Below are 57,671 nucleotides of genomic sequence, written 5' to 3' on the forward strand. Positions count from 1 at the left end.
GCAGGTGGGGTAAAGGTGGCGAAGTCAGCGCAGGAAGCTGCTGATTATGCTAATCAAATTCTTGGTACACGTTTAGTGACCTATCAAACTGATGCCAATGGACAGCCTGTAAATAGTATTTTGGTGTGTGAGGATGTTTATCCCGTAGAGCGTGAGCTTTATTTGGGTGCAGTGGTTGATCGCTCAAGTCGCCGTGTGACATTCATGGCATCCACTGAAGGTGGAGTTGAAATTGAAAAAGTTGCAGAAGAAACGCCAGAAAAAATTATTAAAGTAGAAGTCGATCCTCTGGTGGGATTAATGCCGTTTCAAGCACGTGAAGTGGCCTTTGCCTTGCATTTAAAAGATGCGCAAATTAATCAATTTGTGACTATTATGACGGCTGCTTATCAAGCCTTTATTGAAAATGATTTTGCTTTGTTTGAAATTAATCCACTTTCAGTACGTGAAAATGGAGAAATTTTATGTGTCGATGCCAAAATTGGTATTGATTCCAATGCGCTGTATCGTTTACCTAACATCGCTGCATTACGTGATAAATCTCAAGAAAACGAACGTGAATTAAAAGCGTCAGAATTTGATTTAAACTATGTTGCTCTAGAAGGCAACATTGGCTGTATGGTCAACGGTGCAGGCCTTGCCATGGCCACCATGGATATTATTAAACTGTATGGTGGTCAGCCAGCCAACTTCCTCGATGTGGGCGGCGGCGCGACCAAAGAGCGGGTGATTGAAGCATTTAAAATTATTTTAGCGGATAGCTCTGTGCAAGGTGTATTGATTAATATTTTCGGTGGAATTGTACGCTGTGACATGATTGCCGAAGCCATTATTGCCGCGGTTCAAGAAGTGAATGTTACTGTGCCTGTCGTGGTTCGTTTAGAAGGCAATAATGCGGAATTAGGCGCAAAATTACTGGATGAATCAGGTCTAAAATTAATTTCTGCTCAAGGCCTTGCTGATGCCGCAGAAAAAATTGTTGCTGCAGTGAAAGGGTGAGGGAGTATCAATCATGAGCGTATTAGTTAATAAAAACACCAAAGTATTGGTACAAGGCTTCACCGGTAAAAATGGTACTTTTCACTCAGAACAAGCCATTGCTTATGGCACAAAAGTAGTCGGTGGTGTAACACCGGGTAAAGGTGGGCAAAGTCATTTAAACCTTCCAGTATTTAACACCATGCAAGAGGCTGTCAGAGAGACTGCTGCCGATGCCACTGTGATTTATGTGCCGGCACCGTTTGTATTGGATTCAATTGTTGAAGCTGTAGACTCTGGCATTGCGCTGATTGTGGTCATCACCGAAGGTGTACCAACCTTGGATATGCTTAAAGCCAAGCGTTATCTTGAAACTTGCGGTCAAGGTACACGTCTGATTGGTCCCAACTGTCCGGGGATTATCACACCAGGTGAATGTAAGATTGGGATTATGCCGGGTCATATTCATCAACCGGGTAAAATTGGTATTATCTCGCGTTCAGGTACACTTACTTATGAAGCAGTGGCACAAACCACTAAATTAGGCTTGGGGCAGTCCACCTGTATTGGAATTGGCGGTGATCCAATTCCGGGCATGAATCAGATTGACTGCTTAAAATTATTCCAAGAAGATCCGCAAACTGAAGCGATCATTATGATTGGTGAAATTGGCGGTACGGCAGAAGAAGAAGCAGCAGAGTATATCCAAGCCCATGTAACCAAACCAGTGGTGGGATATATTGCGGGCGTCACTGCACCCAAAGGTAAGCGTATGGGGCATGCCGGTGCAATTATTTCAGGCGGTAAAGGTACGGCGGAAGAAAAATTTGCCGCTTTTGAAAAAGCGGGTATGACTTATACCCGTAGCCCAGCAGAACTGGGATCGACCATGTTGCAGTTATTAAAAGATCAAGGTTTAATGTAATAATCATCTAAATACGATCGAAAAATTTGCACTCTATAGACTTAAATTTTAAGTTTTATGAGTGCATTTTTATGCTTGAAATTTAGCGATGATGCATTAATTCATTCTAGTAAAAGAGAAATAGGTTCTCTGAATTTAAAATAAACAACTTAAAATGACTATGCATAAAATTTAATTTTGATGATTTTTCGCGCTGTGCAAAGATTATTTTTACGTGATGTACTACTTGTTGATTGAAATAGAACAAGCTCAACAGCACATTTGAGGTAATTTACTCAAAGTGATAATCTATATTCAAGTTTCTGATAAGGAGTTGTTTATTGGATAGACTTATTTGATTGAAAATGTAATATTAAGCTAGCTAAATTGATCAAAATATAGGCTATGATTGTATTTCGAGTTATGTATTTAAATAAAGTGATTAATATCACATTTAAAAATAAAAATATGAAATAAATGACAATATTTAACGAATTATGTTCATTTGTAGTACATTTTTGATTACAATAGCACCATTGATAATAACGAATGCAGAATATTTTAATTATGAAATTAAATTTTAATAAACTTACGTTGTCATGTGGAACACTACTATTTTCAACCTTATTACATGCAGAATTGATATTTCCAGACACCGATTCGATTGATCAACAGCGTGAAAAAACGGTTATTTTAATCAAACAAGGGCAAGTCGATGTCGGTTTAGAAAAACTTAGACAGCTTTTAAGCTTGCAACCGAATCATCAAAAACTGATTGCCGACTTTGTGGTTTTGTCATATGCCGCACATGCGTTTACTGAATCCGATATTTCCTACTTAAGCAACATTCAGCCCACTCAATTTCCTCAATACGGTAAAGTGAGTGTGGTAAAAGCACTGCGCGACTTAAAACAATTTGCCTTGGCTGAGCAGTATGCCAAGCAATTTTACGCCATCGACCGTGATCCGAATTGGCAAGTCTTGATTGGGGTATTACAAGCAGAATCTGGTCAAAAAATCGTGGCTAAGAAAACCTTAGCTACGCTGAATCCTGAACAAATTGACGCAGATTATTTGGCGCAATTGTCATATGCCTATCGCATATTAGATATGCCCATTGAAGCCTTAACCACCGCAGAGTTGGCTGTTCAAAAAAGAGCTGATCTGAGCACGCAAGAACAGTATGTGCTGGCCTTAATGGTGAATGCAGAGCATGACAAGGCTGAACGCTATATTGAAAGCAAAGGCTTGAATAATCAGCTTAAATATTTAGTTCAAATTAATCAATTCTCGATTCGTATTCAAAACGCTATTCAGTATTATCGAATATCGACCTACAGAGACCCCTACAATTCACCCTATTTAAAATTAGATCAAGTGCTTACGGATATGGCCGCATTTGAAGCCGAATTGCCGCAGGATGCGAAGATTCGTCGTCAGTTCTATTATGAATATATGTATGCCTTGAATGCTCGAAATCGCTCTGATCAGGTGTTGGCGCAGATTCCCAAAATAGGACTGCGTATTGCTGAGATGCCGGCATATGTGCGACACGCGATTGGCGATGCTTATCTTAAAACTCAGCAGCCTCAATTGGCTGAAGTGCAATACCTCAGTCTGTTAAGTGAAAAAAATTACGCAGACTTTAAAGTTTATTCAAGCCTGTATTACGCATTAATCGAACAAGAAAAATTTAATCAAGCCAATCAACTTATTCTGGCGATGGATAAATTACTGCCGACTTTTCGCTATAGCAGTGCAAAAGGTGTCGATCGGGCCACTCACGATGATCGCAGTGAATATTTAAGTCTAGTGGGATTGAACTATGCTTATCGCAATGAGCATGCCAAAGCCGAAAAATATTTTCAAGATTTGGTCGCTAAGGCTCCGAATAATGTCGGTTATCAGAATAATTTGGCCTTAATTCAGCGCTGGCGTGAAAAACCACAACGTTCAGAGTGGACACTGGCGCAGTGGAATGGAATTGAACCGGTTGATCAAGCCACCAGTTTGAATCATTTGTTGAATATGCAAGCCATGACCAATATTGCTGAATGGCGCAAAATGAATGATTTGTTGCAACCTATTATGGCGGACGATACTGGCATGATTAAAAGCCGTAAAGAGCTAGCCGATCGTAATCACGCATCTATTCAGCATCAGAGTACTTTTTCTAGAAGTAAATCAGATAACACTGATTTGCTGAATCTTTTAAAAGGCAGTCGAGAGCAGGAAAATACGACGCGAATCAACAGTCCATGGTTTGATGATAATTTTCGTGCCTATGCCGAGCATCACAATCGCTCAGCACGATATCAAGAGGGCAATATTGATGATCAGCGCATTGGCCTAGGACTAGAATGGCAAGCCAATCGTCAGGCTGCCAGCATCGCTGTGGCACAAAGTACGGATGGCGATCGTTTTGGTGTGCAATTAAATTGGTCGCAATGGCTCAATGATCATTGGCAATATGTATTGGGTTTCACCAGTCAGGCCGATATTCCTTTACAGGCCTTGGCACAAGGCTATGAAGGTAAAGCCTATGCGGCTGGGCTCAATTGGCAAGCCAACGAATCGACCAAAGCCGGTGCAGCTTATCAGTTGACCGATATTGATGATGGCAATAAACGTAAAGAATATTCAGCTTACTTCCAGCAACGCATTTATCAGTCACCGCATCATATTACCAGTGCCAGTTTAACGGGTTATTACGGTCAAAATGATGATGTGCCGGTAAGTTATTTTAATCCAGAAAAAAGTCACAGTGTGGAGCTGACTTTAGAGCACGATTGGATGACATGGCGCAATTATGAGCGACATTTTAATCAGCATTTTGCCGCAACCATTGGTAGTTTTGGTCAAGAGGGATATTCCTCAAAACCTGTTTATAACGTGTTGTACCAACATGAGTGGCAACTTTCTCGGACTTGGAACTTAAATTATGGTCTAGGTTGGGGCACTCATCCGTATGACGGTGAAGATGAAAAGAGAACATATGCAATGGTTGGTTTTGAGGGGCGTTTCTAATGAAATTATTATTAAAAAATCTATTAGCCGTATGTGTGACCAGCACCATGTTGCTGCCGATGAGCAGTTATGCAGGCAATACCAGTAAATTTGCAATCGAAAATCAAGAATATCAATTTGTGACTTTAACTTTTCACGATGTCAGAGATGATGTGGCTGCGGTAGGCGACCGCGATATGTATGCCATTAGTACCAAAAATCTAGCACAGTATTTTGCTTGGCTTAAACAAGAAGGTTGGAATCCGATTCGTTTGGAAGATGTGTGGCAGGCACGTGTAGCTAAAAAGCCTTTGCCGCCTAAAGCGGTATTGTTAACCTTTGATGATGGTGCGCTGAGCAGTTATAACCGTGTTTTCCCTTTACTCAAACAATATGGTTATCCAGCAGTTTTTGCCATTCCAACCAGTTGGATTAATGGCAACACCAAAGATCCATACGAAGCTTATGGCGTGGGTAATATTATGACTTGGGATCAGATGCGTGAAATGCAAAAATCAGGTTTAGCTGAGTTTGCCTCACACTCGGATAATATGCATCATGGTATTTTAGCCAATCCACAAAAAAATATGCAACCTGCGGCCATCACCCGTGAATATTTGCCACAAACACAAAATTATGAAAGCGAGCAAGCTTATCGACACCGTGTGGTAGATGACTTAAAAAAATCTAAAGAAGTATTAAAGCAAGAGTTGGGAATTGACACGCAAACCGTCTTTTGGCCGTATGGTGCAGTGACTAAAGAAAGTGAACTGTTGGCCAATAGAGCAGGTTTGCCGATGTCCTTTAGTTTAGGCAGCGTGTCGACCTTGGCTGATTCCGTCAAAACTTATCAACGTGCTTTGATTATGTCGAATCCGACACCAGAAATGATTCATGAGGAAATGCTGGATTTTCTGACCTATGCGCGTGCGCCTTATAAACAAGCCAAGCGTTATGTTGCTTATGATTTATCTGAAATGGTGAGTCCAGACAACCCCAGCTTCGATGTAAAGTTAGGACAATTGCTGAATCAAGTGAATGCATTAAAAACCAATGTCATGCTGTTGAAAGTGGTGGGTGATGAAAATCACGATGGTAAAATTGATGTGGCATATTTCCCGAATCAGCAATTGCCAATGCGTCAAGACCTATTAAATCGTACAGTTTGGCAAGCGCGCACGCGTATTAGTAATCGTGTTTATGCAGAACTACCGTTAAGTTTAGAAACCAAACAGCATATCGATTTGGCAAAGCTTACCGCTGATTTGGTGAAAAATAATAGCTCGATTGAAGGTTTAATGCTAGAAACTGGCGATGAGCTTTCCTGTGCGATTGAAAATCGACAATGGGATGCCAATTGTACTGCAAAAATTGCACAGGTTTTAGACGTTAAAGAGCGCACCAAGGCACAGGCCAAGTATTACTCCAATATCAGTAATAACTATCAAACTGCACTGAAGATGAGTGTTAACAATAAACGTCTAGAGGGTTTAAAACCGCTGCTTGAACAAAGTTTAAAATATGCTGATTTTCTCTATCTTGAGCTTGATCCAATTGAAAACCCAAGCACATTTAAGGCATTGAAAAAGCAAGTAGCACAACTTAACGATCAGCAGCAACAACATTTAATAGTCAGTTTTACCATTAAACCCAATGCTTCAGCAAAGCAGTGGAAGCAGTATCAACGTGATTATGAGATTTTAAAGAGTCTGTCTATTCAGAAAATTGGTATTGCAGACTATCAATTAGATATGGGTAAAAATATTCAAGAGCATCTTTATGCGCAATTGAGTGCCAATGATAGTCCTTTGAGTTATCGCAATCCCTATGAAACCAATGTTATGAAGGGGATTAGATAATGGATAAGTTTAATTTATTGAGCTTCAGTGATTTTTATTTTGGTTTCGCTTTTTTCTATCCTTTATTTATGGCTTGGATTTGGATTGCAGGCGGACTATGGTTCTACTTAAAACATGAACGTAAGCAAAGTGTACTTCCCAAGCCGAGCGAGCATGGCTGCAGTATTATTATTCCCTGTTTTAATGAGGAAGCACAGGTTCGCGAAACCATTAAATTCGCCATGCAAACGCAGTATCCAGATTTTGAAGTGATTGCGGTGAATGATGGTAGTCAGGATCGAACTGCTGAAATTTTAGATCAGCTGATGTTGGAATATCCAAAATTGCGTGTGGTTCATTTGGCTGAAAACCAAGGTAAAGCCTATGCACTACGTGCTGGAGCCATGGTCAGTCAACATGAATATCTGGTGTGTATTGATGGTGATGCTTTATTACATCCGCATGCGGTATTGTGGATGATGCATCATCTCACCAGTTATCCACGTGTCGGTGCAGTGACCGGTAATCCACGTATTATTAACCGCTCTAGTATTTTGGGTAAAATTCAGGTTGGGGAGTTCTCCTCAATTATTGGCTTAATTAAGCGCGCACAGCGTACTTATGGGCGTATTTTTACCGTATCAGGGGTGATTGCAGGGTTTCGTAAAACCGCATTAGATCGCATTGGCTATTGGCGTGATGACATGATCACTGAAGATATTGATGTGTCGTGGCGTCTACAATTTGACCATTGGGATTTGCAGTATGTGCCACGCGCACTGTGTTATATCTATATGCCAGAAACCCTAAACGGCCTGTGGAAACAACGTCTACGCTGGGCACAAGGTGGAATTGAAGTATTATTCGCTTATTTGCCGCGTTTGTTTAATCTAAAGTTACGCCGTATGTGGCCCATTGTTATCGAGTCAATCGTTAGTGTGGTATGGGCTTACGTGATGTTTGGGATTATTGCTTTATATTTCTATGGGCTGTTTTTCTCTTTGCCGGGCGAGTGGGCAATTCAATCGCTGTTCCCGCAGTGGTACGGCATTATCTTGGGTATGACCTGTCTCATGCAGTTCTTTGTGAGTCTGTTTATTGATAAACCGTATGATAAAGATCGCCTGTTTAGGAACTACTTTTGGGTGATTTGGTATCCATTGTTCTTCTGGATTTTAACCATGTTGACCACCATTGTGGCCTTACCGAAAACAATTTTTAAAACGCAAAAACGGGCACGTTGGATCAGTCCAGACCGTGGGTTTAGAGGAGAGTTAGAAAATGACTAATATGAATTCATCGGTTATTATTGAAGACGAATCTAAACTGGAACTGCCAGAGTATATCGATCGTCCTGAATACGTGCGTAATAAAAGCGTCGGTTATAGTTTACAAATAGCCGGTTGGTTTTTGTTTATGTGGTTATTTATGCCACTGCTTACCATCTTTTTTTGGTTATTTGAAGGTAAAACCATTTATCAGCAAATGATTGTGCAAGCAGAGCCGACCAGTCCTTTAAGTTTGGTACATCTTGCCACAATGATTTTGATCTTTATTGTGGTGTTACTGCTTTGGGCCACTTATAACTGGGTACGTTTCGCCGGCAAGGAGCGCCGTAGCGCTCCTGTGTCGGTGAATGAAGAACAATTGGCAATTAGCTTTAAGGTTAATCCTGTGGATATTTTAAATATGCAACAGGCCAAAAATTTAACCTTATATTATGATGAAGATGGGCGACTGGAGTTTTTTGAAACTAATCAAAGTTTGAAAAAACGACTTTAATTTTGCTGGCGTCAGGATGTTGGCTGACAAAATCGTCAGGATAGTAACCAATATGTTTGACCCCGTGTTTTTCTAACCACTGCATTGTGTCAATTAACTCTTGAGTGGGAATTTTTTGATTATTATGCCAATTGACTGCTTGTAGCTCGAAAATTGTACGATCCAAATTTGGGTCGTATTTTTTTGTTCGCTCAATTAAGTCTAAATAGAATTGCTGATGATTGGTGGCTTCTTCCATATAAGGCATCGCCATGATGGCATTGTAGTCATAATATTGGTAAGTACTGGGCATGGACTGACTAAACCAATTTTCGCTTTGCGGGTTAAGCACAACCGGTGCATACATATTACGTGCTGTTAAGAGCTGGGGATTTTGTTGTTTTAAAATTTTGGTAATGCCTGCGGCAAATTGGTCCAGATATGCAGTTTTAAATTGCGCGAATTCTAATTGTTGTGGATGATTGGGTTGATTTAAAAGCTGCTTGGCATTAAAGCCCAACGTTTGATACATTTTTTGCGCAGCAGGTGAGGCATCCTCATAATCGCTTAGGGTAATATCATCATGATACAAAATGCCATCTACTGCATTATTTTTAAGAAAATCTGAAAAAATATCTGCCACATAGCTTAGATTTTTCGGATCAAATGGCGATACTCGAATATAGCCAGATTTCCCACCTTGCATATGCGACACATAAGACAGATTATAGTTTTTGGGAAATTCCCATGCCATTAAAGGCAGCCATGCATAGACTTGTTGAACTTTGGTTTTGCTGCGAATTTGGTTGAGCAATATTGGAAAAAGATCATCTCTTAACGGAATATGGCGGTTTTTAAAATACACTTGATCCGCTGAACCATTGGCATCAGGATCGGCAAAAGCTTGTAAGAAAATAGTGTTTGGTTGAATGATGTTGATACGCTTTAACAGTTCATTAATATTGTTTTGTTGCTGCTGCTTATCTTTATCATAAATATAATCGATATCAATGTGCATGATGCGCATTTGATTAATTTTATGTACGGCTGTTTTTGAAGTGAAAGGATTGGGGTTTTTATTTTGCTCGACCACTGCATCAATCGGATGATTTTTAATTTCGACCAAACCTGCTGAACAGGCCGATAACGGTAGAGACGCTAAACTTAAATATAGGCTGGAGCATAAAATATTTTTATAAAAAGGCTTTAGATTAATCATGTTGAGTCGTACTCTTTTTTAGTGATAGAAAAAAGGATGGTTTATAAAAGGCTTAAAAATGGACTACAAAATCAGGACTTAATTGCTTAAATAGTTCGGCATAAAAATTCACCATCTGTGTAAAAGACATTAAGCTCTTTATTTTTTATTTCTGCTTATTTTAAATACAGCGGTAAATGATGACGTCTATTTATACGTTCTCATCCATGCGGCTGTATGGTTGCAGCGTATTATAAAACAAATAGACAGATTGTTTGTAAAGTGTGATTTAGTTTTTATATTTAGCATGCTGCTGAAAAATTCTATCTTTATTGTGATTTTTATGCGGCTGGTCAATGATCTACTTTTCTGTATATAGCGCGCTGCTGTGCCTAAATCAATGGATTAGATGAGTGTGAGCAGGCTAAAACGAAAAATGCAGCCCAAAGGCTGCATTTTTTAACATCCAAACAGATTAATGGGCCGCTTTAACCTGAGGCTTTAAGCTTTGCGTAAGACCATTAATATCGCCGCCTTGTATACCCAATTCATTCATCAAGCTATCAATCAGCGGTGCTTGGGTGCGATAACGCAGGGCACTATTCACCACTTGATCCGATAATGCCGTTTGTGCATGTGGTGAGGTTTCATCAGCATGTGCGGTACTGCTGCCCATACCGCCTAAGCCATTGACTTGTAAAATTTTAATTCCTTCAATATTTTCCATCGGTTTTACGCTTTCACGGATAATCTCTGGGAGATATTTTAATAAGGCCAAGCGAATTTGCATTTCGACCTGTTCAGATGACAAGATATTATTGGCTTCATTGACCGCGCGTGTACCTTCTGCATCAACTTGATATTGTTTTTGCATCGCTTCAGCCAACAAAATTTTCGCATCTGCTTGACCTTTGGCTTTTAAGCGTTCTTTTTCTGCATCCGCTTCAGCGCCAATCCGTACCGCTTCGGCATCATCAATTGCTGCTTTTTTCCCTGCTTCGGCAGCAACGGTAATGGCAATGGCATCTTTTTCGGCAGCTTGTTTGGCTGCAACCAATTCAACCGCTTTTTGACGTTCTGCACGTTGTGTTTCACGTACGGTAATAACTTCTTCTTCTGCTTTTACCGCTTCAGCACGCGCACGATCGGCCAATGCTTTCGCTTCAGATTCTTCACGAGATTTTTCTGCAACGGCAATGGCACGGATTTGTTCAGCCAATTCAATGGTTTTTTTCTGTTCTACTTGTGCTTGTTGAATAATTTGTGATTTTTGAATATTTTGATTTTCAACATCGCGCGCTGCGGTAATGCTTTTTAAATCCACTTCACGTTCAGCAGCAATACGGGCTTCTTCGGCTTCACGCTTTTTCGCTGCTTCTTGGATGGCAATTTCCGCCATTTGTTCAGCTTTACGAATTGAAATTTCACGCTCTTGCTGCATTTTTGCATATTCTTCTTCACGCAAAATTTGTAAACGAGCTTGTTCTGCTTCTAGGTTTTTGGTTCGAATGGCCAGATCAGTATCTTGTTCAATATGATTGCGCTTACGGCGACGATCTTCAATAGTTTCGGTGAGCTTGGTTAAACCTTCGGCATCAAAGACATTTTGCGGATTAAAATATTTAAAGCCAGTTTGATCTAAGCCGGTTAGAGAAACTGTTTCTAGTTCTAAGCCATTTTTAAATAAATCTTCGGAGACCACTTGCTGAACTTTTTGTACAAAGTCGACGCGTTTTTCATGCAGTTCTTCCATCGCCATTTCAGCCGCGACGGCACGTAGAGAGTCGACAAATTTGCCTTCAACTAGATTTTTGAGCTCATTCGGTGACATGGTTTTTTGGCCCAAGGTTTGCGCCGCTGTCGCAATCGATTCAGCCGTAGGTTTCACGCGAACATAAAACTCTGCCATGACATCAACACGCATCCGATCGCGGGTGATGAGTGCTTGATCATCTGCGCGGCGTACTTCTAAACGTAGGGTATTCATATTTACTGGAATGGTTTCATGCAAAATAGGCAGCACAATAGCACCACCGCCTAGAATCACTTTTTCCCCACCAAAACCGGTTCGCACAAAAGAAATTTCTTTACTCGAGCGGCGATACAGCTTAGCAATTAGCATACCGATAATGACAAACGCGGCAAAAATGACACCCGCGATAATTAAGATATTGTATAAATTTGACGTTAACATTGTTGTCTCAATGGTTTTATTAAAAGTAAAAAATTAAAGGGTGATGGCTTGAAAACCAATTTTGGTTCTTTGGGTTAAAATGACCGATTGACCTTGTTGAAAAATTTCATCTTGTTCTGGCTCAACCATGACATAGTGCATTTGTCCAAACTGATCCTTTACTTTGGCTTGGGCAGGAGAATTGATTTTGGCTTGACCTAAAATGATTAGCGCTGTGCGGCCAATCAATTCTTCACTATAAATAGCGGTGCTTTCATCTTGGGGCAGAATTTTAGCCAAAAGCATACTGCTATAACGCACCAAAGGCATGCTCAGAAATAAACAGGCGGGCGCAATAATCCAAGCGCTAAAAAATTGTGCGCTAAAAGAATAGAAAATATTTTGAAGAATAAAACCGCTTAAACCATAAATGGTTAAGAAAATAATCAACCAAACAAACAGTGGAATACGGCCAAGATACAACCAATCCAAAACCTGACCAAAAATACTAGATGCAGTATCTAAATTGAACGCTGTATTTGACCCAGCGCTAAAATCATCGGGTAAAAGTTGTTCTAAAAAGCCTTGTGAGCCGCCACCCAACAACAGTAAAACCAGCTCTAAAATGCCGAATAACAACATCAAGCAAATTGAAATGCTAAAAATGAGGTTGGATGGATGAGCAATGAGTTCCCACATTAATTTTTCTCTATATTTGTTTGAGTTGCTATGTAAGCGTTATTAATTCTTATTTACAAAATAAATTCGAGTCAAGATAGCATCCAAGCGGGGAGATGTCTAAATAAAAACGCAATTTGTCGTGTAAATCACCGCTGAATTACCTATGCAGTGTAGGGTTTTTAATCCAAAATATACAGTACGCTTCATCTGCTTAAAAAATCTCGCACAAAAATCTCTATATAGGATTATCAAATAGATGCAAATTCACAGTAAGCCTTGTGGCCGTACTGAGGTGTTTTCAATCTTATCATTTAAATATTGTTCTCAAGCGTTGCATAGCTGTTTGTCGGCTTATTCTTGATCTTAGTGACATCCTAAAATGAGCTATAACAGAGTACGAATTTTGAGTCAGTGGACGCGTTGATGGAGGTTTTTATCTGTTAATTTTGTATGTAGAGATAAGTCAAATTTTTATAAAAACTACTTATTTTAAACACAGTCTGAGCATCAATTGAGCTTTATCATCGGATCGTTTTTATATGATAATTTTGCATATTAATATCATAAAACAAGCAATAGTTGCGCTAACTAAATCTTTATAATGAATAAATATTTTTTTAATAAAGTGTAATCAATACACGTTGATCTGAGTTGGTGTTGTCGATGTCCATAAATGAGGAAAGACTTACTCATCTTAAACAGCTTGAAGCTGAGAGTATTCACATTATCCGTGAAGTGGCTGCCGAATTTGAAAATCCGGTCATGTTGTATTCTATTGGTAAGGATTCAGCAGTCATGCTGCATCTGGCGATGAAAGCATTTTATCCAGCCAAACTTCCCTTTCCATTATTGCATGTCGATACTGGTTGGAAGTTTAAAGAGATGATTACCTTTCGTGACAACATGGCAAAAACCCATGGTTTCGATTTGATTGTGCATCAAAATAAAGAAGGCAAAGACGCTGGAATCAACCCATTTGATCATGGTAGTTCCAAATATACCGACATCATGAAAACCCAAGGCTTAAAACAAGCTTTAGATAAATATAAATTTGATGCCGCCTTTGGTGGCGCGCGCCGTGATGAAGAAAAATCACGTGCCAAAGAACGCGTGTATTCATTCCGTGATCATAAACATCGTTGGGATCCGAAAAACCAACGTCCTGAATTGTGGAATTTATACAACGGTAAAGTCAATCAAGGCGAAAGTATTCGTGTCTTCCCATTGTCCAATTGGACTGAACTGGATATTTGGCAATATATCTATTTGGAAAGCATTCCTTTGGTGCCGTTATATTTGGCCGCAGAACGTCCTGTAGTTGAACGCAGTGGCACTTTAATTATGGTTGATGATGAACGCATGCCACTCTTTGAGGGCGAAGTTGCACAAATGAAATCGGTACGTTTTCGTACTTTAGGCTGTTATCCGTTAACGGGTGCGGTTGAATCCAAGGCTGATAACTTGCCAGAAATTATCCAAGAGATGTTGCTTGCCACCAGTTCAGAGCGTCAAGGTCGCATGATTGACCATGATGAAGCGGGCTCGATGGAAAAGAAAAAGCAAGAAGGTTATTTCTAAGCTTTATGTCTTATCTAAAACGATTTCAATATATTGTGGAGCTTTGAGCATGTCTCATCAGTCGGATTTAATCAGCCAAGATATCTTGGGTTATTTAAAACAACATGAAAATAAAGACTTACTGCGCTTTTTAACCTGCGGTAACGTCGATGATGGTAAAAGTACCTTAATTGGCCGTTTACTGTATGACTCGAAATTGATTTATGAAGATCAATTACAAGCGGTGACCCGTGACTCGAAAAAAGTCGGTACCACGGGAGATGCACCTGACTTAGCCTTATTGGTGGATGGTTTACAAGCCGAACGTGAGCAGGGCATTACCATTGATGTGGCTTATCGTTATTTCTCGACAGAAAAGCGTAAGTTCATCATTGCCGATACTCCGGGGCATGAGCAATACACGCGTAACATGGCCACCGGTGCATCGACCTGTGATTTGGCAATTATTTTGATTGATGCGCGTTATGGGGTGCAAACGCAAACCCGTCGTCATACTTATATTGCCAGTCTTTTGGGTATTAAGAACATTGTGGTTGCCATTAACAAAATGGATTTGGTGGAATTTTCTGAAACACGTTTCAATGAAATTCAAGCTGATTACGCCAATTTTGTTAGCCAGTTGGGCGCGCGTAAGCCTAGCAATATCATCTTTACCCCAATTTCTGCCTTAAATGGCGATAACGTGGTGAATGTTTCGGAGCATACACCGTGGTACACGGGTGAAACCTTAATGGGTACGCTGGAGTCGGTGCAGATTAACCGTGAAACGATAAAACGCGATTTTCGTTTTCCGGTGCAATATGTCAATCGTCCGAATCTCGACTTCCGTGGTTTTGCCGGCACTATTGCACTTGGTGAAATTCATGTCGGCGATAAAATTATTGCCTTGCCATCAGGGAAAGCCTCAACGGTGAAAGAAATCGTCACTTTTGATGGCAATCTTGAGCATGCTTTTGCCGGTCAAGCGGTGACATTAACCCTGAACGATGAGATTGACGTCTCGCGCGGCAATATGTTGGTACGTGCCGATCAGGGTGTACCGACCATTTCCCGTGCAGTGAAAGCCACTGTGGTGTGGATGGCCGATCAACCTTTGGTACTGGGTAAATTGTATAACATTAAGATTGGCACACAAACGGTGCCTGCCAAAGTCACAGCAATTCACTATCGCACCAATGTGAATACGCTAGAGCAGATGCAAGTTGAAAGTCTTGAACTCAATGCAATTGCCAATGTTACGGTTGAATTTGATGCACCGGTGGTGTTTGATCGTTATCAAGACAGCCGCTATACCGGCTCGTTTATCTTCATTGATCGTTTAAATAACGTCACGATTGGTGCAGGCATGGTGGAAGAGTCTGTGGAATGGTCTGCGCATAGCAATCCAGTCACAGCGGAAGACCGTGCGGCACGTTTAGGACAAAAACCTGCGTCTATTAGCGTGCCTGCCAAAGCTTTGCAACATGCACAAGCACTTGAAAGTTTATTGCTTCAACAAGGGATTGTGGTGATTGCCAAAGCAGATTTAGATGCTGCACAAGTGGCCTTGCTACGTGAAACCGGAATTGCCGTGATTACGGCTGTGACTGAAGGTACCGATGCAAGCTTTGCTGAAGATAGCATTGAAGAGTTGGCAGAAAGAATTGGGCAATTGGTTCGTTTATAAAATCGAGCGCATTAAAAAAAACCCGCTTAAAGGCGGGTTTTTTTGATTCATTTTTATGATGCTAAGGATGAAAATAGAGTGAAAATAAAGTTTTTAAATTAATTTCTTTTGCGTTTAAGCTGCTCGCTACGGTTATTCTCAGCACAGCAAGCAGTGATAAAGAATATGAGTATCATAGAAATAAGGAATTTTATTATCTCAAGTTCCAAACATAGCCCACTTTGCCTGCATTCTTTAAATGCTTAACATCAGAGCGGAAACTTAAAAATCAAACTTACAGGCCAAGTTGTTTAAAAATTTGCATGTATTCAGCTAAAGTCTTCACGCCTGCAATGCGTTGTATAACAACACCATCCTGAAAAATAAGCGTCGAAGGTAAGCCGTAAACGTTATAGCGCAAGGTCAAAATAGGCGCTTGGTCGACATTTACTGTGCCAAACTTTATATGCTGCCCAAACATCGTGGTTAATTGCTCAAAAACAGCATAGTTTTGCATACAGGGCGCACACCATCTGGCATAAAAACGAATGACTGCGAATCCTCTATATTGCTCATAATCACGATAATTATTTTCATTATATTGCATTATTTCAGTCATACATTTCTCTCGATCAAGCGATTAAATATATCCATGATTATACATAAGTCCACTGTTCTTCATTCTGTTCGGGCTTTATGTTCAAATACAATCAGCACCATTGAAATCCAAAATAAAAGGGAAGTCTTCACATGTCACAGGCACAGATGCAACAGGTTATTATTAGCGAAGTTGGTGGTCCAGAAAAATTAGCCTATGAAACGGTAACCATTCCTACTGCGCAAGCAGAGGAAGTTTTGGTGAAAGTGCATGCTTTTGGGATCAATCGTCCCGATATTTTACAGCGTCAAGGCTTATATCCGATGCCTAAAGATGTCACACCTGTACCGGGCTTAGAAGTTGCAGGAGAGATTGTGGCAGTGGGTGCAGAGGTCACTCAATTTAAAGTAGGCGATAAAGTCTGTGGTTTAACCAATGGCGGCGGTTATGCCGAATATTGTGTGGTGCCTGCAAGCCAAACGTTAGTGATCCCTGAAGGGTTGAGTTTTACCCAAGCCGCAGCCATTCCTGAAACCTTCTTTACGGTATGGGCAAACGTGTTTCAAATGGGCCAAGCCAAAGCCGGCGAAACCGTTTTGGTGCATGGTGGAAGTAGTGGCATCGGTACCACTGCTTTAATGCTCTGTAAAGCGCTTGGCATTCAAACCTTTGCCACCGTCGGTTCAGACGATAAAATCCAAGCCATTGCGCATTTAACCACTGGCATTAACTATAAAACACAAGACTTCGAACAAGTCATTAATGAAAAAACCGACAACGCTGGGGTGGATATCATTTTAGATATGGTCGGCGCACCGTATTTAGAGCGTAATTTAAACTTACTGCGCCGTGATGGCCGTTTGGTTTATATCGCTTTCTTAGGGGGTGCTAAAGCCAAAGAGGTCAAACTGGGTCAAATTATGATGAAGCGCTTGACCATTACCGGATCAACCATGCGTGCACGTACCACGGCAGAAAAAGCTGAAATTGCCCAAGGTTTACAGCAACAGGTTGCACCGTTTTGGGCCAAAGGTGAATGTTTGCCGATGATTTATAAAACCTTTAACTTTGATCAAATTGTTGATGCACATATCGCGATGGATACTGGCGAACATATCGGTAAGATTGTGGTGAATGTGCTTTAAGTCTGAATGATGCAGGTCCCTTTATCTGCTTAAGATAAGGGGGCATTGCTGTAGAACAGCAAGAGAATATTTGATCATGCAAAAGAATATGCTGTGCTGAACGTTTGATGTTTGATTTCATCGCTACTGAAATAACAGACATAAAAAAACCAGCACTAAGCTGGATTCTTTATTCACCATTTTAAAGTCACTTTAAAATGGTGCCCGGGGCCGGACTCGAACCGGCACGCTTTGTGGGCGGGGGATTTTAAATCCCCTGTGTCTACCTATTTCACCACCCGGGCGTTACACAAGATTGGAGGCGGAGGTCGGAATCGAACCGGCGTACACGGAGTTGCAGTCCGCTGCATGACCACTCTGCCACCCCGCCATCTCTTGGTGATGCACATATTAGCAATCTTTGAAAAAAAAACAATACTAGAAACAGTGTATATGCACATAAATTCGGCAGATAGAATAAAAATGCCTAAATAATCATGTATTATTTGCAAAATTGATTCAGATCTACTTTGGAGGTGTGCCGTGGCATTGGTTTTAGATGGTCGTGCATTAGCAAAAAAAATTGAAACTGACTTATTCGCACGTGTAGACGCGTTAAAAGCAAAAACCGGTCGCACTCCAATTCTGGCGACTATTTTGGTCGGTGATGATGGTGCATCTGCAACGTACGTGCGCATGAAAGGCAATGCTTGCCGCCGTGTGGGCATGGATTCATTAAAAGTTGAACTGGGTAGCGAGACCACCACTGAACAATTATTGGCTGAAATTGAAAAACTCAATGCTAATCCAGATGTGCACGGGATTTTGTTGCAACATCCTGTACCGGCACAAATTGATGAACGCGCATGTTTCGATGCCATTGCCTTAACCAAAGATGTCGATGGTGTCACCTGTCTCGGTTTCGGTCGCATGGCGATGGGTGAAGCCGCCTATGGTTCAGCCACACCTGCTGGGATCATGACTATTTTACAAGAAAACAAGATTGAAATTGCCGGTCAGCATGCTGTGGTTGTCGGTCGTTCTGCTATTTTGGGTAAACCAATGGCAATGATGTTGTTACAAGCCAATGCCACCGTGACCATTTGCCATTCACGCACTAAAAATCTGGCTGAACTGGTGAAACAAGCCGATATTATTGTTGGTGCCGTCGGTAAAGCAGAATTAATCCAAAAAGATTGGATCAAACAGGGCGCTGTTGTGGTTGATGCTGGTTTTCATCCACGTGAAGGTGGTGGTGTAGGCGATATTCAATTGGTTGGGATTGAAGAAGTCGCTTCTGCCTATACTCCCGTTCCGGGTGGCGTAGGTCCGATGACCATTACCACTTTGATTCGTCAAACTGTTGAAGCGGCTGAAAAAGCGTTAACTTAAAGTCCCATCCGGTTTGAATAAAAGCTATGTGAATTTTAAGTTTGCGTGGCTTTTATTTTATATGAAGGAGGGTGCTCTCTAAATAATGTGTGCTCTCTTTATAAATTGAGTTTTTGGAATAATCTTCGGTTTGATCTGTTTTAGTTTTGGCAAAACTAGGCAAAATCATTGTCATCCACAAAACTCGTCATAAAACATCACTTATCCTATCAATCGCAGCTACATTAAACTTTAAATGTAGCGCTGCCTCGAATAGTTAGTGAGTGACGATTACGCGTATTAGATTTTTTGAATTATTTCATACATATATAAGCACAAAGGTTTTATTTACATGAGCTGTACGTTTCAATGGGCTAAACCTCCCGAACATTTAATTCAAGCCCTGCATGAAGTGATTCCAGACTGTGAACTACTTGCACAGCAATTGCCTGAAACGCCTATTTCGCTGTGGCTCATTCCACCGGTTTTTCCAACCGATCGTTTAGATGATGAAGTGATTCGCCGAATTTGGAACGATACGCCATATTGGATTTTCTGTTGGGCATCGGGTCTGGCAATGGCGCAGTGGTTGCTGGCAGAGCCACAGCATGTCAAAGGCAAAGTGGTACTCGACTTTGGTGCAGGATCAGGCGTGGTGGCGATTGCCGCGAAGATGGCAGGGGCAAACCGTGTGATCTGTTGTGATATCGATCCAATTAGTTTAGATGCTTGTCGTGCCAATGCAGAATTAAACGGGGTGGAACTGGAATATTTAGAAGATTTATATCAAGCAGAACCGGTTGATGTGCTGTTGGCCGCAGATGTTTTATATGATCAGTGCAATCGTTTTTTCTTAGATGAATTTTTAAAATTTTCCAGTGAAGTTTGGGTCGCAGACAGTCGGGTGAAAAATTTTAGTCATCCTCAATATCAAAAACTGGATGAGCGCAGTGCCACCACGTGGCCGGACTTAGATGAATCCAAAGAATTTCGCAATGTTAGTTTTTATAAGACGCTGTAATTCACAGCGTCTTTGTATTGAAGTCGTGCCTTAATTATCCTTAAGAACACATATAGCGCACAACATACAGCGTGCTTGGACGTGCATCTAACGATTGGCGATTGGCAATATTTTCATTGTTGTACAAGTCAGGAGTATTGCTTAAGCCAATGCTGGTGCGACTTTGTCCGAGTTGACGGCCATATTGCTCGGTTTGCAGCGCAGGGTTGGCAATTTCATTAATACTTAATATGGTTAAACGATATTCATTCTGCGCGCCCAGTACTTTTTGACAAGCGCGTTGTAATTTGATTTTATCCAGTTCTTGGTTTTTGCGACCGGCCAAGGTATAAGCCAAAGTGGCAGATGTTGCGGACTGGCTTTCGATTTGATAGCCGACATTGCCATTGTATGCATGCGGAGCACTTTGACATGCCGCTAAGCCAAAGCTCAGAAAAGCCAAACCGAGTAATTTGTAAGTGTTATTCATATTCAAAAGTTCCGATTGTTCTTGTCGATTTAAGTATGCCACAGGCGGGGTTTTTTAACGATCGAATCCAGTGCTATTCGGGTAGAAGCTTTGGATTGGTGCTTATAAAAAAGCCTTTCACAAAGAGAAAGGCTGCTTAAAAAATGTTGAGGGATTAGTGTTCTTTAATTTCTGAATTGTATTTGGTGTCTTTCATAAAGATATACACCACCAACGAAATTGAAATTAAAATGGTGACATAAATAAAGAACCACGATTCATGACCGGCTTCTTTAAAGCTCAGTGCAAAAAACTCCGCTGTTCCACCAAACAAGGTATTGGCCAAAGCATACGGCAGTGCAACGCCTAAGGCGCGAATATGCGCTGGAAACATCTCGGCTTTCACCACCGCATTAATTGAAGTATAGCCCGTGACAATGACTAAACCAGCTAAAGAAATCCAAAATGCCGACCAGTAATCATGAGTTTGACCTAGTTTATCAAACAAGAAGTAGGTAAATAATACCCCCAGAACACCAAAGCCAATCATCAATGGTTTACGACCAATTCGATCTGATAAAGCACCGGCAAAGGGTTGTAAGCACATAAAAATAAACAGTGCGAGGGTGGTGATTTGTGTGGCTTGCGGTTTACTAAAGCCAGAGGTGTTCACCAAGTATTTTTGTAGATACGTGGTATAGGTATAAAAGGCCACTGTACCGCCGGCGGTTAAAAATAGCACGGTAAAAGCTTGTTTTGGATAGTTTTTAAACAATGAAAACATGCTGGATTGAGGTTGATCTTTGTCTTTTTTTACATTTTTAAAGGACTGCGTTTCAAGTAATCCACGGCGGATATAAAACACCACAATGGCTAAACATGCTCCAATAAAGAAGGGGATTCGCCAGCCCCAAGCATGCAACTGCTGCTCAGTCAGTACAAACTGTAAAATGAGTAATACACATAAAGCGGTAAGCTGTCCGGCAATTAAGGTCACATACTGAAAGCTAGAGAAAAAACCACGTCGGTCTTTATCGGCCATTTCGGTTAAGTAGGTGGCACTGGCACCATATTCTCCACCGACACTTAAGCCTTGAATTAAGCGCGCCACAACCAAAATAATGGGTGACAATATACCGACTTGATCATGCGTTGGAGCGATGGCAATCATTAAAGAACCAATACACATCAGGGTGACAGAGAAAGTTAGACCTGATTTTCGGCCCTTTCTGTCTGAATAAATACCCATAATCCACGCCCCAATCGGGCGCATTAAAAAGCCGACGGCAAAAATGGCAGCAGCTTGTAGCAGTTGTGCGGTTTGGCTGCCTTTGGGGAAAAATGAGTGCGCAAAATATAAGGTGAATGCAGCATATACATACCAGTCATACCATTCGACTAAGTTGCCCGCTGAGCCGCCCAAAATAGATTTGACCCGTGTTTTGGTGTCTAATGTCACTTGTGGCACATTGTTTTCAATCATAGCGAGCAGTCCATTTTGTTGTTATTTCTAAATACTAGGCCAATTATTTTGTGGGTATAAGCGCCGCAGTTTTTAATTTTGTATGAAAAGTGTGCAAAACTGATGATTTAAATTCTAATAATTTGAAGGCAGTATTTAAAAGCATCGTATGCGTTTTAATTTTTCAGCCATCTGATGCTGGTGTTATTTTATCTTTATCTGGTGATTCAGTCATTTCTGGGTGTCATTTCATTTTGAATAGTGTTAAGTTTTTAAGAACAATAAAAAATAAATTCTCTACTTTACGCCCGATAACAGGAGGTGCGCATGCCAGTAAATCATCCAATTTATGATGTTGTGGTTATTGGGGGTGGCATCAATGGTGTCGGTATTGCGGTGGATGCCGTGGGGCGAGGGTTATCAGTTTTTTTATGTGAAAAAGATGACTTGGCCAGCCATACCTCCTCTGCCAGCAGTAAGTTAATTCATGGTGGTTTGCGTTATTTGGAACATAAAGAGTTTCGTTTGGTACGTGAGGCATTGGCGGAGCGAGAAGTATTATTGGCTAAAGCGCCGCATATTATTCGTCCATTACGCTTTATCATGCCGCATCAGCCACATTTACGTCCGGCATGGCTGATTCGCACCGGTTTATTTTTATATGATCATTTGGGCAAACGGAAAAAATTAGCCGCATCCAAATCGATAAGGTTTGCTGCCAGCAGCAGTCCTTTAAAAGCAGAAATTACACAGGGCTTTGAATATTCTGATTGTGTGGTCGATGACGCACGTTTGGTGATTTTAAATGCGCTACAAGCACATGAACTCGGTGCAAAAATAGCCACACAAACGCGTTGTATATCCGCACATCAACAGCATGGCCTTTGGATGGTCGAGTTACAAAATGCACAAGGGATTTACCACGTGCAAGCAAAAGCCTTGGTCAATGCTGCTGGGCCTTGGGTGGCGCAATTTATTCAAAATAATTTACAGCAAAAATCGCCACATGGCCTGCGCTTGGTGCAAGGCAGTCATATTATTGTGCCAAAAATCTACGCTGAAGATAAAGCCTTTATTCTACAAAATGAGGATCAGCGTATCGTTTTTGCTATTCCTTATTTAACGCAATATACCTTAATTGGCACCACCGATCGTGAGTATCAAGGTGATTTAGACCACGTTCAGATTACTGAGACAGAAATTGATTACTTGCTCAACGTTTATAATGCGCATTTTAAACATCAATTAACGCGGCAAGATATTTTTGCGAGCTATTCTGGGGTGCGCTCTTTATGTGATGATGAGTCGGATAATCCCTCGGCCATTACCCGTGATTATACTTTGGCTGTATCACAGCAGGAAAATGCCGCGCCACTATTGTCAGTCTTTGGCGGTAAACTTACCACCTATCGAAAGTTGGCAGAATCGGCCTTAAAACACTTGGCCATATTTTTTCCAGAGATGAAAAAGCCATGGACCGCCACAGCTTTATTGCCCGGTGCGGAAAATTTGCTTTCAGTGGAGCAGTTAATTGCGCAAATCATGCAAACGGTATCAGATGTGCCGTTTGAGTTGGCTTTTCGTTGGGCACATGCTTATGGTTCGCGGGTATGGATCTTTTTACAGGCGGTAAGGACACTGGATGATTTGGGTCAAGATTTTGCTCATGGCTTATATGCCAAAGAAGTCGATTATTTGGTCGAGCAGGAATGGGCAATCAGCAGTCAAGATATTTTATGGCGTAGAAGCAAGCTTGGTTTTCAGTTCAGTCTGGATGAAATTCAAGTGCTGGATCAGTATCTGTTAAAACTGCATTTAAAAAGAGCGCAAGCCAACGCCGCTTAAAGTGTTGAGCAGATAAAGGTTAAAAAATAGCTATAAAAAAAGGTCACCGAAGTGACCTTTTTATCTTAAAGCTTGATCAATAAATCAGACTTAAGCAGATTCTTGAACCGCTTTTAAAAGTTCGTTTTGACGAATTTTCAATGCAGCCGGTAAGCGATCACCTAATTTCGTGAACAGTTCGGTGTGGCTTTCAAGCTCTTTAATCCATTGTCCTTTGTCTTGCGCTGTAACGGTATCGAATTGCTCTTTAGAGAAATCAATGCCGTTCCAGTTCAATTGCTCATACGTTGGAACTAGACCAATTGGGGTTTTAGTCGCTTCAGCGCGACCTTCACAACGATCGATCATCCACTCAAGCACACGCATGTTTTGACCGAAACCAGGCCATACGAAGTTACCCTCAGCATCGCGGCGGAACCAGTTTACATTAAAGATTTTCGGTAATTTGTTGCCGGCAGCTTCAGCTTTCACTGCAACTTGCTCACCCATTTCTAACCAGTGTGCGAAGTAATCTGCCATGTTGTAACCAACAAACGGCAGCATCGCAAATGGATCGCGGCGCACAATACCTTGTTGACCCACAGCAGCTGCAGTGGTTTCAGAACCCATGGTGGCAGCTTTATATACGCCATCGACCCAGTCGAATGCTTCAGATACTAAAGGCACAGTATCAGCACGGCGACCACCAAAGATGAATGCAGAAATTGGTACGCCCGCTGGGTTTTCCCAGTCCGCATCAATTGAAGGGCATTGACCTGCACCTACAGTAAAGCGCGCATTTGGATGAGCGGCTTTTTCACCAGCCGTATGTGTTTGACCTTTCCAGTTGGTTAAATTGGCTGGCGCTTCTTTGGTCAGACCTTCCCACCACACTTCACCGTTGTCTGTCACAGCAACGTTGGTATAGATCACGTCGTGTGTCATGGTGGCCATACAGTTTGGATTGGTTTTGGTGTTGGTACCGGGTGCTACACCAAAGAAACCAGCTTCTGGATTGATGGCATATAAGCGACCATCTTCACCTGGTTTGATCCAAGCAATATCGTCGCCGACAGTTTCAATTTTCCAGCCTTCATAACCTGCTGGTGGAATCAACATTGCAAAGTTGGTTTTACCACACGCTGATGGGAACGCCGCTGCGATGTAATGTTTTTCACCTTGTGGATTGGTCACACCAAGGATCAACATGTGTTCAGCTAACCAGCCTTGTTGACGACCCATAAATGAGGCAATACGTAAGGCCAAGCATTTTTTACCCAGTAATGCATTACCGCCGTAACCTGAACCATAAGACCAGATTTCACGCGTTTCAGGATAATGTACGATGTATTTTTCAGGATTACACGGCCATGAAACGTCTTTTTGACCCGCTTCAAGCGGCGCACCAACAGTATGTACGCAAGGTACATATTCACCATCTGTACCCAAAACGTCATAAACCGCTTTACCCATACGCGCCATTTTAGACATGCTGACAGCAACATACGCTGAGTCAGTCAGTTCGATACCGATATGTGCAATATGGCTGCCTAAAGGCCCCATAGAGAAAGGTACGACATACAACGTACGTCCTTTCATTGATCCTGCAAATAAACCGTTCAAACGCGCGCGCATTTCTGCAGGCGCTTCCCAGTTGTTTGTCGCACCTGCGTCTTCTTGTTTTTCTGAGCAGATATATGTGCGACCTTCAACACGAGCAACGTCAGAAGGATCAGAATTGGCTAAGTAAGAACCAGGATGCTTGTCTTGGTTAAGCGCTTGCATGGTGCCGTTCGCGATCATCAAGTCGATAAGACGTTGATATTCTTCAGCGCTGCCATCACACCATTCAATTTTTGCTGGTTGCGTTAATTTTGCAATTTCTTCAACCCATGCAATAAGCTTAGGGTGACGAACGAATTCTGGTGCGTTCACTTCGGTCATGGTGAGGCCTATCTCAAATGTGTACAGTTAGAATGTACAAAGTACAATCGAGGCAATGGGGTACATCGCCTAGATGAAAATATAAAAAAAGTGGCTGTATTAAAGCATAAAATCGCGGAAAAAATAAGACCAAGCCGTTAGCCCAAATAGGCGTGAAGCAGAACAATGCGCTTTATAAAATTGTATATAAACAGTATCTTAGATTATGTTACTGGTTTTAATTTTCACATTTTAATTTTTGATGGTTGATATTTACTTTGATTATGTTTTTAATAAACAGTAACTTATGTTTAAGTTGTGGATAAGAACTATTATTGATTAAACAAATGCTAAAAATCTGAATTTTACATAAACAGCCTTTTAATTGTTGATAAATTGGACAAAATTAGAGCAATTACTTCATAAAGTATAGAAAATGTCAGAACACTTAAAACCATTGTCGCTTATTTATAATGAAAAATCGGGTTTTCATGTCGCGCATAAAGATCAAATTTATCAAGACCTCATGGTATGTTTAAGCGCCTATGGCTATGAAATTCAAGCCTTTGAGATTGGTGCCGAAGCCGACTTTGCCGCGTTAATGCAGCGTATTATTGCACGTCATCAGCAGGCCTCTGATCTTGGTGTGGTGGTGGCCGCAGGTGGTGACGGAACCTTAAATGCAGTTGCGGCAAAGTTGATGAATACCGATATTCCGATGGGAATTTTACCGCTGGGTACTTTTAACTATGTGGCGCGCTTACTGCATATTCCACTCGAGGTATTAAAAGCGGCCGAGGTGATTGCAACCGGTACAGTGCGAGCTGTGCATGTGGCACAAATTAATGAGCATATTTATTTAAACAATGCCAGTTTGGGTTTATATCCGTTATTTATTCAAAGGCGAGAATTATACAATCAACGTTTTGGCCGCTTTGCCATTAATGCCTATACCTCAGGGCTAGATGTCATGATTCGTGATCGTAAAGAACTTAAGTTAGAACTTGAAGTGGATGGCAATAAATATCCGCTAAAAACTCCGCTGATTTTTTTTGGCAACAATCAACTGCAATTGGCTGAAATGAATCTACGGATTGCCGCCGCGGCTGAGCAGGGCAAAGTTGCAGGCGTGGTGGTGGCAAAAAGTGATAAAGCCACTTTGTTTAAAATATTATGGCAACTGATGCGCGGTGGTCTAGAACATGCACCCGATGTGTATAGCTTTGCAGCGGATGAGGTTCAGGTCCATTCAAAGCGTGCCAAATTAACCGTTGCGGTGGATGGTGAGATTTTTGATATGCGACCACCGCTAAAAATTTCAGTGCGTAAAAATGCCTTAAACATAATGGTGCCGCATGATTCTACATCTGTCTGACTTGCATTTCGGTACACAGAAGCCGGCGTGTATGGCAGCTATTCGTTTATTTTGCCAGCAACATGCCTTTGAAGCGGTGGTGGTGAGTGGTGATTTAACCCAGCGTGCGCGTTACACACAATTTTATGACTGTAAGCAGTTTTTAGAGAGTCTAAACCTGCCGTATTTGGTGGTGCCGGGAAATCACGATATTCCGCTGTACCAATTGTGGCATCGTGTCTTTAGTCCATTTCGTCGCTATCAACTGTTTTTTGGCAATATGGAAAGTACTTTAGAAACCCTGCATTTTTATATTGTGGGGGTAAACAGTATTCGGCGACGCTATCACACCCGTGGTCATATCTCATTGGAGCAAATTCAACAGATCGATCAGGCGTTAAAGCGTGCTCCAGCAGAAAAAATAAAATTGCTGGTTGCCCATCAACCTTTTTATACGCCACCGAACGATCCGCACGGGGTAAAAGACTGTCCTGTGCTGGGACGTATGGCATTAGAGTTATGGAGTCAAAGCGGTTTAAATGGTTTGTTACATGGCCATCTGCATCAATCGGCAGTTTATGATTTAAATCAAATTTATCATTTGGCTGCGCCTCATCCGGTACTGGATATTCATGCCGGTACAGCAACTTCCTACCGATTGCATCACGGCTTGCCGAACAGTCTGAATATCATCGATCATCACGCCGATGTGCAGCACTATTATTTTGATGAAGCGCAAAAAGAATTTGTATTAGATGAACAAAATAGCGCACAAATAAGCAAATAATGATAATTGGCTAAAAAGCAGACAAAAAACAGCACTTTTTTTTCGCTTAGCCCTTGAAGCGTTTTTTTCCATCCCCACCAAAGTGTCATCGGAATTACTTTGATGATGATCTTTGCAATCATGCAGTCATCATCATTTCACTAACTATAAAGACTTAGTCTGCTGGAGTTTGCAATGAGCAATATTCGTCCGTTACATGATCGTGTTGTTATTCGTCGTGTTGAAGAAGAAACTAAAACTGCAGGTGGTATTTTACTTCCAGGTTCTGCAGCTGAAAAACCGGCTCAAGGTGAAATTATTGCCGTAGGTAATGGCCAAATTACTGACAATGGCGTGCGTGCTTTAGACGTTAAAGTTGGCGACAAAGTATTGTTTGGTACATACGCGGGCGCCACGGTAAAAGTACAAGGTGAAGAACTTCTTATTATGAAAGAATCGGATATTTTAGCCGTTCTTGAAGGTTAATCGTTAAAAGACGTATTCAACCGGTTTTATTGAATCAACTTTTTAAAAATTAAAAATATGTGGAGTAAGTTATGTCAGCTAAAGACGTAAAATTTGGTGATTCAGCGCGCAGCAAAATGATTGCCGGCGTTAACGTACTGGCAGATGCAGTAAAAGTGACTTTAGGCCCTAAAGGCCGTAACGTGGTGATCGATCGCTCGTTCGGTTCACCGCACATCACCAAAGATGGTGTAACGGTTGCAAAAGAAATTACGCTACAAGATAAATTTGAAAACATGGGCGCGCAATTGGTTCGTGAAGTATCAAGTAAAACCAACGATATCGCTGGTGATGGTACAACCACTGCAACCGTCCTTGCTCAAGCCATTTTAAATGAAGGGATTAAATCCGTAACTGCGGGTATGAACCCAATGGATTTAAAACGCGGTATTGATCTTGCTGTACGTGCTGTAGTTGAAAATATTAAAGCAACGGCTAAACCAGCATCAGATACCAAAGCCATTGAGCAAGTCGGTTCAATCTCTGCAAACTCTGACACCACAGTCGGTAAATTGATTGCACAAGCCATGGAGCGCGTCGGTAAAGAAGGCGTAATCACGGTTGAAGAAGGTTCAGGTTTTGAAGATTCGCTTGACGTGGTTGAAGGTATGCAGTTTGACCGTGGCTATATCAGCCCGTACTTTGCCAACAAACAAGACACCTTAACCGCTGAACTTGAAAGCCCATTCATCTTGTTGGTGGATAAAAAAATCAGCAACATCCGTGAATTGATTTCAGTATTAGAAGCCGTTGCTAAAACAGGTAAACCCCTGCTTATTATTGCTGAAGATGTTGAAGGCGAAGCATTGGCTACGTTGGTTGTAAACAACATGCGCGGCATTATTAAAGTCTGTGCGGTTAAAGCGCCTGGTTTTGGTGATCGTCGTAAAGCAATGTTACAAGATATCGCAATCTTGACCGGTGCAACGGTTATTTCTGAAGAAGTGGGCATGTCACTTGAACAGGCTTCTTTAGAGCATTTAGGTACAGCACATAAAGTGACTGTGTCTAAAGAAAACACAGTACTGGTTGATGGTGCAGGTAATGCAGGTCAAATTGCAGAACGTGTTCAACAAATCCGTGCACAAATTGAAGAATCTTCATCTGAATACGATAAAGAAAAACTTCAAGAACGCGTGGCTAAATTAGCCGGCGGTGTTGCAGTCATCAAAATTGGTGCAGCAACTGAAGTTGAAATGAAAGAGAAAAAAGACCGTGTAGATGATGCACTTCATGCAACCCGTGCAGCGGTTGAAGAAGGTGTGGTTGCGGGTGGTGGTGTTGCGCTAGTACGTGCAGCTTCTGCGCTAGACGGCTTAGTCGGTATTAATGATGACCAAAATGCCGGTATCAATATTCTACGCCGTGCCATTGAAGCACCACTACGTCAAATTGTTGCCAATGCGGGTGATGAGCCTTCTGTGGTGATCAATGCAGTTAAGAATGGTGCCGGTAATTTCGGTTATAACGCTGCAACTGGCGAATATGGCGATATGCTGGAAATGGGTATTCTTGATCCAGCCAAAGTAACGCGTTCAGCACTTGAGCATGCAGCATCGATTGCGGCATTAATGCTGACCACTGAATGTATGATTACCGATTTACCAGAAGACAAATCTGCAATGCCTGATATGGGCGGCATGGGTGGTATGGGCGGTATGATGTAAATCATGCAGATCATACGATCTTAAAAAATCCCCGCAATATGCGGGGATTTTTTTATGCTTTATTTTGCATTATTTAATATTAATATACGCCGCAGTATTGGCTTTTGGATACGTAAAGGACACCAATAGATATTGAGTCGTGTTGGAGGCAATGGGCGCTATTGGACTGTCTTGAATAGAGGCTTTATGTTCATTGTTGTGTTGATCGACTAAAACAATATCGCTATTTCTTAATTTAAGTGCATGCTCTGCATGATTATTGACTTCAAAAAAATAAGTTAATTGCGTGCTGGGTATATTGTTTAAAAGTACCTGTTCGGTACTGGATAAATCTGCCTGTATATCGACATATTTAAGAGCATTATTCACTTCAATATTTTGTATCGCGGCAATTTTGTATTTTGAGGCTTCTAAAAAAGAGTGTTTATGATGATCTAAAAACTCCACTTGTTGTGGATGTATAGACAAATAGCGCATGTTCTTGTTTTTGCCATTCAGCAATTGCAGGATATTTGCATCCTGCGGATCAACAGTAAATGTTCCGGTCGATTGTTTTTGTTTGATGCGCTGTTTAAAAAAATAAACTTCTTTTAAGGTGTAGCTGTGGTCTTTATTCAGTTGCAAGGAGACCAATATTTTTTCACAATCCTCACAGGCAATAAAACCTTTATAGTCGGCTATCCAATCCGGTATTTTAGTACTGGGCTGTGTTGCTGCACGATCAGTTGATGGCATGTTGTCTGGAGCGGTAGATGATCTAGATTGATCACAGCCATTTAAACCCAACATGCAAAAAAGGCTAAAAGTGAGCATCGTTTTTTTCATAAAGGACAATCAGTTCACAAAAATATTTTGCTAAACATAAGCAGAATTTAGGCATCTGACTAGTGTTTGAGCGTGAAATAGCGGATTTATTTGTAGCAAATGATAACAAGCGACCCATAAAATTTTGCAAACAAGCCTGAACTCAGGCTTGTTTTCAGAAAAAATCCTGTTGTTAAACAGTCACATATAATTTAAATGATTTATATCATGGTGAATAAATAGAAGCATGAATTGACTATTTCATTTCTTTTTGAAGTGTGTAATTGAGTTTAGATTGTGCCGCTTCTCCGGTAACTTTGTCACGGGCTTCGACAAAATTTTCACCAATGAAGAATTTACGGTTATCGCCTGCGGCATCTAAACTAATTAACGCAGGATTATTTGTATCGAAGCTAAACGTTCCCTTTACTTTAGATTCGTTCTCTTTGCCCTTACCTAAATAGGTTTCTTTTAATTCATAGCGATTGTTGGGATTTAATTCTAATTCGATCTCAATACCTTCGCAGTCAGCACAAGGGAAAATACCTTTATATTCACCCGCCCAGTCTAATGCTGTTTGCGGTGTATCTGTCATCGGTGTGCTAGTTGTTGGCGTTGTTGTATGTTCAATTGCCGTTTTGGCCTGTGTAGCATCTGTGGTCGGTTTGCTGCATGCGCTTAAAGCTAAAGTTGCCAAAGACAAAATGAATAATGTTTTTTTCACGACATGATTCCTTATTTGTATTTTAAATGAAAAGCTAAGGCTATAGAAAAAGTGATTTTTTTTAAACAGAGGTCTTGTTTGGTTTTGGTATTGTCTGGCGTCATGAGTCTAAATGGAGCTGCGTTAATAGTTTGCCTAAATTTTTGATTGTGATAACGAAAAATAAACGCTAAAGACTTCATGAGTTATTTTATACATTTATATATTAATTGATGGTTTATTGTTCAAGCTGCTCTTTCTTATTTTAAAAGTGTTGTTAGAATCTGCGCACTTGATTAGGGTGTGGTGTTTTTAGTGTTCGAGAAATTAGCTGAACAAAGTTTGAAGATGCTGGGGTGGGAAATTGACAATCATTGGCCCCTTGATTTAGAGCAATGTGTGATGATTGCCGCACCACATACCAGTAACTGGGATGCGTTATATGCACGCTTAGCGTTAAAGGCGCTAGGGGTCAATGTGCGCTTAACCATTAAAGACAGTTATATGAAATTACCTTTTGGCCCTTTTGTTCGTGCCATGGGCGGAATAGGTATTAATCGTGCACCAAAAAAACCCGGTGAGCCTTACTTAAGTATGGTTCAGGTCATGACAGATTTATTTAAAACTCATCCTAAATTGGTGATGATTGTGACCCCAGAAGCCACACGGGCCAAACAAGAACAATGGAAAACCGGTTTTTATCATGTGGCTTTGGCTGCAGGTGTGCCGATTGCACTGGCTTATATGGACTATGTGCAAAAAAAGACCGGTGTGGGAAAAATTATCTATCCAACTGGAAATTATGAGCAAGACATGGCAGAAATCATGGGCTTTTATGCAAAAATTAATGCTAAATTTCCTGAGAAATTCAGTATTGATACGCGTTATCCACCTCAAGATTAAAAACTCAATTGAATATCAGACAGGGAGTCATTCCTGTCTGATGCTCTAATGGTATAGATAAAAAATGACGAGATTGAATTGAGATGAGCAGAAAAATCGCATAGACGATTTAGCCTAAATTAGCACCACATCAACGATCCATTTTTGTCGCATCTACATGACGTTGCATGATTATAGATCACGCATTTTTAAGGGTGCTTTTGTCTATATTTTTATTCATTGGTGGTGGCCACGATACCGCCTAAACTCTGACATGCCGCCTGATACACTGCATATTGTTGTTCGATAATATCTGTTAAGGGTAAATCGAACAGCTCTTCGCCGGCTTTATAGCTTTTTACATAGGCTTCGGCTTTTTGATGACTAGCCGCCAGTGCATGTTGATGGTATGAGACAATAGAACTATACGACATCTGTGTGCTTTCAATTTTATTGCAATGAAAGCCCGATAGCATTTTTTCTGCACGTTTAATTTCGCTTGAAGTTCCCAATGTGCAGCCGCCGATAAACACTGTTACTGCCAATAAAATCAAGCTTTTCATTTTAAGTAAAATTAAAAAAATAGGATGGGCTATTGTATAAAGCTTTTTTCAACATACCGAGGGTTATACGTAACTAATTGCCTATTTTTTGATTAAACATCATTTATCGCAAAGGATTAAGCTTGTGTTGCTAAAAGATATTCAATTCAACTTAACTCAAAGCCAAGATCAAACTACCGAACCAAGATCTATTCAGCGCTTAAAGCAGGGTTTTGGGATTGAATAAAATGCTGATCAAAGCGTGTCATTTAAACAAGAACAATCTGATCTATAAAACAAGCAATATGATGATCTTTTAACAATGCATAAAATATGAATAAATCATCACAAGACTACAACAGGTAATCACTTCACTGTCTATCAAATCGTTTGATACTAAGATCAGTGCAATAACAGGTGATGACCATGATGAAAAAAATGCTATTACTCTCTGTGTTGGCGGTAACGATAAGCGGTTGTATGGTTTCACCGTATGATGATGACCAGCATCGCCATTCAGATCGCGATGGACGTTATGATCGACAACATGGCGATAGGGATTGGAACAACAATCAGCGTCCGCATTGGAATGATCGAGATGCAGATCGACATGATCGCCGTTAAATCCGTTAATCTTGGCTAAGTATTAAAATTAGATACCTTGTTTAACCCAAAGGATTTCATCTCGAAATCCTTTTTTATGGCGTTAAAGTTAGCCTTAAAATCTAGAGCGCAATTTTCTGATACAACCCACAACGTACACTGCCGGCTTTGGTGTTTTTAATTTGCTGCCAAGAGCGCGGCAGTTGTAGTTGAGTTAAATCACGATCTGCTTCGACATAAATAAAACCATTATTTTGAATCAGTGGATCAGCCAATTCAGCCAATTCTTGCCATAAATTTAAAGCATAAGGGGGATCTAAAAACACCACATCAAACTGTTCTTTTAAATTGGGCAGGGCTTGTTGTGCGGTGGTGACTTTGAGTTTTGCATGTTGACTGGTGACTTTAAGCAACTGTAAATTATTGGTTAGAAATTCAGCTTGTATTCGATTCGGTTCAATCATCACCACTTGCGCGGCACCACGGGACAATGCTTCAAAGCTTAAAGCGCCTGAACCGGTACATAGGTCTAGAACATTGGCATTTTGAATATCCCACATTAACCAGTTGAAGAGTGTCTCTCGAATCCGATCTGGCGTTGGACGTAAACCTTCAGCACTGGTAAACGTCAGTTGGCGACGTTTCCATTGCCCACCAATAATGCGCAGTTGATTTTTCATGGCTTTAATCGCTCTCTACAAGTTGGGGTGCAGCTGCTATGGGAGGAGGGCTTACAGGCTGCGCTGTATTTGTGGATGTGGTCGCTGTAGCAGTAGTGCCTATATCATTAGGCAGCTCACCGGGTTTAATGCCAGCGGTCATCAGTCCGCCACTCATTTGATGGTTGGCCGGGAGAATCGGATTTTTTTTACTTTTCAACAGCCAATAGTCAAAAATTGGACGTGCCAACTGCGCAGCCGATCCACCGTGACGACCATTTTCCCAGACCACGGCAATCGCGATTTCTGGATTTTCTGCCGGTGCAAAACCGACGAATAAACCATGATCGAGCTGTCGTTCAGTTAGCAAAGATTCGTTATAGCGTTTGCCTTGTGCAATACTTTTTACCTGTGCGGTACCGGTTTTACCTGCAATTTGATACAGCGGGGTACGAATACCACGGCCTGTCCCGCTTTGAACTACATCGACCATCACATCACGCATTTTAATCCAGTCTTCAGGCTTGCCATTAAACTGAATTTTGCCATCAGGTGCATTGTGTACGGTATAGGGTTTCGCGCCATGACTTTCACGCAGCACGTGCGGTGTAATATGTGCGCCTTGATTGGCAATAATGGCGGTTGCCATACCCAGTTGTAAGGGCGTTGCGGTAAAGGCACCTTGGCCAATACTGACCGAAATAGTTTCGCCTTTTAGCCATTTACTCTTTCGAGTACGCATTTTCCATTCAGGATTGGGGTATAAACCGGTACTTTCACTGGGTAAATCGACGCCGGTTTTTTCACCAAAACCGAACTGGCGCATCCACGCATTCATTTTTTCAATGCCCATACGATAGGACAGCACATAAAAGTAAGTATCGCAGGACACCACTTGTGCTTTATGCATGTTGACCGTGCCATGACCGCTTTTTTTATGATCGCGAAAACGATGGCTATCACCCGGCAAGGTAAAATAACCCGGATCTGAAATAGCCGTGGCCCAATCGACATAACCATAATGAATACCGCCTAAACCAAACATCGGTTTAATGGTTGACCCTGGAGGATAAGCCCCTTGCACCGCGCGGTTGTATAAAGGCTGATCCAGATTGTCGCGTAGCGCACTATAATCGGTATGGCTGATGCCGGTTACAAATAAGTTTGGGTTAAAGCTTGGACTAGACACCAGCGCTAGAATTTCTCCGGTGCGTGGATTCATGGCCACAATGGCACCGCGATGCCCGACCAATTGCTCGGTGGCCACCACTTGTAAACCATAATCAATGGAAAGATATAAATCATTGCCACGAACCGGATCTTTACGGCCTAAATTACGCAGCACGTTACCGTGCGCATCGGCTTCGACTGATTCATTTCCCGGTACACCGTGTAATAAATCTTCGTACGATTTCTCTACGCCAATTTTGCCAATTAAGTTGGTGCCTGCGTATAAATCTTTATCAATTTCTTTTAATTCTTTGTCATTAATCCGCCCGACATAACCAATCACATGGGCAAATAATTCACCATGCGGATAATAGCGTGTCATTTGCGTTTCGATATTCACACCCGGAAACTGAAATTTAACTTCACTAAATTTAGCAATATCTGTTTCGGTTAGATTTAATTTAAGTGCGACCCGTTCTGTTTTTTTAGAGGTCTTAATTCGCGCATTAAAACGGTCAATATCGTCATCACTTAAGCTTAGCAGCGGGGTTAAACGTTGAACTGTGCTTGCAATATCTTGGACGTCGGCCCGTGACATGGTGGCTGAAAAGACCGGATAATTGTCTGCCAATAAAATCCCGTTACGGTCATAAATATAACCCCGTGCTGGCGGCAAAGGTTGCAGGCGAATACGGTTTTGATCAGATGCGGTTGAAAACGTCTCATAATTTGCAATTTGCAAATAAGCATACCGCACAATCAACAGCAGTAAAAAGAAGGCGACAATCCCCACCGAAATGAAAATACGATTGCGATAAATGCGCTTTTCTTGCTGAACATTTTTTAAAGGAAAGTGCTGCTTCATACGTGATTGACTTGGATACAGGAGAGTGGTGAAAACCGATGCTGTATTCTAACGCATGTCATCATTTTTTGATATTTGTTCGGGTGAATAGTATAGTCGCTTTTACTTAAACCTTGACTTTACAGACATTAAAATTCTAAGGCGCAGTCTATAAGCGTCAGGATAATTCTGCTAAAGTCGAAATCGAAAAAGGACGATATTAAAATAAGACTAGGGACCACAATGAAAAAAATGATCAAACACGTTTCTTTGTTGGCGTTTTTTACGCTAACGTCTGCAGTATATGCACAAGATAATTCAAATCCATATCTACCAGATGCCAAATTAACCGCACAAAGTGCCTCGACATGGAATGTTGGAGTCGGTATTACGCAAAAAATACTGCATTTGAATACTGAATGGGTGAATCCTTACGGTATTGCCTATGCCAAAGCAGGGGTGTTTATTGATGATGACTACACGCCTGCGGCTCAAATCGGCTTTCGTTATCCGTATCATCTGACCGGTAAAGACAGCAATGGTTATTATGTTGGTGTATATGCTGGTCACATCGAAAGTAAAAATGTCGATAATGAAGAAAAAGCCAGACTGGGTGGCGGAATCGATTTAGCCTACGTGTTATTGAGTACGGAACGTATTAGCACCTTTAGTGTGGGCATTGGTGCAGGTGAAAAATTAGAGGATAGTGCAGGCAATGTTGTGGCCGATATACAACCTAGACTACAATTTTCCTATACTCTAAGTATCGGTTTATAGTGAAAATAGCCCACTTTATAGAATTTAGTATTTTGTAATTAGAAAATTAAAAATGGATATTATACATGCTTGAGTACGTCAACGAATTGTGGCAAACCTTCTTGAATCGCCCTGATTTTTGGGCAGTACTTAGCATTATTCCGGTGACTGCTTTTGTGACTTGGGCGCATGTATGGATGGCGCTGAAGATGGTCTTTTACCCGATTACCTTTTGGGGCTTTCATTTAGGCCCACTGCCTATTGGCTGGCAGGGTATTGTGCCGCGTAAAGCTGGCCGTATTTCCGGCATCATCACCGACAACACTTTGTCTAAACTGGGATCGTTGCGTGAATTTTTAGATGCAATGGATCCGGAGGATATGGCGCGGATTATTGGCGAACAAGTCGGTCTAGACCTTGAATATCTGATTGATGAAATGATGATGGAGCGTAATGCCACACTATGGCAAAACCTGCCTTATTCATTAAAACGACGTATTTATTCACAAGCCCATAAGCAATTACCCGATGTTTTAAGAAATTTAGTGACTGAGCTGACCATGAACGTCGAGTCACTGGTAGATATGCGTGACATGGTGGTGCGTCAAATGGAAGGCGATCGACGTTTGATGGTCAATATGTTTCTTAAAGTCGGTCAAAAAGAGATTAACTTTATTTGGCATATCAGCGCATTAATTGGCATGATGTTTGGTGTTTTTCAAATGATTGTTTGGTTTGTGGTACCTTGGCATTGGACCATTCCGTTCTGGGCATCAATTTGGGGCTTCTTAACCAACTGGATTGCAATTTGGATGGTGTTTAATCCGCTTGAGCCGCACCCTGTACGTTATCCGCAGTTTTTTGCCTTAACACAAGATCGTAAGTTCCCGTGGTTAAAACCGGTTATTCCGCGTATTGGTACATATAATGTTCAAGGCGCATTCATGAAACGCCAAGAAGAAGTGTCCGATGTTTTTGCACGTGTAGTCACAGAAGACCTAATTACGTTAAAATCGATTATGACGGAGATGATGTATGGCGGGAAGAAAGATAAAACTCGCCGTATCGTTAAACGCCACATCAATCAAATTATGGAAACACCGCTGGTTAGAACCTCTTTACAGCTTTCATTGGGGCCAAAAGAGTACGCTAAACTGAAGACAGACTTGATCGATCGCTCGATTGAAATTACGATGGTGCCTGTATGCGACCCTGCGTTTAATGCAAGCCGTGCACAGAAAATCTATCAAATGTTTAGAGAGCGTATTTTAGAGTTAACGCCACGAGAGTTTCAGAACCTATTACGTCCTGCTTTTCAGGAAGACGAATGGATTTTGATTCTATTGGGCGGTGTAACGGGATTTATCGCTGGTACAATACATTTGTTTGTGGCTTTCTTATAATTAGATACCAAACTGCATGTTCATTCGATAGATGAAAACATGAATAAGGTGTCATATACATTGTTAAAATGAGGATGTTTTTTTATGCGCATTATATTACTCGGACCACCTGGGGCAGGTAAAGGTACACAGGCTCAGTTGATCTGTAAGCGCTATGATATCCCCCAAATTTCAACCGGTGATATGCTTCGTGCTGCAATCCGTGAAGGTAGTGAATTGGGTCTTCAAGCTAAAAGCGTGATGGATAATGGGGGCTTGGTGTCTGATGAGCTGATCATTGGTTTGGTCAAAGAACGCATTGCTCAACCCGATTGTGTAAATGGCTGTATTTTTGATGGTTTCCCACGCACCATTCCACAAGCAGAAGCATTGGAAAGTGAAGGGATTAATATCGATCACGTGATTGAAATTGATGTGCCGGATGAAGAAATTGTTAAACGTCTGTCAGGTCGCCGTCAGCATGCAGCGTCAGGCCGTATTTATCATATGATTTATAATCCACCTAAAGTGGAAGGTAAAGATGATGAAACAGGCGAAGACTTGGTGCAACGTCCAGATGACCAAGAAGCCACGATTCGTAAACGTTTGGGTTCATATCATACCGAAACTGAGCAATTGGTTGGTTTCTATCAAAGTCGTGCAGCGTCTGGTGAAAATGCGCCAAGCTATAATAAATTAGATGGTCTTCGTCCAATTGATGAAGTTCAAACTGATTTGTTTGCAATTTTAGGTCAAGCAAAATAATTCATATCCAGCCAAGCTGGCGGTGAATGTTTTGACATTAAAAGAGTCCTAAGTCATATTAGGGCTCTTTTATTATGTGTTCATTTTGAGGATCGTATTTTGCTGAAAGTAGGCTTAATGGTGTTGGTGGTGGTCTGTGGTCTACTACTCTTGGCTTTAATGCTACAAAGTTTTAAATTTTTACGCAGCATTCAAAAGCAAGAAGCAGCTGAAAAAAAGCACAATCCTGTACCCGTGCAGCGTCAGTTACATCCCAAATTACAGCCCAAAGCCAAAGATAAGCCATAGACTCTAAACTCAGGTCAGATCTTCTTGCATTTCGATGGCTCTGCCTTTGATTGCACCAAATTCAAAACGATCGGGCCATTGGCAAACATCCGCCACCACACATTCCTGACATTTAGGCTTACGTGCGATACAGCAATAACGTCCATGTAAAATCAGCCAATGATGAGCATCGACCATAAACTCTTTTGGAATCACTTTAAGCAGTCGATGTTCAACTTCAAGTACATTTTTCCCAACGGCTAAACCAGTACGATTACCGACTCGAAAAATATGCGTATCAACGGCCATGGTGGGTTGACCGAAGGCGGTGTTGAGCACCACGTTGGCGGTTTTACGCCCTACACCGGGCAGCGCTTCTAAAGCAGCACGATTATCAGGCACCACACTATTGTGCTGCTCGATCAATATTTTGCAGGTTTTAATAATATTTTCAGCTTTGGTGTTATATAGCCCAATACTTTTAATATATTTTTTTAATCCTTCCACACCTAAGGCGTAAATAGCTTCTGGTGTATTGGCGATGGGAAATAGTATGTCGGTGGCTTTATTGACACTCACATCCGTGGCTTGTGCTGATAAGGTAACGGCCACCAATAACTCAAAATGATTTTGATAATTCAGTTCAGTTTTGGGACTGGGTCTTTGTGCACGTAAACGCTCAAAAAATAGCTGAATTTGCTTTTTGCTCATATTTTTTACGGCCATGTTTATGCTCCTTGTAAAAGCATTAACTGCTGATGGTATTCTGCCAATTGCATGCGTTTTTGCGCATCTTCACGTACACCAAGCTGCTTTTCTAGCTTCTTGATTTGCGTTCGAATTTTAGCCAATTCAATGGTCGATTTTGCATCGACTGGCGTAAGCGTTTCAGGCGTATTGTGCACAACAGCAGGCGAGATGATGGTTGAGCTAGAGGTTGAAAATTGGCTAAATAAAGCCGTATCAATATCGGCACGTACCACCGGACCTTTACGTTTACTGCGTTGTTTTTCTTCACGCTGAATATGGGCATAGTAACGCTGACGTAAGTCATTTTGTTCTATTATGCGCAAGGCATCGTCAGGGAGTGCCTGATGATCTTCAACCAAGTCAATGCAATCTACAGGGCAGGGTGCAATACAGAGCTCACAGCCGGTACACAAATCAGTTAAGATGCTGTGCATGAGTTTGCCTGAACCAATAATGGCATCCACCGGACAAGCACTGATACATTTGGTGCAGCCAATACATTCATCTTCACGAATAATGGCTTTCATGCGCTGCGGACGACCATCGCTTTGAATCGACCAGACACTGGCTTCGGCAATGAGGCGTGGACGCTGTAATAATTGTGCTAAAGCATCGGCCACCGGTTGACCCCCGGGGATACACTTATTGGCGGCTTCACCTTCAGCCATAGATTTTGCATAGGGTAAACATCCATCCCGATGTCCACATAAACCACATTGGGTTTGCGGCAGTAAGGCATCAATTGTGTGGATGAGGGAGATTTGCAAATTCATGTGTAAAACCAATGCTGCTTAAAACAGAAAAAAAGAGAATAAAGATGAATGATCAAGCTTTTGAATGTTAGCACGATTTTGCGCTTTAATCTTGCGCGGTAAAAGCGCGCTTAGCTGGTTTTTAGTGCCTTTATGCATGCTTATTGTTCCATTAATAGGGGCTTTTGATAGAGATTAATAACGGTGATAAATTTGAAATAAAATATTGATATACAAAAATAATTAGGATTTTAAAAGAAAAGTGTTGTGCAATGTGTGTAAAAGATATTTAATAATTTGCGCCAAAATTTACCTTTCATTGTAAATTCGCCCAATTTTAATCCAACTTTCTGCTGAGGATTAAGCGTTGAAATATAACAGCCTTAATGAGTTTCTAGATTACGTTAAATCACGTGATGCACATCAACCAGAATTTCTACAAGCTGTAGAAGAGGTCATGACTAGCCTTTGGCCTTTCATTGAAAAGAACCCACAGTATGCTGCTTATGGTCTACTTGAACGTTTAGTTGAACCAGAACGTGCCATTCAATTCCGTGTGTCTTGGGTCGATGATAAAGGCCAGACGCATGTCAATCGTGCGTTTCGTGTACAGTATAATTCGGCCATTGGTCCATTCAAAGGTGGCATGCGTTTTCATCCATCGGTGAATCTTTCCATTCTTAAATTTTTAGGTTTTGAACAAACCTTTAAAAATGCATTAACCACATTGCCTATGGGTGGTGGTAAAGGCGGTTCAGATTTTGATCCTAAAGGTAAATCTGAAGGCGAAATTATGCGTTTCTGCCAAGCCTTAATGCTTGAGCTATATCGTCACTTAGGCGATAACACGGATATCCCTGCGGGTGATATTGGTGTCGGTGGGCGTGAAGTCGGCTATATGGCCGGTATGATGAAAAAGCTCAGTAACGACACGTCATGTGTATTTACCGGTAAAAGCTTATCCTTTGGCGGTTCACTGGCACGCCCAGAAGCAACCGGTTACGGTACAGTTTATTTTGCTGAAGAAATGCTCAAAGCCAAAGGTGCCAGCTTTAAAAATAAAGTCGTGACCATTTCAGGTTCTGGCAACGTGGCGCAGTATGCTGCTGAAAAAGCCATGTTCTTAGGTGCTAAAGTGGTTTCATTGTCAGATTCTGCCGGTACGGTCTATGTAAAAGACGGTTTTACCGATGAATTGCTGGCTGAAGTGATGCAGCTTAAAAATGTAAAACGCGGCCGTATTTCTGAATTTGCCTCAAAGCATGGTTTTGAGTATTTAGAAGGTCAACGTCCTTGGGCGATTAAATGTGACATCGCATTGCCATGTGCCACTCAAAATGAGTTAACCGGTGAAGATGCTGCAACCTTAATTGCAAATGGCGTGATCTGTGTGGCGGAAGGCGCCAACATGCCATCTACTTTAGATGCAGTTGAAAAATTCATCGATGGTCACATTCTGTATGCCCCAGGCAAAGCATCAAATGCAGGTGGAGTGGCGACTTCTGGTCTAGAAATGTCACAAAATTCGATTCGTTTGGGTTGGACGTTTGAAGAAGTCGATGAGCGTTTACATGCCATTATGAAAGAAATTCATCGCAACTGCGTAAAATACGGTACTAAAGAAAACGGTACAGTGAACTATGTGGATGGTGCAAATATTGCAGGCTTTGTAAAAGTGGCCGAAGCGATGTTGGCGCAAGGTGTATTTTAATTAAATAGATCTAAAGAAAAACCGATGCTCAGACATCGGTTTTTTTAACGCTTTAATGTGCTGATTATTTTACTGTTGCGCGTTCAACCGTCATGTCATGTACATAGGCATATTTAGATTGATGAGCCGCAGGGTTTTTAATTTCATAACGTTTGACACGAATGATTTGGCGCTCTTTAGGATTATGTTCAAATCCTTCAATTTTGTCGTAAAACAAGTTCCAATTCTTATCAACTTGCATTTTTACGCCATTCTCAGCATATTTAATTTCACGTACTTGTAAACAGGTTTGTGCTGCAATACCTTTACAGGGTTTAGTTTGGGGTGCAACTTCAAGAAAAATAGTTTCAGCCTGAGTTTGATATTGGGTTTCAGGTGTCATTTTACCGCTGAATACATATTTCTGCCCACTGGCGGCAATAAGGGTCAATGTCGGTTTTTGAGGATCTTTGGCATCTAAGACAAAAGGTGCTTTACGATTATTAAATAAATCTTTGGCGACATTTTCTTGTTGCATTGAACTGCTGTCGCAGGCCATTTGCGTCGACATCAGGTTACCAGTCACAATCTGATTGTTTTCTACTTTCCAGTTGCTGCCCATGCCATTGCAGCTGGTAGAAATCGATAGGCGATCTGCCTGTTGAAAGTTCAATACCAATGGTTTAGGTGCAGTACCCGTATTGGTGCTCCACTGATAAGCAGCCAGTATTTTATCTGCATTTTGTTGTTGTAAGACGGACACAGCTGAATCTCCTGCGTGTTGGATATCGCCAGATTGGCAAGCTGCAAGCGCAAGAGGGAAAAGAGCAATTGCTAAAAATTTAAGTTTCATTTTAATCGACTTTTTATAAAATAACTTTTTGAATAATAGCGTATTTTTAGCTGAACAATATGAAGATATCATGCAGTATTGAGTAATAGAATGTATCTATAACTCAATTTTTGTGAATTGTGTATCAAATTGCAATATTAATCAAAACGATAAATATCCATGCCCAATGAACCCATACTAAAACTGCTGTGTACAATACTAAAAAGCTGGCCTGTGCCCATGGCAAAAAACAACGGCGCCAAGTGCTCAAGCGTCGGATGATTCTGCTGCATATACGGTATGCTTGAATAGTTGAGTATCGCCGGATAATCACGGTGTGCAAGTTTACTGACCACGTAATTGCGAAAGCCTGATGCCCATTTAGGCACTTGTGCTGCGTCACCATGCCAAGTCAACTCGGCTAAGTTATGCGTGATACTGCCTGAACCAATGATTAAAATTTGCTTTTCACGTAATGCAGCCAGTGTCTGACCTATTTTATACAGCTCTTCTGCGGATTGATCGATCGGTAGAGAAATTTCGATTACTGGAATATCGGCTTCTGGATACATGTGTAAAAGCGGCATCCAGACCCCATGATCGCGTGGCCGTGTGCTATTGGCATGCGCTGCTAATCCAGCATCAGCAAAAAGATGCAGGATGTCTTCAGCCAGTGCCGGTTGACCGGGGGCAGGATAGCGAATGTCATATAATTCAGGTGGGAAACCGCGAAAATCATGCCATGTTTCAGCACGCACACTGGTGCTAACTTCCAGTGCATGACTTTCCCAATGTGCCGACATCACGATAATTGCCTCAGGTTTGGGTAAATTTAAACCCAAACGTTGCAATGCCGGACCCACTTGTTCGGGATTCAGCGCAAGCATTGGAGAACCATGAGAAATAAATAACCCGGGTAAGGTTTGTAAATTCATATTAATCCATCCAAGGTTAAGAAGATTCACGAAAAGAGCATTGCTACAAAGCATAGACAACGCTGTGTAAAAATTGCAAATCAGTGCAGCATAAGGCGCAGATTCAACTGGTGCGCGTGGTGCCGAGAAAAACAAAATACTTTAAACCTAAACTAACCTGCGCGGTGATAGGGGTGATTGTGATTAATGCTCATGGCGCGGTATAGCTGCTCGATCAGCATCACACGAACCATCGGGTGAGGTAAGGTGAGCTTAGACAATGACCAATGCCATGCTGCGGCCTTACGCACTGCTTCTGAGTGACCATCTGGACCACCAATGGCCAAAACAACATCATGACCCTCGAGCATCCAGTGTTTCATGGTTTGTGCCAGCGTCTCCGTGCTAAATTCTTTGCCACCGACTTCCAGTGCAATGAGTAACTCATTGTGCTTTAGTGCATTTAAAATACTCTCGCCTTCAATTTGACGGTATTTTAAAATGTCCGCTTCTGAGTCATTCTTGCCGCGTTTGGCCATGGGTAATTCAATCATTTGCGTTTGGACAAAAGGTTGAATACGTTTGAAGTAATCTTCAAAGCCAGTGAGCACCCACGCGGGCATTTTTTGACCGATACTAATAATACGGATTTTCATAAGATTTGTAGCTGTAGACGTCCTGTGTATTATAAACATTAAAAAAGGTTTTACAGCGCTTAAGCAACAAATTGCCATTGAAAGGTAATTGAGGATGCTGCTTTAATCTGCATGAAGGGATTAACGATAAATAACCAGAGTGAAATAACAATAAATGAGAATAAATCATCCATCTTTTGCCTGTTGGCTGCGCGCTTTACTGTTGTGTATGTCTTTAGGTGTCTCCAGCGTTGTCTGGTCCAGCGTAACGCCGGCCAGTGCAGAGAATTTAACCGTGTATCTACAGCAAATTATTGGCCAAGACAGTTATCGAAATTATAAAAATGTACAAGAATTACAGCGCGTATCGGCATGGATCAAAGAACAGATGCGCTTATTTGGCATTCCCTGTCAGTATCAAAATTATATAGTGAATGGGCTGAGTTACCGTAACGTGGTGTGCAGCTTAAACGCAGGATATGCCGATAAAATTATCGTTGGCGCGCATTATGACGTGTTGGGTGATCAGCAGGGTGCCGATGATAATGCCTCTGGTGTGGCAGGAGTGATTGAAACGGCGCGTATTCTGATGCAACACAAAGCTCAGTTGGCACAAAATATAGATTTTGTTTTTTATACGTTGCAAGAAGCGCCATTTTTTAAAACTGAACAGATGGGCAGTTATATACATGCTAAATCTGTGCAGGCAGAAAAAGACCAAATTCGAGGCGTGTATATTTTAGAGATGATTGGCTACTTTGATGAGCGACTGGTGCAAGAATATCCTGTTGGATTAAAATGGGTCTATCCGCAGCACGGTAACTTTATTGCGGCCATCAGTAATATGAGCTCTTATGATTTAGGTGCCAGTTATTGCGAGTCCATGCGCAAGTTAAACCGCTTGGCGTGTCAACGTGTGGTCGCGCCGGCTTTTGTCTCGGGTATGGAGTTCTCAGATCATCTGAATTACTGGCAATTGGGAATGAATGCAGTGCTGATTACCGATACCGCTTTGTATAGAAATAAAAATTATCACAGCCGTAAAGATACATTAAAAACGTTAAATGTCGGCAAAATGGCCAACGTCGTAGATGGCTTAGCCAATACCTTGCTGAGCGTACGCTGATACTTCTGCATTTATTTAAAAGTAGGGCATATAAAAAACGCAGTCCGCCAAGACAACTGGGACTGCGGTCAAAAGGTCATCTACCTGGAGATGTAGACGACCATTTCAGCTTGAACAACAACGTGAAACGTACAGTAATCTGCGGTTTCTATGCTAAGAGTATGCGGTTAAAATTTAAACTTTCAAGTCTTTGTAAAATAAAAGTACAAATAAAATAAATTTCCATAAAAAAAGAGAGCCGCAGCTCTCTTTTTTTAGTTATCTAAAATTAATGACGCGCCGCTTTGCCTTCTTCAATTGGTTTAACAATTGGATTTTTAGGCAATGGTTTTGGGCTTTCAACCAATGCCATCGGCAAGATATCGTCGATACTTTTCACGGCTTTAATTTCGAGACCTGCTTTCACATTGTCTGGAATTTCCACCAAGTCACGAACATTTTCTTGCGGGATAAACACCAATTTAATACCACCGCGATGGGCAGCCAAAAGTTTTTCTTTTAAGCCGCCGATGCGCATAGCACGACCACCCAAATTGGTTTCACCCGTCATGGCAATATCAGCACGAATTGGAATGCCGGTAAAAGCAGAGACCAAAGCCGTGGTTAATGCCAAGCCTGCTGAAGGACCATCTTTCGGTGTGGCGCCTTCAGGTAAATGCACGTGAATATCGGTTTCTTCAAATCGTGATGCTTCAATCCCGAGTGAATCTGCACGTGTGCGTACCACAGTCATAGCGGCAGTAATTGATTCTTTCATTACATCACCAAGTGAACCGGTGGTAATGAATTTACCTTTGCCTTTTACTGCTGCAACTTCAATCGACAGTAACTCACCGCCTACTGATGTCCATGCCAAACCATTGACACGACCAACTTGTGCTTCTTCTTCGGCCATACCGAAGTCAAATTTATGCACGCCCAAGTAATCCGATAAGTTCTCAGCTGTGACATCAATATGCAGATTTTTCGCTTTGCTGCTGACCGCTTCTTTAACCACTTTACGGGCAATTTTGGACACTTCACGTTCTAAGCTACGCACACCGGCTTCACGCGTATAACGGCGCACGATGTCACGAATCGCTTCTTCGTGAATGGTCAATTCTTTGCCGCGTAATCCATTGTCTTTGATGGCTTTTGGCACCAAATAACGATCAGCGATATTGACCTTTTCTTCTTCGGTATAACCCGGCAGACGAATCACTTCCATACGGTCCAATAGGGCTTCTGGAATATTCATGCTGTTGGCCGTACAGATAAACATCACTTCTGATAAGTCTAAATCAAGATCGAGATAATGATCATTGAACTTATTGTTTTGTGATGGATCTAATACTTCCAGCAAAGCCGAGGCAGGATCACCGCGGTAATCTTGTGCCATCTTGTCAATTTCATCGAGCAAGAACAACGGGTTTTTTACGCCAACTTTGGTTAAAGACTGCACCACTTTACCGGGCATCGCACCGATGTAGGTACGACGATGACCACGAATTTCGGCTTCATCACGGATACCACCCAATGCCATACGCACAAACTCACGACCGGTGGCTTTGGCAATCGACTCACCCAGTGAGGTTTTACCGACCCCTGGAGGACCAACCAAGCACAGAATCGGGCCTTTGAGTTTTTTCACGCGAGACTGTACTGCCAGATATTCGACAATACGTTCTTTGACTTCATCTAAACCATAGTGATCGGCATCGAGAATATCTTGCGCTTTGCTTAAGTTAATGCTGACTTTGCTGGCTTTGTTCCACGGCGTATCTAAAATCACTTCGATATAGTTACGCACCACCGCCGCTTCGCTTGAAGCAGGTTGCATGGCTTTTAACTTACGGAATTCAGCTTCAGCTTTTTTACGCACATGTTCCGGTAAATCGGCTTCTTCTAAACGACGTTCAATTTCAGCAATATCATCTTCTGCGCCGCCGTTCATGTCAGAAAGTTCGCGCTGAATAACCTTCATTTTCTCATTGAGGAAATATTCGCGCTGATTTTTTTCCATTTGGCGTTTGACCGAGTCATGCAAAGTTTGTTCAATCTGTTGTTCTTCAGATTGTTGTAACAAATAGGTCATCAGTTCAGTCAAATGTGCTTCGAAGTCATCGTGTTCTAAAAACTTTTGTTTCACATCAATGTTCAGTGGAACGCGAGTAGCCACGAAAAACAACAGCTGCAATAGATCATCAATTTTATTGGCCGCAGTAATCAACTCACGTGCATTACGTAATTTTGCTTCTGCGTATTGAGCGAATAAAGTCCGCAGTTCTTGCACGCGGGTTTCTTCAGAGTTCGCCTCAAGATTAACGGTCATCGGGCTCAGTTCATGTTCAGCGGATAAATATTCATCATTTTCGATGATTTTAACCAGTTTAGAACGATGCAAGCCTTCAATTAATACTTTGATGCAGTTTTCATCATTTTCATGATTCACAACTTGTACAATCTTAGCGACCGTACCGTATTGATATAAGTTGTCGTGATCAATTTCTTCTGTAAGAGAGTCTTGTTGTGCAACTACAAATACAAGATTGTCACTGTTACGAGCCACCTCTACTGCATTGATCGATTTTTCACGACCGACAAATAGCGCAATTTGCATGTGTGGGTAAACCACGACATCGCGTAACGCTAAAAGTGGTAGTACACTTGGAATGGGTGCATCTACGATTTCTTGATTCATGATAATTTCAGACATGGGCACTCCTAGTGAGTAACAATGGTGTTGCCATGTTTTTATAGTGATGGGTATTTGAAAAAATACAAGGGTTACTACAATTAAAATCTATAATAAATGACTAAATATTTGATTTTAAGATATTAGTTTTAAATAAAAAGCAGTTTAACGTGTGAAATGTAAAGATTTTGTGGGTGTGATTAGGCCGTCGAGCGCTTGATCCCAAGGTTTACGCGGTAAAGGATTGGTAACCAGTTGAAAGTCGTGCGCAATACCGAAACGTAGCGGGCGATGTTTTGCACTGGCCAAGGTTCGATCATAAAAACCACCGCCCATGCCAATACGTGTACCGAGCAGATCACAGGCCAAGAGCGGTAAAATGAGTAAATCTAAATGCGACACATGCACACCACGAGAGGCCATGGGTTCTTGCATACCCAAGGCATGATGAGAAAAACGTTGATTACGATATTGTCTTTGGCTGATTTTTACCCAGCGTAATTGCTGATTCATGGTGCAAATCATCGGCAAATAAACCTGCTTATGTTGTTTAAAACAATATTCAATGATTTGCCGCGTATGCACCTCACCAAAAGCATGTAGATAAATCCCAACTTTGTGTGCTTGCTGAAATTTTTTGAGTCGAATCAGGCGCTGAAAAATCTGTTGTTGTGCGCGTTGATGCTCAAAGCCAGAAACAGATTTACGTTGTTGCTGTAATTGTTGTCGTAATTTTTTTAAATCCACTGACATCACGTGTTCTGTTCCTCAAAAATATCAGCCTATATTGCTTTAACTGAGTTTACCTGTTTTTAAGTTCTTTCAAAATTGGACAGCCACTTTCATTGGAGGTTTTACATTCATCTAGCCATGTGGAGAGCCGTTTTTTAAAGCTATTGAGCTCTTGAATACGTTGATCAATTTTATCCAAACGCTGTTGAATGACATGCCGGACTTGTTCACGATCTTCCAGTTGCAATTGCAATAATTCCTGAATTTCACTCAGTTGTAAGCCTGCATCTTTGGCCTTTTGAATAAAGTTTAAGGTTTCAATATCTTGCTGCGTATAATAGCGATAGCTTTGCTGGCTTTCTGGTACACGTATTAAGCCAATACGTTGATAATAACGAATGGTTTCAACATTAAGTTGGCAGTGCTGCGCAAGCTTGCCGATCGTGAACATAATTTTCCTAAATGACTTGACTCTGTACCTAGCTACAGACTTTATGCTAGCACAATCTAATAATAAATGAGATGCGCCTGATGAATGAGCACCAAGAATCATGCTGCTGTACCCAACCCGATGCAGAACTAGCGCCGGTTCAGATTGATCCGGTCTGTGGGATGAGCGTCAGCGATTTATCTAAACCCAATATTGAATATCAAGGGCAGCGTTATTATTTTTGCGGTAAAGGCTGCTTGAATAAATTTCAAACGCATTCTGAGGATTATCTAGCTGCTTTAAGGGCAAAAAAATCGGCTTGTGGCTGCGCCGTTAAAAAAAATCTAACTGAGAAAACCAGCGCATGTTGCGGTACTGAAAAGCAGCCAGCCAGTTTAAAATCATCCAGTGGTTGCAAGGCAAAGCAAACATCAAGCACAGCGCATGACGTGAGCGCTGCTGTTGATCCTGTTTGTGGTATGCAGGTCAAAACAGATACGCCGTATCACACGCAGGTTAAAGCTCAAGAGTATTATTTTTGTGGCAAAGGCTGTTTGGATAAATTTAAGCAACAGCCTGAAGATTATTTACAAGGTACACAGCAGACAGATACTTGTTGCGCTGCGCCATCGCAAGCAATGGTCAAAAAATCGGCCTGTTGTGCGGCACAGTCACCGCAAAGTGCTTTAGCTCAAAGCGTAGTCGATCCAGTGTGTGGCATGTCGGTAGAGACCTCGACTCCGCTGAAAACCGATTATCAGAACCAGACTTATTATTTTTGTAATCCGTCGTGCTTAGATAAATTTAAAGCCGATCCTGTAGCTTATTTAATTCCAATTGAGCAGCGCACTGTACCTGAGGGTGCCGCGGATATGGACTACACCTGTCCGATGGACCCTGAGATTGTACAAAAAGGGCCGGGAACATGTCCCATTTGCGGAATGGCGCTAGAGCCGATGCAACCAAGTTTAGACGATGCTCCCAATCCTGAGTTGGTTGACTTTAGCCACCGATTTTGGCTGACATTGCCATTAAGCTTAATTGTATTTGTACTGGCGATGGGTTCACATATTCATGCCTTTATTCCACAGCATATTCAACCGTGGATTGAACTGGTTTTAGCTATTCCTGTGGTGCTGTGGGCCGGTAAGCCGATTTTGGAGCGTTGTTGGACCTCCTATAAAACGCGCAATTTAAATATGTGGAGTTTAATTGGTGTGGGGGTAATGGCGGCCTTTATTTATAGTGTCGTGGCCACTCTTTTTCCGGCACTGATTCCAGTCGAAGCCAAAACAGGGCATGGCGTGGCAGTGTATTTTGAAGCGGCCTGTATGATTGTCTCCTTAAGTTTACTGGGGCAAATTTTGGAGCTAAAAGCACGGGCAAAAACGGCTGATTCGTTAAAGTCTTTACTGAAATTGCAACCGCATACGGCCAAGTTAATTCAAAATGAGCAAGTGATTGAAGTAGACATTGCCATGGTCAAGCAAGGTGATATTTTACAAATTTCATCCGGTGAGCAAATTCCGCTTGATGGAGTAGTGGTCGAAGGTAAAACCTACGTCGATGAAGCCATGATGACCGGCGAACCCGTACCCGTCAAAAAACAAGTGCAAGATTTGGTGATTGGCGGTACGGTTAATCAGCAAGGCAGTATTCGTATTCAAGCCACAGCGGTGGGCGCCAATACCACCTTGGCGAAAATGATTCAAACCGTGGCTGAAGCACAGCGCTCTAAAGCGCCGCTACAACGCTTAGCAGATGTGTTTGCTAAATACTTTGTGGTCACGGTTTTAGCCATTAGTGTTTTGACCTTTATCGCATGGATGCTGTTTGGCGGTGCACAATTTGATTTGGCACTGATGTGTGCGGTCTCTGTATTAATTATTGCCTGTCCATGTGCATTAGGCTTGGCCACGCCGATGTCCGTGATGGCCACCACAGGTCGTGCTGCACAAAAAGGCGTACTGTTTAAAAATGCCGAAGCGATTGAAGCCTTAAGTAAAGTCACCACCTTAATTATTGATAAAACCGGTACTTTAACGGAAGGTAAGCCGAGCTTAAAAGAAATTAAATTACTGGCCAATTCGCTTGAGCAAGCTCAAGTCGAACAGTGGATTGCATCGCTTGAACAATATTCAACGCATCCGATTGCGCAGACATTGACCAAATTGATTGCTGCCAATCAACTATTAGCAGTGACTGACTTTGAAGAGGTCACAGGCTTTGGGGTGAAAGGTCAGATTGATCAGCAGCCACTTTATGTCGGCAGTCAAAAATTGCTTGAGCAATTGAATTTAAAACTTGATGGCGCAACCCAAGTACAGCTAGATCGGCAACGGGCTGCGGGCAATGTGATCAGTTTTTTACTTAATGAGCAACAGGTCTTGGCGTATATTTCTATTCATGACGCCATTAAACACAATGCACAGCAAGTGATTCAGCAATTGCTGGCCGATGGCATTGAAGTGGTGATGGCCACCGGTGATCATATTCAAAATGCCAAGTTGGTGGCGGCTGAATTAGCTATTCCACAAGTCTATGGCAACTGTAGTCCGACAGAGAAATTAGAGATTGTTAAAAAATATCAAGCACAAGGGAAAATTGTGGCGATGGCCGGTGACGGCATTAATGATGCACCCGCACTGGCTCAGGCCAACATCGGCATTGCCATGGGCAACGGCACGGACATTGCCAAGCAAACGGCACAAGTGACTTTGGTCAAAGGCGATATCCGCGGTGTAGCTGATGCAATTCATATGGCTCAACTTGGAGTGAAAAATATGAAGCAAAACTTAGCCTTTTCTTTTATTTATAATGGTTTGGGCGTACCCGTCGCTGCAGGCATATTTTATCCACTCACCGGTTTATTACTCACGCCAATGTTTGCCGCCGTGGCGATGTCGTTAAGTTCACTGTCGGTGGTGATCAATGCTTTACGGTTACAAAAATCCAAATAGCGCATCCTGTTTGGACCATGAATTGCTTAACCTGAATCTGGCCGTTAATTTTTGAATGAACGGCTCAGATTCAGGTAAGACCAATTTCTAAGGCTCAATTTTTTAATTCATGTGGGTTCAATCTCTGCTTTTATACGCTACAGTGCTGAAGTTTCAGTGATGAATCAGGTGCGATCGATGCATAACATCATCGGGCGCACACGCAGGCCATTACATCGTTATAGACAGTCTGATTTCAAATGTGTATTTAATCTTGCTCTGATAAAAATGTCCGCTACAGGGTTATATTTGATCGTTCGTTCAATTTAAGCGTTAAAAAATCATTTTTTTGTAAAGTGTCGTTAGCGCGCAACTGCCCTTTAATTTTAAAGCCTAGCTGAGAGAAGTAATTCAATTCCCTCACTATTTAGTTCTCGGTGAAGCATCCGCCCTCATCAAATTGAGCGTTTGTACGCAGTTTAAGCTTAGCCTGAAGCCATACTGGGCGTGAAAAGAAAGACATTCTGTGAAAAAATAAGCCGCTAACGACAAGATTTTTTTAAAATCGTTTAAATCAGGACGTATCAATGATTAGTGGCTATCGCAAAGTAGCAATGGGGTTATTTACAACCGGTATGACTGTGCCGGCAATCGCAGCAATCACCTTAGGCAATGCAGAAAGTTCAACAGGAGCGCTTACGGCCTCCGCCACATTACGCGCCAACTATCAAGATCAGCATTATGGCGAGCCTTCAGACGATCAGAAGCTTCACTTTGATGTGGCAATTTTCAGTTTAGATTATGATTCGCCGGATTGGTTTGCCGCAACCCAATACAATTGTTATCAATATGACACCTTGTGTGATTTTTCCACTTTGGTGTATGGCTACGTGGGCTATCATTTAAATGAAAGTGATCATTTCACCTTGGGTTTGCAACCGATTCCATTCGGTCCCGGACGTTTTTGGGACAGTAGTTTTTATGCCGGTATTAATAACACCATGGGCCTACAAGATGTCAATAATTTAGGGCTGAATTATCACCTGGAATTAGCGACTCAAACGCAAATAGATTTGGCTTACTTTGCTAAAGATGGCGGTAGTTATGTTGGCAGCAGCACAGACGCTGCACGTTATAGCGCCAATATGCTGACCTCGATAGATCCATTACACACCGATTTAAACGAAAAAAATATGTGGATGGCGCGTATTAACCAACCACTGAATTTTTTAACGCATGAGGATTTAAAAGTTTCAGTCGGTGGCAGTTATTGGTGGTCGGAAATAGACAACAATAAAAATTCAGCCCAAGGCACAAGACAAGCTTGGGCGCTTTTTAACAGCATAAATTATAAGAATTTAGCAGTGTCGTTGACGGCCGGTCAGCTGAATATCAACAATAAAGATGCACTTAGTCCGTATGCGTCCACCTTCGGTTCATTTGAAAGTGAATATTTGCTGGCCAATCAAGGATATTTTTATACGTTCGATACGCATTACACCTTTAATAATGTCAAAGGCGCTCTAAATATTACCCCGTATATGGTCTATAGCGGTTTTGATAAAACCCAAAAAGGCTTTGCCGATTCTATGCGACATATTGTGGGTGCAGCCTTTGATTATAAAAAATTCTCAGTTTATGCCGAATATGTAATGAGCAAGAATGATCCTTTCATTGGCGGAACAGCGGATTCCTTGGCTTTAGGCGATGACGGGCGCTGGAATACTTTGTTGAATCTGACTTTTATCTATAATTTTTAAAAACCTGCTGCATATTGGAAATGGCTGCTGATCGGTGGTTTGTTTTTTCATTCGCTTTAAGCACGTTTAAGGAAAATAAATGACCTTCTCTCCTTATATCAACACCTTCGCTTTATTCTTTTCATTGCTGAATCCATTTTTGATGAGCATCTATATGATTGGTTTAATCCGGCACACTGAAACCAAAGTGTTTAATAAAGGCTTAATTCAAGGCGGTTGCATTGCCTATCTGGTGTTTCTTCTCTTTGCTTGGGGTGGCGAGGCTATTTTTAGTAATTACTTAAATGTACGTTTTGAATCGTTTCAAATTTTTGGTGGTCTGATCTTTTTGGTGATTGGTTATCGCTATGTGTTTCAAGGTGCCGATACCATTGGCGAGATGCGCGGTGCGCCTGAACATTTGGCCGGTACGGTGGCGATGCCGTTTATGGTGGGGCCGGGTACCATCAGTGCTGCGGTGGTTACGGGAATGAGCATGTCAATTGGCGAGGCGGCCTTGGTGATTGCATTCACCATGTTTTTAACCTGTGGTATTTTAATTTTAATGAAGTTCTCGCATGACCATTTGCGTTATAAGCATTCTAAATATATCGATCGTTATTTTGATATTGTGGGACGTTTATCGGCTTTATTGATTGGTACCATTGCCATTGATATGATTGTCACGGGCATTACACGCTTAATTGCCAAGGCTTAACGCCTATCAAGGTCAACCAGAATACGGGCTATCGCTTTACAGTACGCGCCAGTGAAAGAAGTGATTTTAAATTGCGGCTTATTGCCGATGCGATATTACACGGCGATATATCGCTCAGCCGCAGATCACAAAATCAAAAACAGCACAATTTTTTTGAGAATTTACTGTATAAACAATAGACATATTATTTTTATAGCTTAAAAGCACAGCAAAATCAGCATAAAAAATCAATCTGAGCTTGTTGCTTGCTTTATCGCAAGGAAAAAATGAATGCCCAATGTTTTAAGCTCAATCCCTATACGTTTGCTGTTTGCACTCACGCCCATCATGTTGGCGATGAGCGGCTGTAGCACCACTGAATCCCAAAAAACCATGACAGCGCCATCTCAGTTTACTAGCAGCGTGGCTTATCCTGCGGTGGACAGTACTTTGGGTGAAAAACTCTATCCCAATGAACATGCAATAGCTGAGGATATCTCTACAATTATTGCGCAGTCGATCCGGCAGGAATATGCCGCAGGTCAAGCGCGCCGTGATGCACATCCTAAAGCGCATGGCTGTGTGCGTGCAGAGTTTCAAGTCTCAGAACAATTGCCGCCTTCACTTGCGCAGGGTATTTTTGTGCCGGGTAAAATCTATCAAGCGTGGATTCGTTTTTCCAATGGTTCGCGTGATGCAGAGCAAGCGGATATTAAAAGAGATGCACGCGGCATGGCCATTAAAGTTATGGGGGTCGCAGGCCAAAAACTTTTACCCGATGAGCAAGCCACCCAAGACTTTATCATGATCAATCATCCGGTGTTTTTTGCCAATGATCCAGTGCGTTATAAGTCTTTAATGCAAGATGTGAATAGCGACAGTTTATTGAAAAAACTGCATATTCCATTTGCGCTGGGCATCAAAGGTGCGCTGATTGCTTTAAATACAAATACTAAAATTGCCGATCCTGTACAAACCCGTTATTGGTCGATGGTGCCTTATCAATTAGGCATCGGTGATACACGTCAGGCAATTAAATATTCTGCTCGCGCATGTACGCCCGTGAAAACATCGATACCCGATCATCCGAGTGATAATTTTTTACGTGAGACTTTAAAAAATAATCTGCAAAAAAGCGATGCCTGTATGGAGTTTTTGTTACAACCTAGAACCTCCGCAGATTTGTCGGTTGAAGACTCAATGACCGAATGGAAGGAAAGCCAAGCCCCATTTTATAAAGTGGCCACCATTCGCATTCCTCAACAAGTGTTTGATACGCCAGCGCAGAATGAATTTTGTGAAAATTTATCCTTTAGTCCGTGGCATGCCGTAGCCGAACATAAACCGTTGGGTGTCACCAATCGCTTGCGTAAGGTGATTTATAATCACATCAGCCAAGTTCGACATGAGATAAATTCAGTACCAAGAGTAGAGCCAAAATAAGTACAGTTAACAATTCAAAAACCGCCCCTGATGATGATCTTCATCAGGGGCGGTTTAATTAAGCTAAAACGTGTCAGTCCAGCAGTTGAAATGCAGTGCTATAAAGCTATAGCGCATTGAGACCAAGTCTCTTGATCAGACATTAATAGGCAATCGCACCTTCAGTGTGATGGGCAAGATGGCTCTTACTTAAACCAAAAGTCTGATAGCGCAATAAAATCATTTCTGCCCAATTGCGATGCGTGGCCGGTTCTAACATCGAACCATGGCTTTTAAACACACTTTTGGCATCTTGCGATAGAATTTGTTGCGCCTCATAAAAATCTTCGGCATTGACCTGAAAAGCATGATGAATAATTGGAATTTGTGAAGGATGAATCGCGGTTTTGGTGTGAATTCCGTTATTCATGTCTTGGTATAACTCATCGATCAGCAATTGTGTGCGGTCAATATGTTCACATACCGGTGAACTCAGTTGAAAGCCCGCTGGTATAAATAAACCGGCCAACTGTGAAATTAAGATACCAACCGGAGTTTGATAAATGGTGCTGTTTTTGGGTCGACGTAGATGTAAACACGACAGCAGATCATTGCCGCCAATTCTTAAACACAGTGTTTTATGAAAATCATATTTAAGCGCTTTGCTTAGCTCAATATTGTGTCCCATATCAAAGATTTCTTTGGTTTCAAGCGTCGGCATTAAATTCAGATTTGCCGGTAAAACCTCCATCCACTGGGTTAAATCATGCAGGGTAAACTTGGGTAAAATCATACCGCTATAGGTATGGTTTAAGTCCCAATCGACAATGTGCTTGGCCATTTCAATATTTCGAGGGCGAATAAACATGGCCGGTGCTTTTAAATTGGGCTGCTCTAAGCGCTTTTGTAATAACAGCTTCAGATTGACCATCGCCGTTTGCACATCTTTTTCAAGCACGGCATCTTCTAAACACACCGCAATTGATTTGAGGATGGGAAATTTAATCCCTTCGGTAACCTCCCATAATTGTTCGTGGGTGGCCGGAATATACATGGTGGCGCCCAGTTCAATGGCATGTTGCAGTTGTTTCATTTATTTTTCTCGACTTTCTTAATC

At 41.7% G+C, this 57,671-nt stretch carries 50 protein-coding genes and 2 tRNA genes (2 of these 52 cut by a window edge); 28 read left to right on the forward strand and 24 right to left on the reverse strand.

The genetic code is table 11. The features are described from left to right. From sucC to pgaD, 6 genes are all read left to right on the forward strand, one after another. Positions 1-999, forward strand: the 3' portion of a protein-coding gene (sucC, locus tag SE27_RS05415; RefSeq protein WP_039621544.1) for an ADP-forming succinate--CoA ligase subunit beta. 168 nt of this gene lie to the left of the window's left edge; 999 of the gene's 1,167 nt are visible here — the last part of the coding sequence; its start codon lies beyond the left edge, outside the window; the stop codon is at positions 997-999. A 13-nt stretch (positions 1,000-1,012) separates the two neighbouring features. Further along, complete coding sequence (gene sucD, locus SE27_RS05420; protein ID WP_039621546.1) at positions 1,013-1,903, forward strand: succinate--CoA ligase subunit alpha; 891 nt, start codon at positions 1,013-1,015, stop codon at positions 1,901-1,903. 546 nt (positions 1,904-2,449) lie between these two features. After that, complete coding sequence (gene pgaA / locus SE27_RS05425; protein WP_052251748.1) at positions 2,450-4,909, forward strand: poly-beta-1,6 N-acetyl-D-glucosamine export porin PgaA; 2,460 nt, start codon at positions 2,450-2,452, stop codon at positions 4,907-4,909. A gap of 59 nt (positions 4,910-4,968) precedes the next feature. After that, the gene (pgaB, locus tag SE27_RS05430) at positions 4,969-6,747 is read left to right on the forward strand and encodes a poly-beta-1,6-N-acetyl-D-glucosamine N-deacetylase PgaB (RefSeq protein ID WP_406564547.1); all 1,779 of its coding nucleotides are present in this window, start codon (positions 4,969-4,971) and stop codon (positions 6,745-6,747) included. Next, a complete protein-coding gene (pgaC, locus tag SE27_RS05435; protein ID WP_039621549.1) occupies positions 6,747-8,015 on the forward strand; it encodes a poly-beta-1,6-N-acetyl-D-glucosamine synthase in 1,269 nt (422 codons plus the stop codon). Before pgaB (SE27_RS05430) ends, pgaC begins: the two co-directional genes overlap by 1 nt. Beyond that, a complete protein-coding gene (gene pgaD, locus SE27_RS05440) occupies positions 8,008-8,508 on the forward strand; it encodes a poly-beta-1,6-N-acetyl-D-glucosamine biosynthesis protein PgaD (RefSeq protein ID WP_148308920.1) in 501 nt (166 codons plus the stop codon). The genes pgaC and pgaD overlap by 8 nt, the downstream gene beginning before the upstream one ends. Here the strand turns inward: pgaD and pgaB (SE27_RS05445) are convergent. From pgaB (SE27_RS05445) to SE27_RS05455, 3 genes are all read right to left on the reverse strand, one after another. Then, the gene (pgaB, locus tag SE27_RS05445) at positions 8,480-9,706 is read right to left on the reverse strand and encodes a poly-beta-1,6-N-acetyl-D-glucosamine N-deacetylase PgaB (protein ID WP_081406877.1); all 1,227 of its coding nucleotides are present in this window, start codon (positions 9,704-9,706) and stop codon (positions 8,480-8,482) included. The genes pgaD and pgaB (SE27_RS05445) overlap by 29 nt on opposite strands. Before the next feature lie 454 nt (positions 9,707-10,160). Continuing rightward, positions 10,161-11,879, reverse strand: a complete 1,719-nt coding sequence (locus SE27_RS05450; protein ID WP_039621552.1) for a flotillin family protein — start codon at positions 11,877-11,879, stop codon at positions 10,161-10,163. A gap of 33 nt (positions 11,880-11,912) precedes the next feature. Further along, a complete protein-coding gene (locus tag SE27_RS05455) occupies positions 11,913-12,557 on the reverse strand; it encodes a YqiJ family protein (protein WP_039621554.1) in 645 nt (214 codons plus the stop codon). 651 nt (positions 12,558-13,208) lie between these two features. On the opposite strand from SE27_RS05455, the gene cysD reads away from it, so the two are divergent. Further along, entirely contained in the window at positions 13,209-14,117 is a 909-nt protein-coding gene (cysD, locus tag SE27_RS05460) for a sulfate adenylyltransferase subunit CysD (protein ID WP_171160741.1), read from the forward strand. Positions 14,118-14,166: 49 nt separating this feature from the next. After that, a complete protein-coding gene (gene cysN / locus SE27_RS05465; protein ID WP_039621558.1) occupies positions 14,167-15,783 on the forward strand; it encodes a sulfate adenylyltransferase subunit CysN in 1,617 nt (538 codons plus the stop codon). Between the two features lie 274 nt (positions 15,784-16,057). On the opposite strand, the gene SE27_RS05470 is transcribed toward cysN, so the two are convergent. Then, the gene (locus tag SE27_RS05470; protein WP_039621560.1) at positions 16,058-16,381 is read right to left on the reverse strand and encodes a thioredoxin family protein; all 324 of its coding nucleotides are present in this window, start codon (positions 16,379-16,381) and stop codon (positions 16,058-16,060) included. Between the two features lie 131 nt (positions 16,382-16,512). Here SE27_RS05470 and SE27_RS05475 point away from each other — a divergent pair, with 131 nt between their 5' ends. After that, positions 16,513-17,505, forward strand: a complete 993-nt coding sequence (locus SE27_RS05475; protein ID WP_039621562.1) for an NAD(P)H-quinone oxidoreductase — start codon at positions 16,513-16,515, stop codon at positions 17,503-17,505. Between the two features lie 198 nt (positions 17,506-17,703). Here SE27_RS05475 and SE27_RS05480 read toward each other — a convergent pair. Next, positions 17,704-17,789 (reverse strand) — tRNA-Leu (locus tag SE27_RS05480). Positions 17,790-17,801: 12 nt separating this feature from the next. Then, positions 17,802-17,875: transfer RNA gene (locus SE27_RS05485), tRNA-Cys, on the reverse strand. Between the two features lie 152 nt (positions 17,876-18,027). On the opposite strand from SE27_RS05485, the gene folD reads away from it, so the two are divergent. Both folD and SE27_RS05495 read left to right on the forward strand, forming a co-directional pair. Beyond that, entirely contained in the window at positions 18,028-18,876 is an 849-nt protein-coding gene (gene folD / locus SE27_RS05490) for a bifunctional methylenetetrahydrofolate dehydrogenase/methenyltetrahydrofolate cyclohydrolase FolD (RefSeq protein ID WP_039621563.1), read from the forward strand. Between the two features lie 331 nt (positions 18,877-19,207). Then, complete coding sequence (locus SE27_RS05495) at positions 19,208-19,876, forward strand: class I SAM-dependent methyltransferase (RefSeq protein WP_039621565.1); 669 nt, start codon at positions 19,208-19,210, stop codon at positions 19,874-19,876. Between the two features lie 40 nt (positions 19,877-19,916). Here the strand turns inward: SE27_RS05495 and SE27_RS05500 are convergent, their stop codons facing one another. Further along, complete coding sequence (locus tag SE27_RS05500) at positions 19,917-20,345, reverse strand: hypothetical protein (RefSeq protein WP_039621567.1); 429 nt, start codon at positions 20,343-20,345, stop codon at positions 19,917-19,919. 154 nt (positions 20,346-20,499) lie between these two features. Next, the gene (locus tag SE27_RS05505) at positions 20,500-21,807 is read right to left on the reverse strand and encodes an MFS transporter (RefSeq protein WP_039621569.1); all 1,308 of its coding nucleotides are present in this window, start codon (positions 21,805-21,807) and stop codon (positions 20,500-20,502) included. Positions 21,808-22,113: 306 nt separating this feature from the next. On the opposite strand from SE27_RS05505, the gene glpD reads away from it, so the two are divergent. Next, positions 22,114-23,631: a glycerol-3-phosphate dehydrogenase gene (gene glpD, locus SE27_RS05510; protein WP_039621571.1), complete on the forward strand. Its 1,518-nt coding sequence runs from the start codon at positions 22,114-22,116 to the stop codon at positions 23,629-23,631. A 90-nt stretch (positions 23,632-23,721) separates the two neighbouring features. On the opposite strand, the gene SE27_RS05515 is transcribed toward glpD, so the two are convergent. Next, positions 23,722-25,554 (reverse strand): phosphoenolpyruvate carboxykinase (GTP), encoded by a 1,833-nt coding sequence (locus SE27_RS05515; RefSeq protein WP_039621572.1) that lies wholly within the window; start codon positions 25,552-25,554, stop codon positions 23,722-23,724. 415 nt (positions 25,555-25,969) lie between these two features. On the opposite strand from SE27_RS05515, the gene SE27_RS05520 reads away from it, so the two are divergent. The 4 genes from SE27_RS05520 to groL all read left to right on the forward strand — a co-directional run bounded on the left by SE27_RS05520 (position 25,970) and on the right by groL (position 29,845). After that, on the forward strand, positions 25,970-26,908 hold the full coding sequence (locus SE27_RS05520; protein ID WP_039621574.1) for a diacylglycerol/lipid kinase family protein: 939 nt from the start codon (positions 25,970-25,972) through the stop codon (positions 26,906-26,908). After that, positions 26,889-27,674, forward strand: a complete 786-nt coding sequence (locus tag SE27_RS05525; protein ID WP_039621576.1) for a metallophosphoesterase family protein — start codon at positions 26,889-26,891, stop codon at positions 27,672-27,674. The genes SE27_RS05520 and SE27_RS05525 overlap by 20 nt, the downstream gene beginning before the upstream one ends. 174 nt (positions 27,675-27,848) lie before the next feature. Beyond that, positions 27,849-28,139 carry a co-chaperone GroES gene (locus SE27_RS05530; protein WP_039621577.1) on the forward strand — a complete coding sequence of 97 codons (291 nt, stop codon included), beginning with the start codon at positions 27,849-27,851 and terminating at the stop codon, positions 28,137-28,139. A 71-nt stretch (positions 28,140-28,210) separates the two neighbouring features. After that, positions 28,211-29,845, forward strand: a complete 1,635-nt coding sequence (groL, locus tag SE27_RS05535; RefSeq protein WP_039621579.1) for a chaperonin GroEL — start codon at positions 28,211-28,213, stop codon at positions 29,843-29,845. A 69-nt stretch (positions 29,846-29,914) separates the two neighbouring features. Here groL and SE27_RS13525 read toward each other — a convergent pair whose 3' ends face one another. Both SE27_RS13525 and SE27_RS05545 read right to left on the reverse strand, forming a co-directional pair. After that, positions 29,915-30,634: a copper resistance protein NlpE N-terminal domain-containing protein gene (locus SE27_RS13525; protein ID WP_052251708.1), complete on the reverse strand. Its 720-nt coding sequence runs from the start codon at positions 30,632-30,634 to the stop codon at positions 29,915-29,917. A 271-nt stretch (positions 30,635-30,905) separates the two neighbouring features. Further along, on the reverse strand, positions 30,906-31,373 hold the full coding sequence (locus SE27_RS05545; protein ID WP_039621581.1) for a copper resistance protein NlpE: 468 nt from the start codon (positions 31,371-31,373) through the stop codon (positions 30,906-30,908). A gap of 294 nt (positions 31,374-31,667) precedes the next feature. On the opposite strand from SE27_RS05545, the gene SE27_RS05550 reads away from it, so the two are divergent. Beyond that, positions 31,668-32,255: a 1-acyl-sn-glycerol-3-phosphate acyltransferase gene (locus SE27_RS05550; RefSeq protein ID WP_039623835.1), complete on the forward strand. Its 588-nt coding sequence runs from the start codon at positions 31,668-31,670 to the stop codon at positions 32,253-32,255. 212 nt (positions 32,256-32,467) lie between these two features. Here the strand turns inward: SE27_RS05550 and SE27_RS05555 are convergent, their stop codons facing one another. Beyond that, complete coding sequence (locus SE27_RS05555) at positions 32,468-32,797, reverse strand: hypothetical protein (protein ID WP_039621583.1); 330 nt, start codon at positions 32,795-32,797, stop codon at positions 32,468-32,470. A gap of 405 nt (positions 32,798-33,202) precedes the next feature. Here SE27_RS05555 and SE27_RS05560 point away from each other — a divergent pair, with 405 nt between their 5' ends. Further along, positions 33,203-33,400: a hypothetical protein gene (locus SE27_RS05560; protein ID WP_081406879.1), complete on the forward strand. Its 198-nt coding sequence runs from the start codon at positions 33,203-33,205 to the stop codon at positions 33,398-33,400. Positions 33,401-33,501: 101 nt separating this feature from the next. Here SE27_RS05560 and rsmD read toward each other — a convergent pair whose 3' ends face one another. After that, a complete protein-coding gene (rsmD, locus tag SE27_RS05565; RefSeq protein WP_039621585.1) occupies positions 33,502-34,059 on the reverse strand; it encodes a 16S rRNA (guanine(966)-N(2))-methyltransferase RsmD in 558 nt (185 codons plus the stop codon). A 4-nt stretch (positions 34,060-34,063) separates the two neighbouring features. Beyond that, complete coding sequence (gene mrdA, locus SE27_RS05570; protein WP_039621587.1) at positions 34,064-36,073, reverse strand: penicillin-binding protein 2; 2,010 nt, start codon at positions 36,071-36,073, stop codon at positions 34,064-34,066. Positions 36,074-36,304: 231 nt separating this feature from the next. Here mrdA and SE27_RS05575 point away from each other — a divergent pair, with 231 nt between their 5' ends. From SE27_RS05575 to SE27_RS05590, 4 genes are all read left to right on the forward strand, one after another. Further along, complete coding sequence (locus SE27_RS05575) at positions 36,305-36,829, forward strand: hypothetical protein (RefSeq protein WP_039623837.1); 525 nt, start codon at positions 36,305-36,307, stop codon at positions 36,827-36,829. 65 nt (positions 36,830-36,894) lie between these two features. Then, the gene (locus tag SE27_RS05580; protein WP_039621589.1) at positions 36,895-38,211 is read left to right on the forward strand and encodes a hypothetical protein; all 1,317 of its coding nucleotides are present in this window, start codon (positions 36,895-36,897) and stop codon (positions 38,209-38,211) included. A gap of 84 nt (positions 38,212-38,295) precedes the next feature. After that, a complete protein-coding gene (gene adk / locus SE27_RS05585) occupies positions 38,296-38,955 on the forward strand; it encodes an adenylate kinase (protein ID WP_039621591.1) in 660 nt (219 codons plus the stop codon). Positions 38,956-39,054: 99 nt separating this feature from the next. Continuing rightward, positions 39,055-39,243, forward strand: a complete 189-nt coding sequence (locus SE27_RS05590) for a hypothetical protein (RefSeq protein WP_039621592.1) — start codon at positions 39,055-39,057, stop codon at positions 39,241-39,243. Between the two features lie 9 nt (positions 39,244-39,252). Here the strand turns inward: SE27_RS05590 and nth are convergent, their stop codons facing one another. Continuing rightward, positions 39,253-39,948 (reverse strand): endonuclease III, encoded by a 696-nt coding sequence (nth, locus tag SE27_RS05595; protein WP_039621594.1) that lies wholly within the window; start codon positions 39,946-39,948, stop codon positions 39,253-39,255. A 2-nt stretch (positions 39,949-39,950) separates the two neighbouring features. Beyond that, positions 39,951-40,745, reverse strand: a complete 795-nt coding sequence (locus tag SE27_RS05600; protein ID WP_039621597.1) for an RnfABCDGE type electron transport complex subunit B — start codon at positions 40,743-40,745, stop codon at positions 39,951-39,953. A gap of 346 nt (positions 40,746-41,091) precedes the next feature. Between SE27_RS05600 and gdhA the strand changes: the two genes are divergently transcribed. Next, the gene (gdhA, locus tag SE27_RS05605) at positions 41,092-42,435 is read left to right on the forward strand and encodes an NADP-specific glutamate dehydrogenase (protein ID WP_039621598.1); all 1,344 of its coding nucleotides are present in this window, start codon (positions 41,092-41,094) and stop codon (positions 42,433-42,435) included. Between the two features lie 64 nt (positions 42,436-42,499). On the opposite strand, the gene SE27_RS05610 is transcribed toward gdhA, so the two are convergent. The 3 genes from SE27_RS05610 to rlmH form a co-directional block, all read right to left on the reverse strand. After that, positions 42,500-43,267, reverse strand: a complete 768-nt coding sequence (locus SE27_RS05610; protein WP_039623842.1) for a DUF4377 domain-containing protein — start codon at positions 43,265-43,267, stop codon at positions 42,500-42,502. A gap of 137 nt (positions 43,268-43,404) precedes the next feature. Continuing rightward, positions 43,405-44,181: a dioxygenase family protein gene (locus SE27_RS05615; RefSeq protein ID WP_039621600.1), complete on the reverse strand. Its 777-nt coding sequence runs from the start codon at positions 44,179-44,181 to the stop codon at positions 43,405-43,407. Between the two features lie 152 nt (positions 44,182-44,333). After that, positions 44,334-44,816 (reverse strand): 23S rRNA (pseudouridine(1915)-N(3))-methyltransferase RlmH, encoded by a 483-nt coding sequence (gene rlmH / locus SE27_RS05620; RefSeq protein WP_039621601.1) that lies wholly within the window; start codon positions 44,814-44,816, stop codon positions 44,334-44,336. Between the two features lie 154 nt (positions 44,817-44,970). On the opposite strand from rlmH, the gene SE27_RS05625 reads away from it, so the two are divergent. After that, a complete protein-coding gene (locus SE27_RS05625) occupies positions 44,971-45,921 on the forward strand; it encodes a M28 family peptidase (RefSeq protein ID WP_052251709.1) in 951 nt (316 codons plus the stop codon). 268 nt (positions 45,922-46,189) lie between these two features. Here SE27_RS05625 and lon read toward each other — a convergent pair whose 3' ends face one another. The 3 genes from lon to SE27_RS05640 form a co-directional block, all read right to left on the reverse strand. Then, positions 46,190-48,616: an endopeptidase La gene (gene lon, locus SE27_RS05630; protein ID WP_039621602.1), complete on the reverse strand. Its 2,427-nt coding sequence runs from the start codon at positions 48,614-48,616 to the stop codon at positions 46,190-46,192. Positions 48,617-48,760: 144 nt separating this feature from the next. Then, positions 48,761-49,348, reverse strand: coding sequence for a 5-formyltetrahydrofolate cyclo-ligase (locus tag SE27_RS05635; RefSeq protein ID WP_039621604.1), 588 nt, complete (start codon positions 49,346-49,348; stop codon positions 48,761-48,763). Between the two features lie 49 nt (positions 49,349-49,397). Continuing rightward, positions 49,398-49,781: a MerR family transcriptional regulator gene (locus SE27_RS05640; RefSeq protein ID WP_171160743.1), complete on the reverse strand. Its 384-nt coding sequence runs from the start codon at positions 49,779-49,781 to the stop codon at positions 49,398-49,400. 77 nt (positions 49,782-49,858) lie between these two features. Here SE27_RS05640 and SE27_RS05645 point away from each other — a divergent pair, with 77 nt between their 5' ends. From SE27_RS05645 to SE27_RS05660, 4 genes are all read left to right on the forward strand, one after another. Further along, positions 49,859-52,717: a heavy metal translocating P-type ATPase gene (locus SE27_RS05645; RefSeq protein WP_039621607.1), complete on the forward strand. Its 2,859-nt coding sequence runs from the start codon at positions 49,859-49,861 to the stop codon at positions 52,715-52,717. 566 nt (positions 52,718-53,283) lie between these two features. Beyond that, positions 53,284-54,456 carry a hypothetical protein gene (locus SE27_RS05650; protein ID WP_039621609.1) on the forward strand — a complete coding sequence of 391 codons (1,173 nt, stop codon included), beginning with the start codon at positions 53,284-53,286 and terminating at the stop codon, positions 54,454-54,456. Positions 54,457-54,535: 79 nt separating this feature from the next. After that, positions 54,536-55,153, forward strand: a complete 618-nt coding sequence (locus tag SE27_RS05655; protein WP_039621611.1) for a MarC family protein — start codon at positions 54,536-54,538, stop codon at positions 55,151-55,153. 270 nt (positions 55,154-55,423) lie between these two features. Further along, the gene (locus tag SE27_RS05660) at positions 55,424-56,575 is read left to right on the forward strand and encodes a catalase family protein (protein WP_039621613.1); all 1,152 of its coding nucleotides are present in this window, start codon (positions 55,424-55,426) and stop codon (positions 56,573-56,575) included. Positions 56,576-56,717: 142 nt separating this feature from the next. Here SE27_RS05660 and SE27_RS05665 read toward each other — a convergent pair whose 3' ends face one another. Both SE27_RS05665 and SE27_RS05670 read right to left on the reverse strand, forming a co-directional pair. Continuing rightward, positions 56,718-57,647 (reverse strand): HpcH/HpaI aldolase/citrate lyase family protein, encoded by a 930-nt coding sequence (locus SE27_RS05665; RefSeq protein WP_039621615.1) that lies wholly within the window; start codon positions 57,645-57,647, stop codon positions 56,718-56,720. Then, positions 57,644-57,671 carry the end of a cysteine protease StiP domain-containing protein gene (locus tag SE27_RS05670; RefSeq protein WP_039621617.1) on the reverse strand. 1,133 nt of this gene lie beyond the right edge of the window, so the window shows 28 of its 1,161 coding nt (coding positions 1,134-1,161); its start codon lies off the right edge, out of view; its stop codon occupies positions 57,644-57,646. Before SE27_RS05670 ends, SE27_RS05665 begins: the two co-directional genes overlap by 4 nt.

The sequence above is a fragment of the Acinetobacter harbinensis genome, from assembly GCF_000816495.1.
In the GTDB taxonomy this organism is placed as follows: domain Bacteria; phylum Pseudomonadota; class Gammaproteobacteria; order Pseudomonadales; family Moraxellaceae; genus Acinetobacter; species Acinetobacter harbinensis.

Excerpts from the sequence above, each read along its gene's own strand:
- sucD (WP_039621546.1), top strand. The coding sequence starts at position 1,013 with ATGAGCGTATTAGTTAATAAAAACACCAAAGTATTGGTACAAGGCTTC.
- pgaA (WP_052251748.1), top strand. The coding sequence starts at position 2,450 with ATGAAATTAAATTTTAATAAACTTACGTTGTCATGTGGAACACTACTA.
- pgaB (WP_406564547.1), top strand. The coding sequence starts at position 4,969 with ATGAGCAGTTATGCAGGCAATACCAGTAAATTTGCAATCGAAAATCAA.
- pgaC (WP_039621549.1), top strand. The coding sequence starts at position 6,747 with ATGGATAAGTTTAATTTATTGAGCTTCAGTGATTTTTATTTTGGTTTC.
- pgaD (WP_148308920.1), top strand. The coding sequence starts at position 8,008 with ATGACTAATATGAATTCATCGGTTATTATTGAAGACGAATCTAAACTG.
- pgaB (WP_081406877.1), bottom strand. The coding sequence starts at position 9,706 with ATGATTAATCTAAAGCCTTTTTATAAAAATATTTTATGCTCCAGCCTA.
- SE27_RS05450 (WP_039621552.1), bottom strand. The coding sequence starts at position 11,879 with ATGTTAACGTCAAATTTATACAATATCTTAATTATCGCGGGTGTCATT.
- SE27_RS05455 (WP_039621554.1), bottom strand. The coding sequence starts at position 12,557 with ATGTGGGAACTCATTGCTCATCCATCCAACCTCATTTTTAGCATTTCA.
- cysN (WP_039621558.1), top strand. The coding sequence starts at position 14,167 with ATGTCTCATCAGTCGGATTTAATCAGCCAAGATATCTTGGGTTATTTA.
- SE27_RS05470 (WP_039621560.1), bottom strand. The coding sequence starts at position 16,381 with ATGACTGAAATAATGCAATATAATGAAAATAATTATCGTGATTATGAG.
- SE27_RS05475 (WP_039621562.1), top strand. The coding sequence starts at position 16,513 with ATGTCACAGGCACAGATGCAACAGGTTATTATTAGCGAAGTTGGTGGT.
- SE27_RS05495 (WP_039621565.1), top strand. The coding sequence starts at position 19,208 with ATGAGCTGTACGTTTCAATGGGCTAAACCTCCCGAACATTTAATTCAA.
- SE27_RS05500 (WP_039621567.1), bottom strand. The coding sequence starts at position 20,345 with ATGAATAACACTTACAAATTACTCGGTTTGGCTTTTCTGAGCTTTGGC.
- SE27_RS05505 (WP_039621569.1), bottom strand. The coding sequence starts at position 21,807 with ATGATTGAAAACAATGTGCCACAAGTGACATTAGACACCAAAACACGG.
- glpD (WP_039621571.1), top strand. The coding sequence starts at position 22,114 with ATGCCAGTAAATCATCCAATTTATGATGTTGTGGTTATTGGGGGTGGC.
- SE27_RS05515 (WP_039621572.1), bottom strand. The coding sequence starts at position 25,554 with ATGACCGAAGTGAACGCACCAGAATTCGTTCGTCACCCTAAGCTTATT.
- SE27_RS05520 (WP_039621574.1), top strand. The coding sequence starts at position 25,970 with ATGTCAGAACACTTAAAACCATTGTCGCTTATTTATAATGAAAAATCG.
- SE27_RS05525 (WP_039621576.1), top strand. The coding sequence starts at position 26,889 with ATGATTCTACATCTGTCTGACTTGCATTTCGGTACACAGAAGCCGGCG.
- SE27_RS05530 (WP_039621577.1), top strand. The coding sequence starts at position 27,849 with ATGAGCAATATTCGTCCGTTACATGATCGTGTTGTTATTCGTCGTGTT.
- groL (WP_039621579.1), top strand. The coding sequence starts at position 28,211 with ATGTCAGCTAAAGACGTAAAATTTGGTGATTCAGCGCGCAGCAAAATG.
- SE27_RS13525 (WP_052251708.1), bottom strand. The coding sequence starts at position 30,634 with ATGTTGGGTTTAAATGGCTGTGATCAATCTAGATCATCTACCGCTCCA.
- SE27_RS05555 (WP_039621583.1), bottom strand. The coding sequence starts at position 32,797 with ATGAAAAGCTTGATTTTATTGGCAGTAACAGTGTTTATCGGCGGCTGC.
- SE27_RS05560 (WP_081406879.1), top strand. The coding sequence starts at position 33,203 with ATGATGAAAAAAATGCTATTACTCTCTGTGTTGGCGGTAACGATAAGC.
- rsmD (WP_039621585.1), bottom strand. The coding sequence starts at position 34,059 with ATGAAAAATCAACTGCGCATTATTGGTGGGCAATGGAAACGTCGCCAA.
- mrdA (WP_039621587.1), bottom strand. The coding sequence starts at position 36,073 with ATGAAGCAGCACTTTCCTTTAAAAAATGTTCAGCAAGAAAAGCGCATT.
- SE27_RS05575 (WP_039623837.1), top strand. The coding sequence starts at position 36,305 with ATGATCAAACACGTTTCTTTGTTGGCGTTTTTTACGCTAACGTCTGCA.
- SE27_RS05580 (WP_039621589.1), top strand. The coding sequence starts at position 36,895 with ATGCTTGAGTACGTCAACGAATTGTGGCAAACCTTCTTGAATCGCCCT.
- adk (WP_039621591.1), top strand. The coding sequence starts at position 38,296 with ATGCGCATTATATTACTCGGACCACCTGGGGCAGGTAAAGGTACACAG.
- nth (WP_039621594.1), bottom strand. The coding sequence starts at position 39,948 with ATGGCCGTAAAAAATATGAGCAAAAAGCAAATTCAGCTATTTTTTGAG.
- SE27_RS05600 (WP_039621597.1), bottom strand. The coding sequence starts at position 40,745 with ATGAATTTGCAAATCTCCCTCATCCACACAATTGATGCCTTACTGCCG.
- SE27_RS05610 (WP_039623842.1), bottom strand. The coding sequence starts at position 43,267 with ATGAAACTTAAATTTTTAGCAATTGCTCTTTTCCCTCTTGCGCTTGCA.
- SE27_RS05615 (WP_039621600.1), bottom strand. The coding sequence starts at position 44,181 with ATGAATTTACAAACCTTACCCGGGTTATTTATTTCTCATGGTTCTCCA.
- rlmH (WP_039621601.1), bottom strand. The coding sequence starts at position 44,816 with ATGAAAATCCGTATTATTAGTATCGGTCAAAAAATGCCCGCGTGGGTG.
- SE27_RS05625 (WP_052251709.1), top strand. The coding sequence starts at position 44,971 with ATGAGAATAAATCATCCATCTTTTGCCTGTTGGCTGCGCGCTTTACTG.
- lon (WP_039621602.1), bottom strand. The coding sequence starts at position 48,616 with ATGTCTGAAATTATCATGAATCAAGAAATCGTAGATGCACCCATTCCA.
- SE27_RS05635 (WP_039621604.1), bottom strand. The coding sequence starts at position 49,348 with ATGTCAGTGGATTTAAAAAAATTACGACAACAATTACAGCAACAACGT.
- SE27_RS05645 (WP_039621607.1), top strand. The coding sequence starts at position 49,859 with ATGAATGAGCACCAAGAATCATGCTGCTGTACCCAACCCGATGCAGAA.
- SE27_RS05650 (WP_039621609.1), top strand. The coding sequence starts at position 53,284 with ATGATTAGTGGCTATCGCAAAGTAGCAATGGGGTTATTTACAACCGGT.
- SE27_RS05655 (WP_039621611.1), top strand. The coding sequence starts at position 54,536 with ATGACCTTCTCTCCTTATATCAACACCTTCGCTTTATTCTTTTCATTG.
- SE27_RS05660 (WP_039621613.1), top strand. The coding sequence starts at position 55,424 with ATGCCCAATGTTTTAAGCTCAATCCCTATACGTTTGCTGTTTGCACTC.
- SE27_RS05665 (WP_039621615.1), bottom strand. The coding sequence starts at position 57,647 with ATGAAACAACTGCAACATGCCATTGAACTGGGCGCCACCATGTATATT.